Origin of the sequence: Curtobacterium sp. GC_Cur_3 (genome assembly GCF_026544205.1) — a bacterium.
In the GTDB taxonomy this organism is placed as follows: Bacteria; Actinomycetota; Actinomycetes; order Actinomycetales; family Microbacteriaceae; genus Curtobacterium.
Map to the genome: position 1 here is coordinate 115,344 of NZ_JALNUI010000004.1, position 52,266 is coordinate 167,609.

A 52,266-nucleotide genomic window follows, 5' to 3' on the forward strand; every position below is an offset into this window, starting at 1 on the left:
CGTGGCGGCGCCGCCAGGAGCCTCCCGTCCGGCCTGTGGAGAAGTCCGCAGGCCGTCGGTGCGGTCCCCTACGATGGTCCGCACGGGGGTGACGTGTGAAACTCAAGATGACCATCGCGGACACGGCGGGGACCGAGCAGGACGTCGTGGTGACGGCGGACGTGACGGCGACCATCGGGAGCCTGGCCAACCGGCTCGCCACCGGCAGCCCCGGGGACGACGTCCCGCTGACGCTGCGGGTGCAGTTCCCGGACCGGCCGCAGGCCCGCCTGCTCAACCCGTCCGCGACCGTGCACGAGTCCTCGCTGCGGTCCGGCTGCCGCGTCGAGATCGTCCCGGCGACGGAGCGCCGACGCGGCGACGACGTCGAGGACGCCCCCGCGGCCATCGCGCAGGTGCTCTCCGGGCCGGAAGCCGGCCACGAGTACACGCTCACCCAGGGCGTCAACCTGATCGGTCGCGACGCCATGGCGCAGGTGTACCTGTCCGGCGACCACGAGGTCTCCCGACGACACGCGTCGGTGATGGTGGGCGACACGATCGAGGTCGTCGACCTCAACTCCGCGAACGGCGTCGCGGTGGACGGCCGGCTCGTCGCCCGCGCCTTCGTCGAACCCGGCACGACGATCCAGGTGGGGGAGACCCGTCTGCGGATCGTCCCGCTCGCGGCACCCGGCGTGCCCGTCGCGCCCGGGTCGGTCGGGGCGCCCGCACACGACGCCTTCTCCCGGTCCCCGCGCGTGGAGCCCGCGCACCGCGGCAAGCAGTTCACCCTCCCGGAGATCCCCGTGCCCGGCGAGAAGCCCCGGCTGCCGATCCTCGCGATCCTGGCGCCGATCGTGCTCGGCGCCGTGCTCTTCCTGGTCACGAAGCAGCCGTACACCCTGATCTTCATCGCGCTCTCGCCGGTCATCATGATCGGCACCTGGATCGACCAGCGCGTCCAGGTGAAGCGGCGGAAGCGCGACGAACGCCAGCGGTTCGAGGACTCGCTCGCCGACACCCGCACGCGGCTCGCCGCCGAGCGCGAGCGCGAGATCCAGGCGCGGGTCGCCGAGTCCCCGTCGCCCGCGGTGGTGACCGCCGCCATGCGCTCGCGCTCCGAACTCCTCTGGACCCGCAAGCCCGAGCACACGACCTTCCTCGAGGTCCGGTTCGGTGCCGGCACGTTGCCGTCGCGTGCCACCATCACGATGCCGTCGAAGAACTCGGGCAGCGTCGACGACTGGAACCGCGCCGAGGACCTCGCCGACGAGTACGCCACCGTGGGCCCGGTCCCCGTGATCGAGACCTTCGAACGCGCCGGTGCCATCGGTGTGGCCGGCACCGGTCTGGCGGCGGACGACGTCGCCCGGTCGCTCGTGGTGCAGCTCGTGGGCCTGCACAGCCCCGCCGACCTCGTCGTCACCGCGTTCGCCGGTGGCACCACCACCGACCAGTGGGGCTGGCTGAAGTGGCTGCCGCACGTCGACTCGCCCTACAGCCCGCTGCGGTCCGGCGGCCTCGTGCGTGACTTCGCCGGCGCGTCGACGCTGCTCGCCGAGCTCGAGGGCCTCGTCGCCACCCGCCGCGACGCGGGCGCCGGCCGCGGCGAGCACGTGCGGTCTCGGCTCGACGAGTCCCGTGCCCTCGACGAGGAGCACGGCGAGTCCGTCGACCGCCTGCCGGCGACCCCGGCGGTGCTCGTCGTCGTCACCGCGGAGGCCCCGGCCGACCGCGCCCGGCTCGTCGCGCTGGCGGAAGAGGGCGCCGACTTCGGGGTCTTCGTGCTCTGGCTCGCGCCGACGCAGCAGGCGCTCCCGGTGGTGTGCCGCACGTACATCACGCTCGACCGGCAGAGCGGCACCGCGACCGTCGGGTTCGTGCGCACCGGCCAGGCCGTCGAGCTCGACGAACTCGACCGCGTCGACCCGCTCGAAGCCGCCACCGTCGCCCGGGCCATCGCCCCGGTGCAGGACACCGGCGCCCGCGTGCTCGACGAGACCGACCTGCCGCACAGTGTGGCGTTCGTCGACCTGTACGAGGGCGACCTGGCCGGCGACCCGGCCGCCGTCGTCAGCCGCTGGTCGAAGAACGACAGCCTCACCGCGGACTGGGTCCCCGGTGCCGGACGCGAAGCCGGCGGCATCCGGGCCGTCATCGGGCAGGGGCCGAGCGAGCCGCTCGCGCTCGACCTCCGCGCGCAGGGACCGCACGCGCTCGTCGGTGGCACCACGGGCTCCGGCAAGAGCGAGTTCCTGCAGACGTGGATCATGGGCATCGCGGCCGAGTACGCCCCCGACCGCGTGACCTTCCTGCTGGTCGACTACAAGGGGGGCGCCGCGTTCGCCGAGTGCGTCGGGCTGCCGCACACGGTGGGGCTCGTCACCGACCTGAACCCGCACCTGGTGCGGCGTGCGCTGACCTCGCTGCGCGCCGAACTGCGCTACCGGGAACACCTGCTCAACGAGCGCGGTGCGAAGGACCTCGTCACGCTCGAGCAGCGTGGTGACCCCGCCGCGCCGCCGGCGCTCGTCATCGTGATCGACGAGTTCGCCGCGCTCGCGTCGGAGATCCCGGAGTTCATCGACGGCGTGATCGACGTCGCGCAGCGCGGGCGGTCGCTCGGCCTGCACCTGGTGATGGCGACGCAGCGCCCGAGCGGGGTCATCAAGGACTCGCTCCGGGCCAACACGAACCTCCGCATCGCCCTCCGCGTCGCGGACGAGGTCGACAGCTCCGACGTGCTCGGTGTCCCCGACGCGGCCTGGTTCGACCCGGGGACCCCCGGTCGTGCCGCAGCCAAGACCGGCCCCGGGCGCGTGCTGGACTTCCAGACCGCGTACCTCGGCGGCCGGTCCGACGACGTCGTCGTGCACGAACCCGACGTCGACGTGCAGGACTTCCCGTTCGGCCCGGGCACGATGTGGCCGAGCGCCGTCCGTGCCCCGCGGGACACCACCCGGGCGAAGGACATCGAGCGGCTCGCCCGCACCATCGCGTCCGCGGCGGACCGTCGCGCGCTGTCGATCCCGCGCAAACCCTGGCTCGACCAGCTCGGCGAGACCGTCGACCTCGGCACGCTCGCACCCTCGACCGGGTCGGCGCTCGTCATCGGCACGCTCGACGTCCCCGAGGACCAGCGCCAGTCGGCGTACGCGGTCGACCTCGACGCCGCGGGCAACGTCGCCGTCATCGGCGCCGGTGGTTCAGGGAAGTCCACCGCCCTCCGCGCCGTGGCGGTCGCCGCGTCCGCCGTGGCCGACCGGCACCCGGTGCAGATCCACGCGCTCGACTTCGGCGGTGGCGGGCTGTCCATGCTCGAGGCCCTGCCGACCGTCGGGTCGGTCATCAGCGGGCCGGACGACGAACGCATCACCCGGCTGCTCACCGACCTCGAGGCCACGATCGCCGACCGGTCCACGCGCTTCGCCGCCGCGCGCACCGCATCCCTCACCGAGTACCGCGCGGTCTCCGGCACGGCCGAGCCGCGCATCCTGGTGCTCATCGACGGCATGGGTGCCTTCCGGAACGAGTACGAGTTCCGGCCGGGCACGCTGCAGCTCTTCGACCAGGTGCTGTCCCTGGCGTCGACCGGGCGGGCGCTCGGCATCCACCTCGTCATGGCGGCGGACCGCGTCGGGGCGTTCCCGACGAACCTGCAGGCCAACATCGGCGAGCGGATCGTGCTCCGGCTCGCGAGCGAGATCGAGTACAACGCCGCCGACGTGCCGGCCGACGTCCTTGACGACGCCGTGCCCGGGCGCGGGCTCGTGGACGAGCACGAACTCCAGGTCGCCGTCCCCGCCGGCAGTGCCGACCTCGTGGTCCAGGCGGCAGCGGTCGAGGCCCTCGCCGCGTCGCTCGTCAAGCGTGGCGTGCCGCGCACCCCGGAGATCCGCCGGCTGCCGGCCGTGGTCGACGCCGGGACCCTCGGCGCGTCCGTGCGCGGCCGCCCGACGATCGGCCTGGCCGACGACACCCTCGCCGCCGTCGGCATCCCGACCGATGGCCTGTTCGTCGTCACCGGCCCGTTCGGCTCCGGTCGCAGCACGACCATGCGCACCCTCATCGCGTCCGTCACGGCCACCTTCCCCGACCGACCCGCCTACCTGGTCGTCGGGCGACGCAGTGCCCTCCGGGACGCCGCCTCCTGGACCGAGCTCGCCACCGACTCCGACTCGGCGGACGCGCTCGCCGGACGCCTGGCCACATCGCTCGAGACCGGCGGCGTCGTCGGACCGGAGCCGTTCATCGTGATCGAGAACGTCGGTGACTTCGAGGGGCTGCCGGCTGAGTCGCAGGTCGCGCGGCTCATCAAGGCCGCTCGTCGCGCCGGGGTGTTCGTGCTCGCCGAGGCGGACACCGTCACGGCTCCGAGCGCGTGGCAGCTCTTCGGCGAGCTGAAGACCGCCCGCGCCGGCATCGCGCTGCAGCCCGAGGAGACCGACGGTCTGACGCTGTTCCGCACGGCCTTCCCACGGTGCACGCGGTCGGACTTCCCGCTCGGGCGCGGCTTCATGGTCGACACCGGCCGGATCACCCGCGTGCAGGTCGCGCTCCCCGCCCAGGGCGGTTCTCATCGCATGGGTGAGGAAACGTCGGGCGGTGCTACCGTGTCGTGAGTCGTCGGAGGGGCTGACGACCAGAACCACCAACTGAACGGGGAATCACATGCCGAACATCAACGTGTCCTACCAGGAGCTCAACGGCAACGCCGACCGGCTGCTCGCAGGGCGTGACGAGATCAACGCGACGCTGTCGAAGCTGCAGGCGCAGATCGCGTCCCTGACGCAGGCGGGGTTCCAGACCGACCGCTCGTCCGGCGCGTACAACGACGCCTACCAGCGCTTCACCTCGGGTGCGCAGAACACCATCGGTGGTCTGAACGACCTGGCCCAGTTCCTCCGCACCACCGCGACCACGCTGGGCGACGTCGACCAGCAGCTCGCGTCGAAGCTCGGCCGCTAGGACTGATCGGGGGAGGGCCGCCGCTCCGGCGACGGTCCACAGGGGGGTGAACTGTGTACGGGGAGATGTCGAACCTGCGGGCCAAGGCCCGGGCGCTCCGCGACGACGCCGACGGCCTGCGCTCACGAGCATCCGCGCTCGTGGCGCAGGCCGAGGCGCTGTCGTCGTCCTCCAAGGCAGTCGAGGGCGTCCGCGCCCGCGTGCGGGAGTCCGGTGCCGAGCTGGGCAAGAAGGCCCAGCTGCTCGATGACGCCGCTGAGGCGCTCGAGGCCCACGCCAAGGCCGTCGATGCCGTGAAGGCACAGATCGCCGAGGCCGAGCGGATCGCGCGTGATCTCTGGAACCAGGCGTCGAACCTGGTGGCGAACGTCGTCAACACCGTGAAGGACGTCGCGAGCACCGCCGTGAACGGCTTCATGAACGTGCTCGGTGCTGCGATGTCGGGCAACCCGGACCAGATCCAGGTGTCCGTGCACATGGTCGGCGGACGCGAGGTCTCGAGCTCGCAGGTCGCCAGCGCGCAGTCATTCATCGCCCAGGTCCCGGCACCGCCGGCATCGGGCTCGAAGGACTGGATCGACGCCCGCAGCGCGGCCAGCCGGAACGGCATCGGATGACGCCCGCACCGGACGCCACCACCGACGTCGTCGAGTGGGATCTCTCCCTCGACGAACTCCGCGCCGTGCGCGACCACCTGCCGGGGCTCGTGCTGCCGTCGTTCGTGCCCGATGTCTCGTCCGTCGCCAGTGTCGGGGTGGTCGACGCGCTCGTTGCTCGGGGAGTGCTCGCATCGGCGCCTGCTCTGGACGCCGAGTCGTGGTCCGAGGACCTCGACGGTCCCTTCCTGCTCTCCTTGGCCCTGCAGAACGCCGGGTCGATCGTCATCCAGGTCTCGGCCTGGACCCCGACGTCGACCACCGCACACTCGACGGTCATCCAGGCCTCCGCTACGTCGCACCTGACCGTGTGGACCGGTGTCGACCACGGCGACGGACGCGCACGGGTCCGTGGGACGGTCCTCGACCTCGCCTGGCAGACGCTCGCGTCGCTGGTGCCCGAGCTCGAGGTCACCGACCGTGTCCGCGGCACCACGACGGTCAGCACCGTCGCGTCACAGGCCATCGTCGACGCTGTCAAGGGCCGTGACGCACGGGTGCTCGACGCCGTCGTGCAGGAACTCCACGTGCCGGCCGACGCGGTCCCGCTCTTCCGTGGGCTCGCCGAGCCGGTGCGGCAGGGGTTCCGCGTGAAGGCCTTCACGCTGGACGGCGGCCCCGTGTTCGCGGGCAACTGGTTCGGCACCAGCCACGGGTGGCTGCGGATGAGCGTCGGTCTCGACGCCGCTGCGCGGACCGGCGAGGTCACGCCCGAACGCATCACCGACGCCGGCACGGTCACCGTGACGGCGCAGACCGACGAGGACATCCGCACGGAGTTGCTGAGCCTCGTCGCCGGACTCATCAGGGACAGGGATGTCATCGGGGGCAGCGATGTCTGACGGACTGAAGGTCGACTTCGCCGAGATCGACCGCATGGTGACGGGGCTGACCACCCTGAACGCCTACGCGCTGCCGCTCGTGCCGAAGGTCGGTGCGCTGTCGGCTGACGGCGACCTGCTCGCGTCGGCAATCCTGTCGCCGGGGACGGCCGTCGCTGCTGAGGGCGCGGTGCTCAGCGCCTCGGCGCAGCTCGGCGTGACGATGGTGACGACCGAGGCGCTGGTGGTCATCACGGCGTCAATCGTGAAGGTCTACGAGGCGGCGGAGACGGCCATCGCTGCCGCTGCTGCTGCGATCGAAGCCAAGGTGGCCGAGGCCGTGGTCTTCACGGCACGAGTGGCCACCGACGTCGCCCTCGGGGTGCAGACGGTGGTGTACACCCTCACTGCGGTCACGGCCATCGTCAAGCAGGCCATCGACACGGGTCTCGTCAGCGACATCGCGGGCATCGCCGGACAGTCGATGCAGCAGGCGCTCAGCACCGCGCTGCAGTCGGACGGCACCCTCGCGCAGCGCCTGGTCGTCTTCGCCTCCGCCGCGAGCAACAACTTCGGCGACAACTTCATGGCAGCGCTGCCGGCGCTGAGCCCGAAGATCGTGGAGGTGGAACAGAACGCCCTCGGAGACCTGCGGGGTTCTGACACCTACGAGAACCTCCTCAGCACCCTCATTGCCGATGGCCATCGCTTCGGGCTCTTTGAGGACGGTGACCCCTACTTCGTGACGGACGTCCTCGGATCCGACGAACGGAAGAAGCGGGCGCAGGACACCCTCTCCGACAGCGAGACAGCGCTGGGCAGGCACCTCAAGATCGATGATGAGGGAAACGTCATCCCGACCGATGTCGCTTCGCTCTTCGCGAGTTCGAGCCAGATCGACGGGATCGGGCAGGACGACTTCGCGAACATCCGCATCATCAAGACGATCGACGACGACAAGGTGACCAGGTACACGGTGCAGATCCCGAGCACGCAGAGCTGGGAGCGTGTCGCAGGGGTGACTCCGAACGACCTGACATCCGATGTCATGGCCATGCGGTACGGCAACAACACGGCCCTGTCCAACGCGGTGATGGCTGCGATGCGCCGTGAAGGCATCACTGACGAGCCCGTCATGTTGGTGGGGTTCAGCCTGGGAGGCATCACCGCGGGGGCCATCGCTGCGGACCCGCACGGCTACAACATCCAACAGGTCGTCACCGCGGGGGCGCCTGTCGGCGCGATGAACATTCCTGCTGCCACGAATGTGACCTCGTTCGAGTCCGTCAGCGACCCGGTTGCCGCGCTCGATGGCGTACCCAACCCGGACCGCTCGTCGTGGGACACCGTCCGTGGCGACGCTCCGGCGAAGCCGGGCGAGACCGGGATGCCTTCCGTGAAGGACGCGCACGACGCGGACCGATACGCTGTCATGGCAACGCAGAACCCGGCCGTGAACGCATCCTCCGACATTGCGCAATTCCTCGGGGGCGACGACAAGGAGTCTTCCGTGAACGACTGGGAAGTCAGGCGAACGCAGTGAAGCGCGGTTTCGTCAAGCGGGCGGTGTTCATCTCGGCTTCTATAGTGGGGTCGATGCTGCTGGCAGGATGCGCTCAACCCCACTCGGGAGGAGAACCATCGATGACCAATTCGGCGTCATCGGCTGCGGGTGGTCAGTCACTTGATCAGGCACGCGGCGAGCTCGAAGCCCGATCAGGTCTCACTGAGGCTTCCGTGACGGTCAACAAGACCGTTTCGGGGCTGCAGACGCATCGCCGGATCTGGGTCGAGGCGACCACTGATGCAACGGACTCGGGTGCGCAGAAGGAAATCGTCGAGTACCTGCTCGCGCTCGGCTGGTCGATCAATGACGTGGACGCTGACAAAGGGATCAGCGTGCGTCTTCACACGAACCCGCAGGTTGTCGTCGGCGACCTCGTGAAGTCGTCCTGGAGCGATCTCGAGTATCGCTCTTCGCCAGACAGCTTCAAAGAGCTCGTCGTCGTACCCCGAGGTGCTCTCGAGGAGAAGCTCGGAGACTGGCCAGGTCCGGTACCGGCCAGCGCTTGACCGAAGTCGGCGTCCGACAGCAACGACGGATTCTTCGACGAGCCCAAGGACACCGATCTTCGAGTCCGGAGAACCAATTGCGCGCACCACGTCGACAACTCACCCTGATCGTTGCTGCCCTTCTCGTATCGGGGCTCGCGGGTTGTTCATCAAACAAAGGATTGGAACCGCTAGCAGCGCGCGACCGAATACAAGCAGTTGACGGCGTCACCAGCGCTACCGTCACAACTGGTACCGATCGGCAGACATTGAAGACCACCCATTTCGTCGATGTCCGCCTGCGGCTCGACGGGACCGCTAAGTCGAGGGACCTTTCGCGACTGATCGAATACGCAGCGCGGGTCGCCTGGGCAACCGAGATCGATCATGAGCCGACGGACGTGCAGATCTCGGTGTCGAGTCCTCCGGTAGTGGATACGTTTGCGATACTTCAGAAACTCGGTCTACCGGCTAGTCCGGCTTCGAGTGACCACTCGTCAGCTCTGATAGGTGCCCGAATTCTCGAGGAGAAGTGGGGTCGATGGCCGGGATTGGTACCGGAGCGACTCGGGTGATGACAGTCGGGGCGCATATCAGCAGTCGGCGTTCGACGAAGCGGTTTGGCCTCTTGGACCCACGTCTTCTCGAGGGTGCTGGTGCCCCGGCGGCATCGCAACGCAGAACGGTCGGACTGGCGCTGCCTGCTCGACTTCGAATGGTGCGACTGGTCCTGCTCCCGGAATGCAGGCCCCGACCGGAATGCAGCTCAACGTCTCAGGCGTCGATGTCCACGCGGTCCTCGAAGACCTGGGGGCGGCCTCCAGCCCGGGACTCAGTGAAGCTTCTGTCTTGGTGCCCGGCAAGGTGATGAATTCGAAGTGGGGAAGGTGGCTGTGCGACGTGCCGGAACCGCGGCGGTGCCACTGCCGACCGCGCTCGGTCGACAGAACGGTCTTGTGGAGCAGGACCGGGAGGGCGACGGCCCGGGGACGCTGGCCAGGGCCGGTTCCGAAGCGCCTGAGTTGACGCAGGTACAGCTGAGCCCGGGACCTGCATTCGAATCGACGATTTCGGTTGGACCTCGGCGTTCTTGATCCTGTGTCGTCCTCGGCGCCTGAACTGCGGGTCGCCGGGCGCCGTTGCGCCGTGGACGTGCTGAGGGTCAGGCGACCGTGGCCAGCGCGAACGGGAGCACGGCTGACGCCCCCGCATGGCGGAGCTCGCGTCCCGCAACGGTCATCGTCCACCTGCTGTCGACGATGTCGTCCACGAGCAGCACCGGCCCCTGGTGGGACTGCAGTGCCGCCCCGAGCTCTGGCCCGACCGTGAAGGTGTCCCACACGCCACTCAGCCGGTAGGCACTGTTCGTCGCACCGTCACCACGCGGGACCCCGCCGTCACGGTCCAGCGTTCCGAGGAACTCGAGCTTGCCGATCGATGACAGCGCTGACGCCAAGGACGCGACGAGCTGGGGCCGGGAGCGCGACGACATCGCGACGACCCCGGTCGGCCGTGTCTCCCACGGCCAGTCACGGAGGGCGCGGATGCAGCCGTCGAGCAGCTCGCGGGACACGGGGGCGTCTGGCACACCGGTGGCGAACAGGGCGCGGAGGGGACCGCCCCAGCCGAGGTCGGTCAGCCGGGCGACAGCACGCCCCGGGGCGACGACCTCGCCGGGGCCGAGCTTGCCGCGGACGGGGACGTCGAGCGCCGCCATTCCGGACGGCCACTGCGCCCGCGGTGCGATCTCGACCCCGACCTGGTCGAGCGCCGACGACGCCCCCTCCGCCGCAGCGCCGGGCACGTCGGCGGGGTACCAGATGCCCGCACAGTTGTCGCAGCGCCCGCAGGGCTCCGCGGACGGGTCGTCGAGGTCCTGCTGCAGGAGCTGCATGCGGCAGGCGTCAGTCGACTCGTAGTCGAGCATCGAGGAGGCCTCGGCGGCACGGGCAGCGGCGACGCGTGCGTAGCGCACCTCGTCGTACTCCCACGGCTGCCCGGTCGACACCCACCCGCCGGTGACACGGCGGACGGCACCGTCGACGTCGAGCACCTTGAGCAGGAGCTCGAGGGTGGAGCGCTTGATGTCGACGAGGCCCTCGAGCGCGACGGTCGACATCGCCGAGTCCGTGGAGAGGGCGTCGAGCACCGCAGTGGCACGCGACTGGGTCGGCATGGAGGCGCTGGCGAAGTACTGCCAGATCTCACGGTCCTCGCGTCCGGGCAGCAGGATCACGTCGGCGTTGTCCGTGGCGCGGCCCGCACGACCGATCTGCTGGTAGTAGGCGACGGGGGAGGAGGGCGCGCCGACGTGCACGACGAACCCGAGGTCGGGCTTGTCGAAGCCCATCCCGAGCGCACTTGTGGCGACGAGGGCCTTCAGCTCGTTGTTCTTGAGCTGCTGCTCCAGCTGTTCGCGTTCGTCCGTGTCGGTCCGGCCCGTGTAGGCCCGCACCGCGTGGCCGCTCTCGCGGAGCAGCCGCGCGATGTCCTCGGCCGCGGAGACCGTCAGCGTGTAGATGATGCCGCTGCCGGGCAGGTCGCCGAGGTGTGCCAGGAGCCACCCGAGCCGAGCGCGGGCGTCGGGCAGCGTCAGCACGCCGAGGCGCAGCGAGGCCCGGGCGAGGGAGCCGCGGATGGTGAACACCGGGTCCGCGGGGCCGGCGGTCAGCTGTTCGGCGACGTCCTCCACCACGCGCTCGTTCGCCGTGGCGGTGGTGGCCAGCACGGGGACGCCGTGCGGCAGCGACCGGATGAGCTCGGCGAGCCGGCGGTAGTCGGGCCGGAAGTCGTGGCCCCAGTCGGAGATGCAGTGGGCCTCGTCCACCACGAGCATCCCCATCCGGGCGATGAGTGCCGGCATCTGCTCGTCGCGGAACTTCGGGTTGTTCAGGCGTTCGGGGGAGACGAGGAGCACGTCGACCTCGTCCCGCGCCAGCTTCGCCTGGGTGTCGGACCACTCGTGCGCGTTGGCCGAGTTGATCGACACCGCCCGGACGCCTGCCCGTGCTGCGGCTGCGACCTGGTCCCGCATGAGTGCCAGCAGCGGCGACACGAGCACGGTTGGACCGCCGCCACGCCGGCGGAGCAGCAGGGTCGCGAGGAAGTAGACCGCCGACTTGCCCCACCCGGTGCGCTGCACGACGAGCGCGCGCTGGCGGTGCTCGACCAGGGCCGAGATGGCTTCCAGCTGCCCGGGGTGGAAGACCGCGTCAGGGCGACCGGTCAGGGCGAAGAGGGCTTCGCGCGCCTCGGTCGCGAGCTCGGCCGACGGCGGAGCCGTGGGCGCCGCTGCCGCACCCAGCGCGGACGCCGACGGCGCAGCCGTGGACGCAGACGGATCGGACGGTCCGGAGCCGAGCACAGGAGAGGACATGCCCCCATGCTGTCAGCACCGACCGACGGAACGTGCCCCGAGCCTCCAACCTGTGGACAGACCGGAGGATGTGGAGAGCCGACCGGTCGAGGACGCCCCGATCACCCCGCTACTGGTACGTGACGAGCGAGGGCGTCGGTGTCACCTGGGACATCGTCTCGGACGGCGACAGCATGGGCGAGTCTTCGTCGAAGAAGTTCTTCCAGCCCCAGTGGATCCCCTCGGGCGCGTTGACGTGGAGCGCCTTCCACGTCGCCTGCTTGTCCGGCTGGGACCCCTGCCCGTCGACGTGCACGAGCATGTCGAGCTCCGGATGTGACCGGAGCGACGAGCGGTCCTGGATCATCGACAGCCGGAACTGGTGCAGGACGAGGGCCTTCGGCGGCAGGTCCTCCGATCGGACGAGGTCGGCCAGCCACGCGGACACCGCGTTCACCTCGTCGGCGCTCACTGACCCGATCTGCTTGAGCGGGACCTGGTCGGGTCCGAGTCGCCACTCCGGGTCGAGCGCGAGCCACACCCCGGGTCGCTTCAGCAGTGACTCGTAGCGCTTCGCCTGTGACAGGAAGTCCGAGCGACCCGGCTGCAGGTCGATCACCACCGGCATGCCCGCGTCGTGCGCGGCGTCCACGTATGGCTCGAGCGTCGACACCGGCAGCTCGGTCGAGTAGTCGCCGTCAGCACCCGCGTCGCCGGCGGCGACCGTCGCGATCAGCTCGAACGCGGGCGACACCGGCTCGTCGCTGAGACCGTCGTACGTCGTCGCGAGCTCCCGGACCCGCCGCACCGACGCCGAGGGGTCCTGCTCGCCGAGGACCCCGAGCACCGGAGCGCCCGGAGCGCCGTACATCGCGACGTACCGGTGGCCGTCGAACGGGCGCTGGCCGCCGTGGGGCAGCTGCCAGCCGCTCTCGGCCGCCCGCACGGTCCACCGCGGGTCTCCGAGGCCCGCGAACGCCGCACCGACCAGGACCGTCGACGAGTCCTCTCGGTCGTGCAGCGCACGGATCACGTCCGGCGCGGCGGCCGGATCGGTCACGCCCTCCGGCATCGTCACCACTGTCGCACCCGCCGCCTTCGCGGTCCCGACGACGGCAGCGTCGTCCGATGCGTCCGCCACCAGGACGGTCGCCGGCCGGGAGGCTCGGGGTGCGTCCGCCTCGTCCGTGTCCTCCGATGCCGATCGCTTCTCGACCGGTACGTCGATGTGCACGGTGCCGACGGTCTGGTACCAGCTCGCGTCGAGACGGTCCAGCTCGTCCGCCACTGCTCGGCGCCGCTCGGCGTCGACGAGCAGCACCGGGACGTGGGCAATGCGCGCAGCGCTCGCCGCCGTCCGGATCGACCGGGCATCGTCAGCGGGGGCGAGGTATGCACCCGGCGCCGAGGCGAACAGCGCACGACTCGCCCGGATCGCCCGTTCGGCGCGATCTCGCTGCGTCGCGACTGTGATCGTGCCGGCGGAGGCATCGGTCAGAGTCGCGGGGGTCTCGGACGGTGCTGTCCCGGCGCATCCGGCTGTCCCCAGCAGGAGCCCTGAGGTTGCGAGCACGACGACGGAACGGGTGGATCGGGAACGCATCGGGCCACCCTAGGCGAGCCGTGCGCGACGGGTCGAACCGGGTGGCGCGGCGAGGGCTCGTCGTCCGCTATGCTTGTCGGGCTGCTCCGCGCTCGGTCGGGTGCGGGTGGCGGAGTCCCTCGGGACTCCGAGTTCTCCGGAACTCGCGGGCTGTGGCGCAGCTTGGTAGCGCACTTGACTGGGGGTCAAGGGGTCGCAGGTTCAAATCCTGTCAGCCCGACCGAACCGAAGTGAGAAGCCCCGACGGAACATCGTTCCGTCGGGGCTTCTCCGTTCCCCTCGGGGAATCCCCCTGATGCGGGACGCACAAGGGGTTCGCGGTCAGATGACGAGCAATCGGGAGATCTGCCCGCTGTTCAGCTGCTGCGCGGCTCCGCCACCTGCGGGGACCCGCCAGAGGCCTGGCGTGGGTCCGGTGTCGACGTTGAAGAACACGTCTCCGGCGGTGTCCGCAGCTCCGATCCACGGCCCACGACTGCCGGCCGTCACCCCGGTGACCGGTGCGGTCGTCGCCGCGCCACCGGCGGTGATCTTGAGGACGTCGGGGATGCTGCGGTCGACGTGGCAGCCCACCTGGCTGACACTCGACTCGGCCGGAGCAGTGCACCACTCCTTCGACTGCAGGAGGAAGAACGCGGAGCTGTTGACCGCCGCGTACTGGAACGCGATCCTCGGTTCGATCGTCACCTGCTTGGTGGCTCCGGCCTTCAGGAGGAACCACTGCCATGCTCCTGCGCCGCCAGAGGGTCGTTCGTTGAGGTACAGGTCACCGCCGGGACCGATGAGGATCGCGGACGGGTTGCCCACGTAGGAAGTGCTGCTCTCCACCAGAGTGCGACTCGTGACCTCGGAGCCCTTCGTCGTCCCGACGTCGATCCGCCCCAACGTGCCGGAGACGAAGGCCAACGTGCCGTCACCTCCGACGGCCCACATCGGGTTCGCCGCTGTTCCCGGGCCGGAGATGCCCGTCGGTGTCGTTGACGTTCCGGTCCCGGGTGCCGTGCCGAGGGTCTGGGCCGCGGGGACCGTGCCGATCGAGCCACCGGGCGTTCGCCAGTAGAGGTTGCCGGCGTCATCGGAGCGGAGGTCGGCGGTGAGCTGCAGACCGGTTGCAACGGTCCTCGCGGGGCTTCCGTCCGCGGGGTAGGCGACGATGGAGGTCAGGTCAGCTGAGGGAACGAAGACGTCCCCTCGCCTGTTCGCGGTGAAGCCGGCACCGGCGGTCGTGACGGTCGTCGCATCCCCCACACCGGTGGTCGGGTACCGGAGGACGGCACCGGTCGCGGTGAGTGCGAACAACGACTGTCGCTGCGCTGTCGGGCGGGTGGGCGTGTACTGGACGGTCGCGGCCGCGCTCGAGGTCCGTCCGGCGACTGCGCGCACCGCGAACGTGTACGTCGTCCCAGGGGTCAGTGCTCCGAAGTCGTCCTTCCGGGCCGATGCCGGAAGGTGGTCGACACCGTGGTGCGGCTGGCGCTCTGCGGGGCTGATCGTGACCGTGTACCCGGTGACCTTCGCCTTCCCGGTCGGAGCTCGCCAGGTGATGTCAGCGGTCGCCGCGGAACCACTCGCCTGGACGGCGATGGGTGCTCCTGGCGCTGGCGGTGGTGCTGCGTGCGCAGGGACAGCGCCTCCGAGGACGAGCCCCGCGACGGCGGCGGCTGTGAGTACGACTCTGTACATGAGCTTCCCCTCTCCGCCCGAGCTCCCATGCGCCCGAGTTGAGCTCATGGAACCGCGTCAGGAGGTGCGTCAGGGGTCCGCGGGGCACAACGGCGGGAAACGATGCGGCAGCCCGCACGCTCCCGGAGCGCGGCAGTTCCCTCTGAGGTTCGCGAAGTGGTCCGGGTGGGGGAAGGAGCAGGGGTAGCAGTGCCGCGCCGAGCTCGCGTGGTCGCCGGTGAACGGGCCGCGGAGCATGGTCACCACCAGCCAGATGACGTGCCAGAAGTGGACGCTCTGCAGGAGCTCTCCGGTGATGGCCGCGACGATCAGGGCAGCGGCGGCGATCCGGTCGGTGGCCACGACTCTGGCGCGCATGCGCCGATGGTGACGTCGCGGCGGGACGGGGTCGTCCGCGGTACCACCGAGACGACCTGTCACGACCGCAGTTCGGCCGTGCGGAGCACGCCCGCGGCGAGGACGATGGGCAGCACCACTCCCAGGAGATGATGCGCCATGCAGTTCCTCGTCAACGTGATCGACGACGGCCAGGCCGAAGCCGCCGGCCGGACCCACTCCGCCACCGCCGCCGAAGCCGAGGCGGTCCAGGCCCTGAACGAACGATTGCAGGCGGACGGTCGCATCGTGTTCGCCGGCGGCCTCGCCGCCCCCACAGACAGCGTCGTCGTCGACACCAGGAGCGGGGACGCTATCGTCAGCGAGGGCCCCGTCGTCGACGCGGCCGAGTACGTCGCGGGGTTCTGGGTGCTCGAGCTGCCGGACGTCGAGACGGCACGGTCGGTCGCTGCCGAGGCCTCCGCGGCGTGCAACCGGAAGATCGAGCTGCGACCCCTGCTGTGAAGTGCCCGAGCAGCGCCGGGCCGCGCGTGACGATCATCGGAGTCGTCGCGTCCCGTTCACGGGCGCGGCATCCCGCCCTCGGACAGGAGACACCATGAGCACCACCGACCACGACGACACCACGACCAGCCGGCCGTCCTTCCGGGACACCGTCACCGCGGGCCTGGCGCAGAAGGCGCTCGAGCCGGTGCTGCGCGCCGTGCGGGACGAGATCGCCGCGGCCCGGCGGGAGATCAGCGAGCGTGCGACGAGCGCGAAGTCGGGGCTGCTGCTGACGGGTGTGGCGGTGGCGTTCGCGCTGACGACCCTCGTGCTGCTGGCCGGGTTCGTGGTCGCGCTCCTGGCACTGGTCCTGCCGGTGTGGGTGGCGGCGGGCATCACGTTCGCCGTGTTCGCGATCGTGACGGCGGTGCTGCTCGTCCTGGGGCTGCGCGGCATCCGCCGTGGGGTGCCGCCGGTGCCGTCGGACACGATCCGCTCCGCGAAGGACCGCCTGACCGACCGGTCGTAGCCACGCAGCGGGAAGGGTCCGGCGACTCCTCCCGCCGCGCGACGGATCTGGTCGGTCCAACGCGGGTTCTGCGAACCGGATCCGTCAGGCGCACAGACGAGATCACGGTTCCGCGCCGTCACATCCCGAGCTGCTCCCGCAGGTACGGTGCCGTCCGGCTCACCGTCGACGCGGCGACCTCGCGGGGGGTCCCGACGGCGACGACCTGCCCGCCAGCGTCACCGCCGGCCGGCCCCATGTCGATGACGTGGTCCGCGCCGGCGACGACGTCCATCGCGTGCTCGACCACGACGACGGTGTTCCCCGCGTCCGTGAGCCGGCCGAGCTGCGCCGCCAGGAGTTCGACGTCCGCCGGGTGCAGCCCCGTGGTGGGCTCGTCGAGCAGGTAGAGCGTGTGCCCAGTCCGCGCCCGCTGGAGTTCGGTCGCGAGCTTGATGCGCTGCGCCTCGCCGCCGGAGAGTTCCGGCGCCGGCTGTCCGAGGCGGAGGTACCCGAGCCCGACCTCGCGCAGGGTCTCCAGCCCACGCGCGGCGATCGGCAGGGGAGCGAGGAACGGTGCGGCCTCGTCGACGGTCATCGCGAGGACGTCGGCGATCGACGCGCCCTGCCACCGGACCTCGAGGGTCGACGCGGTGTACCGGCTGCCGTGGCACTCCGGGCACGGCGCCCAGCTGCCCGGCAGGAACAGGAGCTCGACGGAGACGGACCCCTCGCCCTGGCAGACCTCGCACCGGCCGCCGGCGACGTTGAACGAGAACCGTCCGGCGGTCCATCCTCGTGAACGGGCCTCGGGCGTCGCCGCGAACGCCGCGCGGACCGCGTCGAAGAGCCCGGTGTAGGTGGCGAGGTTCGAGCGGGGTGTCCGACCGATCGCCTTCTGGTCGACGACGACGACCCGGTCGATGAGGGGATGGTCCGCCGCCAGGCTGGGCAGGACCCCGCCGACCAGGGACGACTTGCCGGACCCGCTGACGCCGGTGACGGCGGTGAGCACCCCGAGCGGCAGGTCGACGTCGAGGTCCTGCAGGTTGTGCCGACTCACCCCGCGCAACGAGAGCGTCCCGACGGGCTCCCGAACCAATGACCCAGACCCAGACCCAGAACCAGAACCAGACCCAGAACCAGACCCAGAACCAGAACCAGAACCACCAGACCCCGCCCGCAGGTACCGCCGCGTCACCGACGCCTCGACCGACGCCAGCCCGTCCACCGGACCGCTGTACAGCACGGTCCCGCCACCGGCTCCTGCACCGGGCCCGACGTCGACGATCCAGTCGGCCCGCCGGACGATGCTCATGTCGTGCTCGACCACGAAGACGCTGTTGCCACTCGCGCGGAGGTCCTCGAGCACCTCCATGAGCGACTCGGCGTCGGCGGGGTGCAGCCCGGCGCTCGGCTCGTCGAGCACGTAGACGACCCCGAACAGTCCCGAGCGCAGCTGCGTCGCGATGCGCAGGCGCTGGGTCTCGCCGGGGGAGAGCGTCGGCGTCGAGCGGTCGAGCGCCAGGTACCCGAGCCCCAGCCCGGTCAGCACCTCGACCCGTGTGAGGAGGTCCGAGGCGATGGCCACCGCGACCGAGGAGCGCTCGCCGGAGGACGCCTTCGACGTCGCCGCGGACGCGTCCGTGATCGCCGCGATGGGCCGCAGCACGTCCGCGAGGTCGGTCAGCGGCAACCCGTTCAGCCCCGCGATGGAGTGTCCGCCGACGGTCACGGCCAGGGCGGCGCGGGTCAGCCCGGTCCCGTGGCAGAGCCCGCACGGCCCGGACTCGACGAACCGCAGCACCTTGTTCCGCTGCGTCTCGCTCTGCGAGTCCGCCAGGGTGTGCAGCACGAACTGCCGGGCGCTCCAGAACCGTCCCTTGTAGGGCTTCGCCACGCGGTCGCGCTTGGGGTGCACCTCGACGACAGGCTGTTCCTCGGTGAACAGCAGCCAGTCGCGGTCCTCGCGGGACAGCTCGCGCCAGGGCCGTTCGATGTCGTAGCCGAGTCCGGCGGTCACGTCGCGCAGGTTCTTCCCCTGCCAGGCGCCGGGCCACGCGGTGATCGCGCCGTCCCGGATGCTGAGGGAGTCGTCGTGCACGGCGGATGCCTCGGTCACCTCGTGCGCGGTGCCGAGCCCGTGACAGCGCGGGCAGGCGCCGGCGACGGTGTTCGGCGAGAACGAGTCGGACTCCAGCCGGTCCGCACCGTCCGGGTAGGTGCCGGCGCGGGAGAACAGCATCCGCATTGAGTTCGACAGGGTGGTCAGCGTGCCGACGGTGGACCGGGCGCTCGGTGCACCGCGACGCTGCTGCAGTGCGACGGCCGGCGGCAGCCCGGTGATCGAGTCGACGTGCGGCGTCGACCCCTGCGCGATGAGCCGGCGCGCGTACGGCGCTACGGACTCCAGGAACCGCCGCTGCGCCTCCGCGAAGACCGTCCCGAACGCCAGCGACGACTTGCCCGACCCGGAGACGCCGGTGAACGCGACGATCCGGTCGCGTGGGACGTCGACGTCCACGTCGCGCAGGTTGTTCTCGCGGGCACCGCGGACACGGATGAAGTCGTCGTGCCCGGGGGAGTCGGCAGGGGTGGTTCGCGAAGTGGGCATCCCCTCGAGACTAGGCGCGCACCGTGCACGGGGTGACCACCGGACGGGAGGCTCGTGGCGGCGCCGCCACGGGCCTCCCGTCCGGTGCGGCTCAGCCGAGCAGGGCCGTGAGCTGCTCCACGACCAGGTCCGGTCGGGTGATGAACGGGTGGTGCCCGGTGGGCAGCTCGACGGAGCGTGTCGCGCGCGCCGCGTGCTCGCGCTGCAGCGCGACCGAGGTGCTGCGGTCGTCGGTGCACACGATCACGGTGGAGTCGACGTCCTGCCCACCGGCCCGGGTCGTCGGTGTGACGAAGGCGGCGGCGGACTGTGCGGTGACGCGCTCCCAGGCGCCCTGCTGGGTGGCGGCGTCGGCGTCCTGCAGGAACCGGGCTCCGAAGGACGCTGCGTCGTACCCGCTGACGCCGAGCGTGCCGTCGCCGTGGTCGGCGATGGCGACGGGGTCGGACTCGCCGCTCATGATCCCGGCCTGGGCCTGTCCGACGGCGGGCAGGTACGACGACACGAGGACGAGGTGCCGGACGGCGGGGTGGTGTCCGGCCTCGGCGATGACGGTGCCGCCGTAGGAGTGCCCGACGACGATCGCGCCCGTGTCCGGGTCGACGGCGTCGAGCGCACGACGGAGTGCTGCGGCGTCCTCGACCAGGCCACCCTCGGGCGTGCCGGACTCGGTCGCGCCTGACTCGGTCGTGCCGGTGTCGGTCGTGCCGGTCTCGCGCTCCCCGCAGGACGGCAGGGCGACCGCGCGGCTGCGGATGCCGGTGGTCTCGTGCAGCAGGTCGGCGGTGGGCTGCCACCACCAGGCGCCGTCGCGGACCAGGGCGCCGTGCACGAAGAGGAGTTCCATGCGCCGACGCTACGACCGGGGCCGTCCCCACGCGGCCCGGTTCGCCCACGGCGTGATCAGCCCCGGCGATCTACGGTGGGGGCATGAGCAGGTTCCGGACGGTCCTCGTCGCCGTCGCCCTCGGCGTGTGCATCCCGCTCGGCGCGGTCGGGGTGGCCGTCGCCGCACACCCGGCGCTCGGGACTGCCGAGCCGAGCCCGACGATCACCGGCCCCCGCGCCGGCACCTCGGTGGTGACGATCGGCGACTCGATCATGGCGGGCTACGGACTCGACGACACGTCGAAGGCCTGGCCCGCGCTCCTCGCCCGCACGGACCACGTCCGCGTGACGAACCTCGGGTGCAGCAGCGGCGGGTTCCTGGCGGTCGGTGCCTGCGGGACCGACTTCGCCGGCCTCATCGCCCAGGCGACGGCCGCGCACCCGTCGATCGTCCTCGTGCAGTCGACCGACAACGACATCGGCGAGACGGCAGCCTCGATCGAGACCGCGACCGGGGCGACCGTGCGGGCCCTGCACGCGGCGCTGCCGAAGGCGCAGATCGTCGGCATGAACACGCTCTGGGACCAGCCGGGCGCCGTGCCGGCCGAGGTCGCGCAGAGCACCGCCAGCCTCCGTCGGGCCGTCCACGCCGTGCACGGCACCTTCGTCGACATCGGGCAGCCCCTGATCGGCCACGCCACGCTGCTGCAGGACGACAGCGAGCACCCGACCGTCGCGGGACACCGCGTGCTGCTGACGACGATCGTCAAGGACCTGCGGCGCGCCGGCGTCCGCCTCTGAGTCGGGCGCGGAGTTGACTGGTGCCATGACCACGATCGCCATCATCGGTGCCGGCCGGGGCCTCGGTCTCGCCGTCGCCCGCCGTTTCGCCCGCGAGGGCTTCGCCGTCGCCCTCGTCGCCCGCAACCAGGGCCGCGTCGACGACCTCGCCGCCACGCTGCAGTCCGAGGGGCACGCCGCCGCCGGGTACACCGCCGACGTCCGCGACGGCGACTCGATCCGCTCGGCCCTTGAACGTGCCAGCGCGGACCTCGGCCCGATCGAGGTGCTGCAGTACAGCCCGCTGCCGGCGAAGGAGTTCATGCGTCCGGTGCTCGAGACGACCGAGGCGGACCTCGTCGGTCCCATCGAGTTCTCGGTCTACGGCCCCGTCGCCGCGGCACGCCAGGTCATCCCCGGCATGCGGGCGATCGGCCACGGCACCCTCCTGTTCGTCAACGGCGGCAGTGCCGTCCGACCGGGCGCCCGCGTCACCGGCACCTCGGTCGCGTTCGCGGGGGAGAGCGCCTACGCCCAGCTCCTGCACGACGCGCTCGCCGCGGAGTCCATCCACGTCGGCCAGATCATCATCCCGTTCGGCATCGACGACGGCGATCCGGCCCACTCCGCCGAGTCCCTGGCCGACCGCCTGTGGTCGATACACGCCGATCGCGGCGAGTTCCGCGTCTACGCGGAGGCCCTGCCGTCCTGATCAGGGACACTGGAACGAGACCACCGCGGCACCCTCGCCGCGGGCCCGGAGCACCACCGTCCCCGCGAGGAGCAGACGATGTCCGAGCACCACTCGACTGAGCAGACCACCGGACGGCGTGCTCGTCTGGCGTACCTCATCACCTCGTACGGCGACGGGGTCCAGCTCGAACGGCTCGTCCGGACGCTGCGCACGACGGACCCGGGCGCCGCGGTCGTCGTCCAGCACGACGAGACCCACCACCCGGTCCGCCGCGACCCGCTCGAAGCGCTCGGCGTCCACGTGCTCGTCAGCCCCGAACGGATCGAGTGGGGCGACCTCACGCTCGAACGGGCCCGGTGGCGGCTGTTCGGGTGGGTGCTCGAGCACCTCGACGTGGACTGGGTGATGCTGCTGTCGGAGCAGGACTACCCGACGGCCCCGGCGTCCGTCCTGCACGGACGACTGCTCGACGCGACGGCGGCGTCCACGAACGCGATCATCGAGTCCTGGCCGATCGACGAGGTCCCCGACCCGGACATCCGGGCCGAGGCGCAGCAGCGCTACCGCTTCCAGTACACGAAGCTCCCGACCGTCGACCTCGAGCGTCGGCTGCCGGCGCCGCTCGTCCGGGCGTTCCGCACGATCCGGGGCATCGCCATCCACCGGCTCCGCGTGCACCGGATGCCGGTGCGGATCTACGGCGCGAACGACGGGCTCGGCGTGCCGGCACGGGTCGGCGTCCGGGCCCTCCGCACGCCCTTCACCCGGGACGCCCCCTGCTGGTACGACAACAGCTGGTTCGCGATCGACCGGCGTGCGATGCGCGCCGTCGTCGAACGGGTCCGCTCCGACGCGGCACTCGTGCGCTACTTCGCGCGCACCATGATCCCGGTGGAGGCCGTCACGCCGACGGTCATCGGGAACGACCCGGACCTGCGGCTGGAGCACGCGAGCCTGCACAGCATCCGCTGGTCCGACCCGACCTCCGGCCGTCCGGACGAGTACACGGTCGAGGACGTTGCCGCGTTGCTGGACTCGGGGCTGCCGTTCGCCCGGAAGTTCGGTCCGGACCCGCGGGTGCGCGACCTCCTCGACGAGCACCTGCTGGCGCACACGCAGGAGCGGTCGGCCTGATCGTCGGCGCCCCGGGGTCGGCTGGCGGTCAGCCCGGTCGGCGGGCGAGCAGCGCGACCGGGTCCTGACGACCGTCCGCGACGACCGCTCGGAAGGCCCGGACGAGCGGGACCCCCGGGCGCACCGTCGCCGGGGTCGACCACGCCAGGGCCGACGCGATCGCCGGGTACTCCGCGACCCGGACGAACCACGGGTCGCGGTGCCCGAGCGCCTCGAGGACGACCGTGACCGGCCGCCCCTCGGCGTCGGCGCTCCAGGCGACCCACGGTGCGACGGACCCGTGCACCGCGGACTCCCCGGTGGCCGTCGGGGTGCGGACCTCCACGTCCGTGCACGGTGGGAGGCGCCAGGTGAACCCGCCGTACCCGGCACCGACGCGGCCGTTGCTGCCGGGGCCGCCCAGCAGGACGTCCGCGTCACCCGGGGTGCTGAAGGACGAGGCCGTGCGGAGCTCCCAGGCGTCGGGCCCGAGGGACCGGGTCGACGTCGTCCGGTCCTCGTGCAGGCGTGGGCGGCCGTCGGGTCCGCGCCACCGTGCCTCGACGGTGAGCGTGTCGCCCTCGACGGTCTCCCGTTCGACCGTCACCGTGCCGTGGTCGTCGCGCCAGACGTAGCCCTCGCCGTGCACGTAGGTGCGTCCGCCCCAGCAGTTCACGCCGTCGACGTCGGGGATCGCGGGGCCGACGCCGCAGTGCCAGTCGTGGTCGGGCGGGTGGTGGGCGCTGACGACGACCCCGGCGAGCGTCCGCACGGGATGCAGGTACGGCCGGGGGACCGAGGTCGGGATGGTGCCGGCGCCGTCGAGCACGGTCGCGACCTCGGTCGGGGTGCCGTCGGCGGTCGGGACGACGAAGCGGTGCAGCACGTCGTCGCGGGTGGCATGCGCCCAGGGAGCGCCGACCTCGGAGAACAGCGCCAGCTCCTCGGCAACCCGGTCGGCGAGCGACTCGACGTCCTGCACCACGGGGTGCCGCGCCGACCCCGCGCCGAGCCAGGTGACGAAGGGGTGGTCGATCTGCACGGGCTCCGTGGCGCGGACGGCCTCGAGCACCTCGACGAACGCGCCCGTCGACACGAGGGGGACGAGCAGGTCGACGCCGGTACGACGGTGGTCGAGGAGGTTCTCGAGCAGGTCGGTGCGTCCGTGGTGCTCGGCGGGCGCACCGGGCAGCGCGACGTCGTCGAGCGTGTAGTCGAACCGCGCGGTGCCGTCGGCGCCGGTGACCCGCACGGACGGCACGGTCTCCTCGGCGGCGCACAGGGTCAGCGCGGCGGTGGCCTCGCGCCCCGACGCCGTCGTGACCCGGACCGAGGAGGTGTCGTCGCCCTCGATCGCGTTCGCCCGGTACAGCTCGACCTCGACGCGCGCCACGTCAGCGGCACGGCGGGCACCGACCACGGCCAGCGCGGTGGCGACGGCGTGGGCAAGCGGGTTCGTCACGACGCCGTCGAGCACGTCGACGCCTCGCAGCCGTCGTCGACCGGCCCAGGTGGACCGCTGCCAGTAGGCGTCGTCCCGGCGCCAGGTGCCGACGGCCGCCGCCGAACGGACCGCGCCGACGACGTGGCCGTCCCGCAGGGCACCGAGCGCGTCGGACCCGAGGCTCTGGAACCCGACCTGGGCGACCCGTCCGGTCCGGCGCTCGGCTTCGAGCAGCTCAGCCAGGGCCTGCCGGGTCGTCACCGGTGGCTTCTCGAGGAGCACGTCCGCGCCGGCGTGGAGTGCGGCGAGGGTCAGCGGGAGGTGCGCGGCGATCGGGGCGGCCACCACGACGACGTCGACGGGACCGTGCGCGGAGGCGGCGGCGAGGTCGGCGACCACGGGGACGCCGCCGTCGGTCGGGCCGTCGATGGCCGGGTCGAGGACCGCGGTGAGCGTGCAGCGCCCGGCCGCGACGAGCCGGTCGACGTTCGCGCGGTGGTGCAGGCCGTACCCGCGGGCGCCGACGAGCACGACGCCGGGCGGGGCCGCGGTCGTGCTCCGGTCGGCGCCCACGGGCATCAGGCCGACGTCCCGGGGGACCGGCCCGTGCCAATCGTGATGCGCGTGCGCCCCGGCGCCCGACCGGTCACGAAGACGTGCTCGCCGTCGGGGCGGTCGGTGCCGCCGAGGAAGGCGTAGTCCTGGCCCGGTGCGTAGAACGCCGGCTGCTCGGGGCCCGACCCGTTGCCCGGTCCGACGGTGACGACGTCGTCGCCCACCCGGTAGCTGCCGGTCCCGCTGACGAGCACCCGGTTGCCCTCGACGTCCTGCTCCATGCCGGTCACGGTACCCCCGGAGCGGAAGGTCAGCTGCAGTGCCCACGGCACGTCCGCGCCGTCGAGCTCGAGGTCGAGCACGACGGCGTCGGGCAGGACGGTCACGTCGACGGTGGTCGTCAGCGTGACGGTGTCCACCGCCCGGTCGCCGAAGTCCATCGCCGCCGAGAACCGGCCCTCGTCGCGCAGGTCGTACGCGCCGTCCGGACGCCGGCGTGCGGGCGGGAGGGGCTGGTGGTAGCCGGCCTCGACCGACTCGGTGAGCCGGAAGCGCAGGACGTCGTCGCCGTCACCGGCGCCGCGCGCCAGGGAGGTGATGCTCGTCGGGCGGAACGGTCCCAGGCCGAAGAACTCGCGGGACAGCCGCACGTCGGACAGGACGACGTCGCCGGCGAGCACCCGGAGGAACGTCGGGCTGTTCGCCAGGCCGGAGCGGACGTGGCCCTGCGCGGGGACGTCCGAGCCCGCGAACACGACGACGCTCCGCCGCGGCTCGCGGACGTGCACGAGTCGGGCGTCGGCGAAGCGGAGCACCTCGCGGGCCGGGGCGGCTGGGGCGTCCCGGTCGGGGAGCGGTCGGCCGAGCAGCGGGTCCGTCATGGCCCGCGCGGCGACGGCGCCCGGCTGCCACATGTCGAGCGTCACCGCACGCCGGGCGACAGCGGCGACGTCGGCACGGTCGTCCTGCACGGCGACGTGCCAGAGCAGCGGTGCGAACGGGCCGATGCCGAACGGGCGGGACTGGTCCTGCCGGCGCGACTGCACGGTCTCGACGGTGTCGTCGGGCAGCAGCAGGGCGAGGACGGCGTCGATGCTCCGGCGGACCGGCTCGAGGAGCTCGGGGCGGCCGAGGACCTCGGCGAGCACCAGGAACGACGGGCACGAGACGGCGACCGCGTAGTTCGGGCTGCGCTCGGACCACAGCCCGTCGGCGTCGATGTCCGCGCCCTCGGCCAGCCACTCCTCGATCCGGGCGACGAGCGCCGGGTCCGGGTGCAGGCGGTGGACCCGGGCCAGGGCGGCGGAGATCTCCCAGCGGTGGTTCGGGGTGTGCACGCCGCCGGTGCGCAGGGCGGGGGCGGCGCGGAGCACCATCCGGTCGAGGTCCTCGGCGAGGGCACCGGCGACGCTCGAGACGTCGCGGACGGGGGCGAGCAGCTCGAGGGCGTCGCAGCAGTCGTTGACCGTGAACGCGGAGTCCGGCGGCGAGAGGACGTTGTCCCCGCCGACGAACGTGCCGTGCTCCGACTGCCGGTCGGCGAGGTGCCGGACGTACCCGTGCGCGGTGGTGAGGTCGGTCTCGTCGGCCTGCGCCGGGCCTCCCGTCCGGACCCACGCGCCCACCAGCGTGAGCGCGCGTGCCATCAGTTCCCGGTGCTGCAGCGTCGCCGGGTCGTCGCTCGCGGACCGGAGGTCACGGACCGCGGCGTCCGCGGCCGGGCCGAGGGCCTCGAGGAAGGTCGGTCCCATCAGTCCTTCAGTCCCGCGTTGAGGTCGGCGCCGTTCACGTACTTCTGGAACACCAGGTACAGGAGCAGCAGGGGCAGGATCGAGATGACCGAGGCACCGAGGAGCACGGTCCAGTTCACGTTCTCGGCCCCGACGATGCTCTGCAGGGCGATCTGGATCGTGAACTGGTGCGGGTCGTTCAGCACGAGCAGCGGCCAGATGTAGTCGTTCCAGCGCCACTGGAAGGAGAAGATCGCCAGGGTCAGCATGATCGGGCGGGAGATCGGCAGCATGATCCGGACGAAGATGCCGAACTCGCTCGCGCCGTCGATCCGCGCCGCCTCGACGAGGTCGTCGGGGACCGTGAGGAAGAACTGGCGGAACATGAAGATGCCCGTCGCGGTGATCACCGACGGCACGATGATGCCGGCGAGCGAGTCGTACAGGCCGAGGTCGCGGATCACGATGAAGGTCGGGGCGAGGATGACCTCGGTGGGGAGCATCGTCGTCGCGAGGATGCAGACGAAGAACACCTTCAACCACCTGTTGTCGTACTTGGCCAGGGCGTAGCCGGTGCAGGCGCTCGCCAGGACCGTCAGCACCGTGGTGACCAGGGCGACGATGATCGTGTTGCCGAAGTACCGGGCGAAGTCGAAGCTCGACCAGGCCTCGGTGAACCCGGACACCGACCACTGCTTCGGCAGCAGGGTCAGGGGGTAGGAGAACAGCTCGCTGCCCGGCTTGAAGGCGCTGAGGACGAACCAGAGCACGGGGAAGCCGAACGCGATGATGAAGACCCAGAGCAGGGCGGTCGCGGCGACGGCCTTGCCGCGCGGGGTTCGGGTCCGGCTGGGGCCGCCGGTGCGGCCGCGCCGCTTGGTCACCCGGTCGGTGACGGCGGCGGCGGTCGTCGCGGCGGCGACGCCGGCGGGGCTCGTGGCAGCTCCGGTGGTCGCGGCCGCGCCCGCGGGCGTCGACGGGAGGGTCGTGTCGGTCATCGGCGTGACTCCGTCCGGCGGTTCATGGCGAGCTGGATCAGCGCGATGGCCATGAGGATCAGCATGAGGACCATCGACGCGGCGCTCGCGTAGCCGATGTGGGCGTTCTGGAACCCGTTCGTGTAGATGTACTGCACGAGCAGGGTGTTGTCGGTGCCCGGACCACCGTTGTTGAGCGCCTGGATCGTGGCGAACTCCTTGAACGCCCCGAGCGAGGACAGCAGCACCACGATGAACGACGTCGGCGCGATGCTCGGCAGCGTGATGTAGCGGAACTGGTGCCACGCGCCGGCGCCGTCGAGCGACGCGGCCTCGTAGTACGACTGCGGGACGTTCCGGATGGCGGCGACGAACAGCAGCATGTTGAACGCGGCGCCGGCCCACGCGGTGGCGAAGATCACCACGAGCAGGGACAGGTCGGCGTTCGACTGCCACGGCACGGCCTTGCCACCGAGGGACTCGATGACGAAGTTCGCGAGGCCGAAGTTCTCGCCGAACATCCACCGCCAGATGACACCGGTGACGATGGGGGAGATCAGCCACGGCACGAAGAACACGATGCGGGCGACGCTCCGGCCCTTCGCGGCGGGGCTCGTGAGCATCAGCGCCATCGAGAGCGACAGCACGAAGCCGAGCGGCACGGCGACGACCGCGTAGATGAGGGTGCGGACCAGCGCGGCGTAGAAGGTGGAGTCACCGAAGAGCTGGGTGTAGTTCTCCAGGCCGATGAACTTCGGGTCGCTCACGCCGTTGTAGTCGGTGAACGAGTAGCCGAGGCCGATGACGGCGGGCCACACGAAGAACACGACGAACAGCACGGCGTTCACGGCGACGAAGGCGATCGGTGCGAGGACCGGGCGGCTGACGCCGGAGCGGCGACGGCGTGGTCGGCCGGGCGTGCTCGACCGGGCTGGTCCGGGTGGGACGGCCGCGGTGGCGGTGACGTCACCCGCTGCGGTGCTGGTGCTCACGATGATCCTCTTCGTTCGTCGTGCCGGGGTGGGGGAGGGGCGGCGGCCGGGTGCGGGCACCCGGCAGGGCGGCCGCCGGGTGCGGGCACCCGACGGCCGAGGTCGTCAACCGACCTGGTCCTCGTAGTACTTCGTGATCGTGTCGAGCGTCTTCTTCGCCGACTGCTGCCCGTTGATGAGCTTGCCGACCTCGGTGGTGGTGGGGTCGGTGCCGAGCTCCTTGCCGTCGATCGCCCAGGTGGAGGCCTCGTTGGCGTAGGCGCTCGAGATCGGGTCAGCGGCCTCGATCTCCTTCGTGTACAGCGCGAACGAGTCCTTGGCGGCCTGCGAGGTGAACGGGTAGTCGATGTCGAGCCCGTTCTCCACGGGCAGGAACCCGTTGGTGGCGGAGAGCTTGGTGTAGTTCGCCGGCTCGTACATGTACTCGATGAACTTCTTCGCGGCGGCACCACGCGCATCGGAGTTGGCGAACCCGACGATGTTGCCGCCGTAGTTGATCTCCGTGGCGTGGGTCGGGTCGGCGGGGGTCGCGGCGCTCGCCCAGTCGAAGTCGACGTTCGACGCGAAGTCCGAGGTCTGCCAGACGCCGGAGAAGTACGCGACGACCTGGCCGCTCTTGAACAGCGCGTTCGGGTCCTGGCCGCTGGCCCAGACGGACTTCGGCATGGTCTCGTCGTCGTTCATGTCGGCGAAGTCCTGCAGCGCGCCGACCATCTTCGCGTTGCTCTGGAACGAGCCGTCCTTCTGCTGCTCGAGGAAGGTCGTGCCCTTCGTGTACATGTACGCACGCAGTCGCGACGGCGAGGCGTCGAACGTCAGGTCGTACTTGGCGCCGGTCTTCGCCTTGACCTCGTCGGCGGCCTTGAGGAACTCGTCCCAGGTCCACGCCTTCGCCGGGTCGGTCGGGTAGCTGACCCCGGCCTTGTCGAACAGCGACTTGTTCACGAACAGCCCCGCCGCGGTGATGTCGGACGGGATCGTCAGGACCTTGCCGTCCTTCGCCTTCGCGATGAGGTCCTGGTTGATGCCGTTCGCCTTCGTGTTCGTGATCGAGCTGAGGTCGACCGTCTGCGACGTCCAGATCGGGTCGACACCGGCGGCGCGGACGACGTCCGGCAGCGACTTCGCCTGGGCGGACTCGCGGAGCTTCGTCTGCAGGCCGTCGTACGGCAGGTTCACGATCCGGACGGAGACGCCGGACTCCTTCTCGTACGCGGTGGCCAGGTCCTGGTAGCCCTTCTCCTGCGCGGTCGAGGTCGACAGCCAGAACGTCAGCTTGTCGACCTTCCCGCCGTCGTCCCCGGAACCGCCGGAGGCGCAGCCGGAGAGGAGCGCGAGGGCGGCGAGGCCGCCGGCGAGTGCGAGCACTCGTTTGGATGACTTCATCGTCACTGCTTTCGTTCGGGCCACGGACGCGAACCGCCGTGGACGAGCATTCGGGGGATGTCTCGGCCGAGGGTCCATTGTCTACACGACCCGAGGGCGATCCGGCAAGCGCTTTCCCGCATTTGTCCTCACATCGGTGTCAGTCAGGAGGCTCGGCTCGCCCAGGTGCACCCGCTCGGTCCTCGACGGGGCCGGTTCCGGCATCGAGGTCGTGGAAACCGCTAGCCTGACGCCGGACGCGCACGGCTGCGCGCACCGGAGAGGACGCCGTCGTGTCGGACCGCAGCACCGCGACCCTGGCGGACGTCGCGCAGCGCGCCGGGGTCTCCCTCGCCACCGCGTCCCGCGCCCTGAACGGCAGCGCGCGTCGGGTCCGTCCCGAGTTCCTGGAGCGGGTGCACGTCGCGGCCCGCGAGCTGCACTACACCGCCAACGTGCAGGCCCAGGCGGTGGCCCGGGGCACCACGACCTCGCTGGCCCTCGTCGTCGGTGACATCGCCGACCCGTACTTCGCCGCGATCGCCGCCGGTGCGATCCGTGCAGCCGACGAGGCCGGACTCGTCGTCACGATCACCTCGACCGGCGGGGACGCCTCCCGCGAGCGCGAGGTGCTCGACGTCGTCGCCGGCCTCCGCCCCCGTGCCGTCGTGCTCGCGGTCAGCCGGCACCTGGGCGGGAACGGGGACGCCGTCCGGGACGGGATCGCCGCCCTGGTCGCCGGGGGCGCCGGGGTCTCGGCGCTGGTGTCCGACGTCGACGGAGCGGCAGCCGGGGTCGAGGGCGTCCACGCGCTCGTCGTCCGGAACCTCAGCGGCGCCGCGGCCCTGGCGGGGGCGCTCGTCGAGCAGGGGCACCGGTCCTTCGCCGTGCTGGCGGGGGAGCCGGACCTCGTGACGGCACACGCCCGGGTCGAGGGCTTCGTCGCCGGACTCGCCGCCCACGGCATCCGGCTCGACCACGGGGCCGTGATCCCCTCCGCGTTCTCACGGGACGGGGGCTACCAGGCCATGACCCAGCTGCTCGACGCGGGGTCGCCGCCGCGGTGCGTGTTCGCCGTCACCGACCTGATGGCCGTCGGGGCGCTCACGGCGATCCGCGAACGCGGCCTGGTCCCCGGCGTCGACATCGGCGTCGCGGGGTTCGACGACGTCCGGATGCTCGTCGACGTCGTGCCGGCCCTCAGCACCGTGCGGCTGCCCCTCGAGGAGATCGGCGCGCGGGCGGTCCGTCGGGCGCTCGGCACCGACGACGACGCGGACGACGTCGACGGCGAGGTCGTCCTGCGCGCGAGCACCGCGCGCTGACCCTCGCCGGACGCCGCCGCGCCCCCTGTCCTGCCGTCCCCGGGTCCGCGCGCTCGTCGACCGGTCGCAACACCCCGCACGCGTGTCGTCCACCGGCCACCCGTCGTCGTCCCGGGCGGCTCCGACCGACGCTCCTCGACCGGTCGGCGGACGTGAGCGGGGTGTCCTGACCACTCGGTGCTTTCCGGTCTCCGGGCTCCGCACCCGGCCTCCGCACCCGGGCTCTGGCCCCGAGCTCTGACCCCGGGCTCCACCCCGGGGCTGCGCTCCGACCGGGGCGTGGTGTACGGTGCCGGGCAAGCGCTTTCCGCACCGGCGGGAGCAGCTCGGCGAGCAAAGGAGCACGCGTTGACCACCCGCACCCTCGGCATCATCATGAACGGCGTCACGGGACGCATGGGCTACCGGCAGCACCTCGTCCGCTCGGTGCTCGCGATCCGGCAGGACGGCGGCGTGCTGCTGCCCGACGGCTCCCGGGTGCAGCTCGAACCGGTGCTCGTCGGTCGGAACGCCGGCAAGCTCGAGGAGATTGCCCGCCGCCACGGCCTGGAGCACTGGACGACCGACCTCGACGCCGCGCTGGCCGACCCACGCTGGGACGTCTTCGCCGACTTCGCCGTGACGAGCGCCCGCACCGACGCCATCCGCCGGGCGATCGCCGCGGGCAAGGCGGTCTACACCGAGAAGCCGACCGCGGAGACCTCCGCAGAGGCCCTCGAGCTCGCCCGCCTGGCCGCCGAGGCCGGCGTGCCGAACGGCGTCGTGCACGACAAGCTCTACCTGCCCGGCCTGCGCAAGCTCGCCCGGCTCATCGACTCCGGGTTCTTCGGCCGGGTGCTCTCGGTCCGCGGGGAGTTCGGCTACTGGGTCTTCGAGGGGGACTGGCAGGACGCCCAGCGCCCGAGCTGGAACTACCGCAGCGAGGACGGTGGCGGCATCGTCGTCGACATGTTCCCGCACTGGAACTACGTCCTCGAGCAGCTCTTCGGCCGCGTCGAGTCGGTGTACGCCCGCGCCGTGACGCACATCCCCGAGCGCACGGACGAGCAGGGCCGCGCCTACCCGGCCACCGCGGACGACGCCGCCTACGGGGTGTTCGACCTGGCCGGCGGGATCACCGCGCAGATCAACTCGAGCTGGGCCGTGCGGGTGGACCGGGACGAGCTCGTCGAGTTCCAGGTCGACGGCACCCACGGCAGCGCGGTCGTCGGGCTGTTCGGCTGCCGGGTCCAGCCGCGCACGACGACGCCGAAGCCGGTGTGGAACCCGGACCTCCGCGACGACCGCGACTACCGCGGTCAGTGGCTCGAGGTCCCGGACAACGACGAGTACGGCAACGGCTTCCGCGCGCAGTGGGAGGACTTCGTGCGCGACCTCGTGGCCGGGCGCCCGCACCCGTACGACCTGCTCTCCGGCGCCCGCGGTGTCGCGCTCGCCGAGGCCGGCCTCGTGTCCTCCCGCGAGGGCCGCCGTGTCGACCTGCCGGAACTCCACCTGCCGGAGCCGCACCGGACCGTCGGAGCCGACCCGGGCCTCCCGGCCGTGACCGAACGGACCGACGACGGGACCGACGGCCAGTCCGCCGGGACCGACCCGAGCCTCCAGGCGGTCTCCGCATGACGGACCTGACCCTGCTCGCCGCCGACGGCACCACCCGGACGGTGCCCCTGCAGCCAGCACCCACGTGGACCAAGCCCGACGGCCCGCTGACCGAGCGCGTCGTGTACGCCGCCGCCCACGTCGTGCCGCGCGTCGGGTCGGACACCACGCCAGGCGCCCCGGCCGACCTCGACTGGGACAGCACCCTGGCCTTCCGGCACCACCTGTGGTCCTGGGGCCTCGGGGTCGCCGACGCGATGGACACCGCGCAGCGCAACATGGGCCTCGACCCGGCCGCGACCCGCGAACTCGTGACCCGCAGCGCCGCCGAGGCCGCGAGCGTCGGCGGCCGCATCGTCGTCGGGGTGAACACCGACGACCTGGCGTCCGAGGACGCCAGCCTCGACGCCATCGTCGACGCCTACGTCCGCCAGCTCCACCACGCCGAGGACGCCGGCGCCGGCGTGGTCCTGATGGCGAGCCGCCACCTCGCGCGCGCCGCGTCCGGGCCCGGCGACTACCGCTCGGTCTACGAGCGGGTCATCGCACGGGCCGGCGCCCCCGTCGTCCTGCACTGGCTCGGTGCCGCGTTCGACCCGGCACTCGCCGGCTACTTCGGCGACGAGCGGTCGGCGCCCGAGACGGTCCTCGCGGTGATGCGGGACGCGGGGGAGCGGGTCAGCGGGATCAAGATGAGCCTGCTCGACGCGTCCGCCGAGGTCGCCCTGCGCGCCCGTCTGCCCGAGGGCACCCGGATGTACACGGGCGACGACTTCCACTACGTCGACCTCATCGCGGGCGACGGGTCCGCGCACTCGGACGCCCTGCTCGGTGCGTTCGCCGCCGTCGGGCCGGCCGCGTCGGCAGCGGTCCGTGCCCTGCCGGACGAGGCCGCCTTCCGCGCCGTCCTCGGTCCGACCGAGGCCCTCGCGCGTCACGTCTTCGCCGCCCCCACCTGGTTCTACAAGACCGGCATCGCGTTCCTCGCGTGGCTGAACGGTCATCACTCGTCGCCGGCGATGGTCGGCGGACTGCACGCGGGCCGCAGCCTGCCGCACCTGTCGGAGACGGTCCGGCTCGCCAACGCGTGTGGTGCGCTGGAGCAGCCGGAGCTCGCCGCCCGGCGCTGGCACGCGCTGCTCGCGCTGCACGGGGTGGACCGGCGCGTCACGTCCGTCGGTGGTGCACAGCCGGCCAGGCCAGGGTCGGCTGGCGACGACGCTCCGGCCGGGAGGCTCGACTCAGCTGCCGACGTCGCTCCCGTCCCCGAGTCGGTCGCGTGAGCGCCCCGGCTCCGGCCCGGCCGTCGGCAGCGGTCGGCGCGGCCCGGCTCTCGGTCAACCAGGCGACGGTGAAGCACGCCTCCCTGGCCGAGGCGATCGCGGCGGTGAGCGCGGCGGGCGTCGAGGCGATCGGGACCTGGCGCGAACCGGTCGCCGACGTCGGGCTCGACGATGCCGTGCGGATGGTGCGCGACTCCGGACTCCGCGTGTCGACCCACTGCCGGGGCGGGTTCTTCACCCTCGCCGACGGGGCCGAGCGCCGACGGGCCATGGACGACAACCGCCGCGCGATCGACGAGACCGCCGCGTTGGCCGACGCCGGCGCACCCGGGTCCCGGCCCGTGCTGGTCCTCGTCGCCGGGGGACTGCCCGCCGGCTCGAAGGACCTCGGTGCCGCCCGCGCCCGCGTCGCCGACGCCCTGACCGAACTCGTGCCACACGCCCTCGACGCCGGGGTCCAGCTCGCCGTGGAGCCCCTGCACCCGATGTACGCGGCCGACCGAGCCGTGGTCTCCACCCTCGCGCAGGCCCTCGACCTCGCAGCACCCTTCCCCGCCGAGGCGGTCGGCGTCGCCGTCGACACCTTCCACGTGTGGTGGGACCCCGCGCTCGAGTCGTCGATCGCCCGAGCCGGTGCCGCCGGACGCATCGCGACGTACCAGGTGTGCGACTGGGTGACCCCGCTCGCCGCCGACCCCCTGCTCTCGCGCGGGTACCCGGGCGACGGGCACATCGACTTCGGCCCGATCGGTGCCGCGGTCGCCGCTGCCGGGTACACCGGAGACGTGGAGGTCGAGATCTTCAACCAGTCCGTGTGGGACACTGCGCCCGCCGTCGTCGTCGACCGGGTCGTGCGGAGCGTCGCCGCGCACGTCCCGCTGGGCTCGGCATGAGCGCCGTGCTCCGGTACCGGGGCCCCGCGACCACCTGGACGGACGCGCTCCCCGTCGGCAACGGCCTGCTCGGGGCGATGTGCCACGGTGGTGCGCTCGCCGATCGTGTCGGCGTCAACGACGGGTCCGCGTGGTCGGGCACCGTGGAGACCGAGCACGTCGACCCGCTCGACCCCGGGACCGTCCGGGCAGCGCTCGCCGAGGCCCGGGTCGCGATCGCCTCGCAGCGGTTCGACGACGCCGCGGACGCGCTCCGCCGGGTGCAGCACCGGCACACGCAGGCGTACGAGCCGTTCGTCGACCTGGTCGTGACGACCACCCCCGACGGTGCCGGCCTCGTGCAGGACCACGAGCGGAGGCTGGAGCTCGGCACCGCCACCGCGACGACGTCCTTCGTGCTCGACGGCCAGCCCGTGCGCACCGCGACCTGGGCGTCGTGGCCCCGCCGGGTGCTCGTGCACGAGCTGGTGTTCCCGGAGTCGGGGGTGGGGACGGTGGACGTGTCGCTCGAGACGCTGTTGCACGCGCCGCTCGACGCTGCGTCCGGTGCCGGGGCTGCTGCCGGTGCGGCGGCGTCCGGGACGGGTGACGCGGCGCTGCTCGTCCGGCTGCCGAGCGACGTCTGGCCGCCCCACGACGGCGACGTGCCGGACCCGGTGCGCTGGGACGGTCCCGCGCTCGAGGGCGCCGCGGTGCTCCGGCTGGTCGACGAGCACGACCGACCGCTCGCGTCGAGTGCCGTGGGTGACCACGTCCAGGTGCCGGCGCGGGGGACGGTCCGGATCGTGCTCGCCACGGCGACGACCGCGCAGGGAGCAGGCCGGTCCCCGGCGGGCACCGCGACGGACGCAGCTGCGGTCGCGGCAGGGTTGGTCGACGCCGCGATCACGACCGGCATCGACGCGGTCCTCGCTGAGCAGCGCGCCGACCACGCCGCGCTGGTCGACCGGTTCACCCTGACGCTGCCGGACGGCGACCACGCTGATCGCCCGACTGACGAGCGTCTCGCCCGGGTCGCCACCGAGGGCATCGCGACGGACCCCGGGCTCGCGGCGCTCCTCGTGGCGTACGGCCGGTACCTGCTCATCTGCTCGTCCCGTCCGGGCGGCCTGCCCGCGACGCTGCAGGGCATCTGGAACGCCGCACTCCGGCCACCGTGGAGCGCGAACTACACCACGAACGTCAACCTCGAGATGGCGTACTGGCCCGCCGAGGTCACCGCGCTGCCCGAGACCGTCGAGCCGCTCGTCGCCCTGGTCCAGGCCGTCGCCCGCAGCGGGGAGCAGACCGCCGCCCGGTTGTACGACGCTCCCGGGTGGGTGGCGCACCACAACACCGACGCGTGGGGGTACACGCAGCCGATCGGGGAGGGGCAGCACGACCCGGCGTACGCGTTCTGGCCGATGGGCGCCCTGTGGTTGCTCGACCCGCTCGTCGCGCATGCCGACCACGGTGCCGACGACGCCTTCGTGCGGGACGTGCTGCTGCCGCTCGTGGCCGGTGCGCTCGCCTTCGTGGACGCCTGGGTCGTGACCGGCGACGACGGTCTGCGGCACACGGTCCCCTCGACCTCGCCGGAGAACCACTTCGTCACCGCGACGGGCGCCTCCGGGTCGGTCGACACGGACTCGGCGATGGACCTCGCGCTCATCCGCATGACGGTGTCCGCGTACCGGAGGCTCAGCGACCGTGTCGGCCTCGAGACCGACCCGCGACTCGCGGCGCTCGCCGACGCCCTGCCGCCGATCGAGCCCGGCGCCGACGGGGCCGTGCCGGAGTGGCACGCGGACCGCGGGCACGCCGAGCCGGGGCACCGCCACGTGTCCTCGCTCGTCGGGGCGTACCCCGGCACCGAACCGCTCGACGAGTCGATGGCCGCGGCGGTCGCCCGGACGCTCGACGCCCGGGGTGACGACTCCACCGGGTGGTCACTGGCGTGGAAGCTCGCGCTCCGGGCCCGGCTCGGGGACACCGCCGCGATCGGGAGGCTGCTGCCGCTCGTGTTCCGCACGATGGACGGCGTCGACGACGAGGGGCAGCGCGGCGGGCTCTACCGCAACCTGTTCGCCGCGCACCCGCCGTTCCAGATCGACGGCAACCTCGGCTTCGTCGCCGCGGTGGCCGAGATGCTCGTGCAGTCCCACCGCGACGGGATCGACCTGCTCCCCGCTGTGCCCGAGGTCTTCGCGCACGGGGCCGTCCGCGGGCTCGTCGCCCGACCCGGCATCGACGTCGACGTGACGTGGGGCGCCGTGGGGGACGACGGCGCCGAACTCCTCGAGGCCGGCCTGCGGGCACGCACCCCGCGGGCGCTCGGCGACCACGTGGTCCGACACCGCGGGCGCGAGGTCCTGGTGCGGCTCGACGCGGTCGCTGTCCGCGTGCCGGTGGTGTTCCCCGCCTGACCGTCGGCGGTCGCTCGTCGTGCCCGCACCGTGCGCGTTCCTCCGGCCCGTGCGACGTTGACCACCCCGTGCGGGACGTCAGCGTCGCACGGTGTGGTCGACCTCGCACGAGCGCGAGTCGCCGCGGGGTCAGCGTCGCCGGACGAGCACCACGCTGTCGAGCAGGTCGTGCGCGGTGCCGTCGTCGCGGGTGACGGAACGGGGGCGGAGCTCGGCCGTGACGACCGCCCAGTCGGCGTCGGCATCAGCACCGGCGTCGGCATCAGCACCGGCGTCGGCAACAGCATCGTCGCCGCGTCCCACGCCGAGTGCGGCCAGGTCGTCGTCCGGCGTCGGGAAGCGGTAGGACCGCATCTCCTCGGGCAGCGCACCGGGCGGGGCGGCGTGCGCGGTCACCAGCAGGTGTCCGCCGCGTGCCACGAACCGGGTCGCCCGGCGCAGGATCGCCGCGCGGGGGATCTCGACCGGCCACGACTGCAGGAACGACGCGGTCACCAGCGTGAACCGCTCCTCGGTGTCCCACGTCGCCAGGTCGCCGACGTCGAACCGCGCGTGGTCCGCGACACCGGCGTCATGAGCGGCCGCCCGACCTCGAGCAGCGGCGGTGGGGGAGAGGTCGACCCCTGTCGCGTGCCACCCCCGGGACGCCAGCCAGAGCACGTCGCCGCCCTCCCCGCAGCCGAGGTCGAGCGCGGACCCGACCGGCCTCTGCTGCTCGAGCGTCGCGACGACGTCGGCGAGCACGGCGTTCACCCGACCCGACCACATCCGGTCCCCGTCGGCGTACCGGGACTCCCAGTACGTCGCGGCGTCGGGCAGTGCCTCGGCGGGCGAATCGGTGCCGTGGTCGTGCTCGTGTGCGTGCATCCGCCCAGTGACGCACACCGTGCCGTCCGAACGCGAGCCCCGTTGCCGGTTCGGCAACGTCGCACCGTGCGCGTTCCCTCGGCCCGTGCGAGCTTGACCACCCCGTGCGCGCCCTCAGCGCCGCACGGTGTGGTCAACCTCGCACCAGAGCGGCCAGCGCGCCAGTTACTCCGCCGGCACCGGGTCCGCGTGCTCGATGCGGGCGCTCGCCGTGGCCATGTGCTCGTCCATCGCCCGGAGCGTCGCGGCGACGTCCCGCGTCCGCATGGCGTCGTAGATCGCGCGGTGCTCGTTGTACGCGGCCTCGGTGGCCTCGCGCGTGCTGACACGGCGGCCGACCCACACGCTCAGCATCGACCGCAGGCTCTGGAGCAGGTCGGCGAGCACGTCGTTGTCGGCGGCCCGGGCGAGCTGCACGTGGAAGCGGACGTCGGCCTCGATGAACGCCGAGGGGTCGTCGAGGGTGGCCTCCTGCCGGTCCAGGTGGTCGCCGAGCGCGTCGAGTTCCTCGTCGGTCGCACGCTGCGCCGCCAGGATCGCCGCGGTGCGCTCGAGCGAGGACCGGATCTCGAGCAGCTCCCGCGTGCGGTTCGACGCGAGCATCAGCCCCCACGACAGCGTCGTCGGCAGCAGGTCGGACATCCCACCGCGCAGGTACGTGCCGGAGCCCGGTCGGATCTGGACGATGCCGAGGATCTCCAGCGCGGCGAGGGCCTCCCGCACCGCGGACCGGCCGACGCCGAGCCGTTCGGCGAGCACCCGCTCGGACGGCAGGCGCGACCCGGGGGCCAGGTCGCCTGCGGTGAGCAGCGACACGAGCTGTCGGGCGACCTCGGACGCGGGGGACCCGACCGGCACCGACTCGAGTTCGAGCCGGATGTTGAGGGGGTCGTTCTCGCTGAACGCGGGCATGTCCCGAGCGTAGCGGTGCCCTGCTCCGCATCGCTGCGGAGCGCAGCCATTGGTCAACCGGTTGACAACTCGCGACGAAGGGCGGAGGATGGTCCGCGTTCCAACCCCGACCAACGTCGTTCCCCCAGCAGGAGTCACCGTGGACATCCCCGCCACCCGAGGCATCCCGACCTCGGTCGTCGAGAAGACGACCATCCGGAAGATCGCCATCCGCATCGTGCCGTTCGTGGCGCTCATGTTCTTCATCAACTTCCTCGACCGCACCGCGATCTCCTTCGCGGCCCCGAACGGCATGGAGGCCGACCTCGGCCTGACCGCCGCGCAGTTCGGCTTCGCGTCCGGGGTCTTCTTCATCGGCTACCTCGTGCTCGAGGTCCCGTCGAACCTCGCACTGCACCGGTTCGGTGCCCGCATCTGGCTCGCCCGCATCATGATCACGTGGGGCATCGTCTCGCTGCTGTTCACGTGGGTGCAGAACTACCCGCAGCTGGTCGGGCTGCGCTTCCTCCTCGGCATCGCGGAGGCCGGGTTCTTCCCGGGCGCGATCCTGTTCCTCTCCACCTGGGTCCCGGCACGCCACCGCGGCAAGATGCTCGCGCTCTTCTACCTGGCGCAGCCGCTCACCAGCGTGATCGGCTCCCCGCTCGCCGGGTGGCTGATGACCCACGAGGGTCTCCTCGGCGGCCTCGCCGGCTGGCGCTTCATGTTCCTCTGCGTCTCGATCCCGGCGATCATCGTCGGCGTCCTGTGCCTCTTCGTCCTCAAGGACAAGCCGTCCCAGGCGAAGTGGCTCGACGAGGACGAGAAGGTCTGGCTGGAGACCGCCCTCGCCAAGGAGAACCAGGGCAAGAACGACGGCCACGGCAAGGGCGCCCTCCGCGCCGCGTTCGGCAACGGCCGCGTCTGGATGCTGGCCTTCGTCTACTTCGGCTTCATCTACGGCCTCTACGCGCTGAGCTTCTTCCTCCCGACGATCATCGACGGCTTCCAGGAGCAGTTCGGCACCTCGTTCGACCTGTTCCAGAAGGGCCTGATCACGGCGATCCCGTACGTGCCCGCCGCGGTCGTCCTCTACTTCTGGTCCCGTGACGCGTTCCGCCGCGGCGTGAAGGTCTGGCACATCGCGCTCCCCGCCCTGGTCGGTGGACTCAGCATCCCGGTGGCGCTGTTCATGAACTCGCCCGCCGCCACCGTCGCCGTCATCGCGGTCACCGCCTGCGCGATCTTCGCCGCCCTGCCGAACTTCTGGACCATGCCCACGCAGTTCCTCACCGGTGCCGCAGCGGCAGCGGGCGTCGCGCTCATCAACACGATCGGCAACCTCGGTGGCTTCGCTGCCCCGTACATCACGGGCATCGTCAGCGAGTGGACCGGCGGCTACCAGGTCCCGATGTTCATCGTCGGCTTCTTCATGGTGCTCTCGAGCATCCTCATGGTCGTCGTCTCCCGCCAGCACCGCGGGGAGACCGGCACCGCCCCGACCACCACCGACGCCGAGCGCGCCGTCACCACGGAGGCAGGCGCATGACCCGGCTGTTCAACGACCCGGCGGACTTCGCCGACGAGATGGTCGACGGCTTCGTCGCCGCGAACCACTCCCGCGTCCGGAAGGTGCACGGCGGCGTCGCCCGGTCCACGGCGAGCCCGGACGGCACGGTCGCCCTGGTCATCGGTGGCGGCTCCGGCCACTACCCGGCGTTCGGCGGTCTCGTCGGGCACGGCCTCGCTGCGGGGGCGGCGATGGGGAACCTGTTCGCCAGCCCGTCCGCGCAGCAGGTCACCGCGGTCGCGAAGGCGTCCGAGCACGGCGGCGGGGTGCTGCTGTCCTACGGCAACTACGCCGGCGACGTGCTGAACTTCGACGCCGCCGAACGAGCGCTGCGTGACGCGGGCATCGAGGTCCGCACGGTCCGCGTCACCGACGACGTCGCCTCCGCCAGCGCGGACGAAGCGTCCAAGCGCCGTGGCATCGCGGGGGACCTCTGCGTCTTCAAGGTCGCCGGCGCCGCCGCCGAGCAGGGCCTGACCCTGGAGGAGGTCACCGCGATCGCCGAACGGGCAAATGACCGCACCCGGTCCTTCGGGGTCGCGTTCTCCGGCTGCTCCCTCCCCGGTGCTGACGAGCCGCTGTTCACGGTCCCCGAGGGGCGCATGGCGATCGGGATGGGCATTCACGGGGAGCGGGGGATCGACGAGACCGACGTCCCCACCGCCGCCGAACTCGCGACGCTGCTGGTCGACAAGCTCCTCACCGAGCTGCCCGACGGCGTCGCGGCCGACGGCGCCCACGTCGTGCCGATCCTCAACGGTCTCGGCAGCGTGAAGTACGAGGAGCTCTTCGTCGTCTACGCCACCGTCCAGCGCCTCCTCACCGCAGCCGGTGCCGTGGTGATCGAACCCGAGGTCGGGGAGCTCGTCACATCCTTCGACATGGCCGGGGTCTCGCTCACGCTCTTCTGGCCGGACGCGGAACTCGAACAGCTCTGGGCAGCACCGACGGACACCCCCGCCTACCGCAAGGGCGGCGCGGTCCCGCAGGAGCGCCTCCCCGAGCACGTCCTCACCGCCCACGTCGCCGCCCCGGTCACCCCCGGCACCGCCGACTCGCAGGCCTCCGCCCGGATCGTCGCCGACGCGGTCACCGCGATCCGCACCACGATCGACACGCACGCCGACGAACTCGGCCGCATCGACGCCGTGGCCGGAGACGGAGACCACGGCATCGGCATGCAGCGCGGCTCCACCGCCGCCGACGCTGCGGCGCGCGACGCAGCCGCCCGAGGTGCCGGTGCGGGCACGGTCCTCGCCATCGCGGGAGACGCGTGGTCCGACAAGGCCGGTGGCACCTCCGGCGCGATCTGGGGCGCCGCCCTGGAGGCTCTGGGTCGCGTCCTCGGCGACACCGACCGGCCCGACCCGGCCACCGTCCAGACCGCGGTGCACGCCGCCACCGACGCCGTCCTCGCCTTCGGCGCCGTCGTCGGCGACAAGACCATGGTCGACGCCCTCGTCCCCTTCGACGACACGCTCGCCGCCCGGGTCGCCGCGGGCGACGACCTCGTCTCGGCGTGGACGGCGGCCTCCGACGCGGCCCAGCAGGCTGCCGACGCCACCGCGGCGCTCCTGCCCCGCATGGGACGGGCCCGGACGCACGGCGAGGACGCGGTCGGCACCCCCGACGCCGGTGCCGTGTCCTTCGCCCTCATCACCGCCGCGGTCCTCCGGACGCTCAGCGTCCCGGCCTGACCACGACGAAGCACCAGCACCACCACCACGAGAGAGGCATCCCCATGAGCGAGCAGTTCCGTCTGGTCGTCGGCTCCGACGACGCCGGCTTCGACTACAAGGAGGTCATCAAGCGTGACCTCGAGGCCGACCCGCGCGTCGCCAGCGTCGTGGACGTCGGCGTCGACGCGGACGGCCACACCGCCTACCCGCACGTCGCCGTCGACGCCGCCCGCCTGGTCGCGAACGGCGAGGCCGACCGCGCGATCCTCATCTGCGGCACCGGGCTCGGCGTCGCGATCGCCGCGAACAAGGTCCCCGGCATCCGCGCCGTCACCGCGCACGACTCCTTCAGCGTCGAGCGTTCGATCCTCTCCAACGACGCCCAGGTCCTCTGCATGGGTCAGCGGGTCGTCGGCGTCGAGGTCGCTCGGCGGATGGCGAAGGAGTGGCTCGGCTACACCTTCGACCAGAGCAGCGCGAGCGCCGACAAGGTCAACGCGATCTGCGAGTACGACGGCAGCGCCCCGGTCGGGACCGACGCGTGACCCGGGCCACGGCGACGCCCCGACTGACGATCGGGGTGTCCCTGAAGATGTACTTCGGCCACGCCCGCACGATCGCGTGGGCCGAGGCCGTGGCCGACATCGCCCGCACGCACCCGGCGGTGACCGACGGCAGCGTCGAGCTGTTCGTCATCCCGACCTTCCCGTCGCTCGTCCCCGTGCGGGCGGCGCTGACGGGTTCCGGCGTGCTCCTCGGCGCGCAGGACCTGGCATGGGCGGACGAGGGCGCCTTCACCGGCGAGGTCTCCGGGCGTGAGCTCGCGGAGATCGGCGTCGACCTCGTCGAGATCGCGCACGCCGAACGGCGCTCCCTGTTCCACGAGTCGGACCAGGACGTCGCTGGGAAGGTGCACGCCGCCTTCCGGAACCACCTGCGTCCCCTCATCTGCGTCGGCGAGTCGACCCGAGCCTCCCGGTCAGACGAGATCGCGGATGCGGTCACCGAGGTGACCGCCCAGCTCGACCGCTTCGTCCGGACCGCGGTGGCGGACGGCATCCCCGGCCCCGTCATCGTGGCCTACGAGCCGGTCTGGGCCATCGGCGCCCCGGCGCCCGCGCCCGACGACCACATCGTCGCGGTCCTCGCCGGCCTCGAGGCCCACCTCGCCACCCGGCCGGAGCTCGCCGGCAGCGTCGTCATCTACGGCGGAAGTGCCGGGCCCGGGCTGCTGACTCGGGGACGTGGCGGCATCGGCGGGCTGTTCCTCGGCCGCTTCGCCCACGACCCGGCGGCGATCCGGACGATCCTCGACGAGGCCGAGCAGCTGGGGGCCGACGCATGACCTCCCTCCTCGGACTCTCGACGTACGCCTACTTCTGGCGGATGTCCGACCGCGTGCCGGCGCCGATGTCCCTCGACGACGTCCTCCGCGATGCGGCGTCCCACGACGGCGTCGACCTGTTCCAGATCTGCGACCACCTGCCGCTCAACACCGCGTCCGACGCGCGGCTGGCGGAGCTGAAGGCCCTGGCCGACGACCTCGGCCTCGTGCTCGAGGTCGGCACCCGCGGCACCGCGCCCGAGCACCTCGCCCGGTACCTGCACGTCGCCGAGCAGCTCGGCGCCACGCTCGTCCGGTCGATGTGGACGAGCGGCGACGACCGGCCCGACGCCGCCGAGACCGAACGGCGACTGCGCCAGGCCCTGCCCGCGTACGAGGCCGCCGGCGTCACGCTCGCCCTCGAGACCTACGAGGTCGTGCCCACCGCGGACCTCGTCGCCGTCGTCGCCCGGATCGGGTCCGACCACCTCGGGATCTGCCTCGACCCGGCGAACACCGTCGCGGCCCTCGAGCACCCGGCGGACGTCGTCGCCATGACCGCCCCGTACGTCCGCAACTGGCACGTGAAGGACGCCGACTTCACCCGCAGCCCGGGCTGGGTCGGCTTCCAGTACACCGGCGTGCCGATCGGCACCGGCCGCATCGACCACGTCGCCGTCCGCGACGCGATCGACCCGCAGCCCCGGGGCATCAACCGCGTCATCGAGTTCTGGCTCCCGTGGCAGGACGACACCGTCGCCGCCGAGCCGGAACCCGGGGAGACCCCCGCACAGACCACCACCCGCATCGAGGCGGCGTGGACCGAACACACCATCGAGTACACCAGGAGCAGGGAATCATGACCGACACCGCCATCAGCCACACCACCGCAGCCGGCTCGGGCACCGCCGACGTCACCGTCGCCGTGATCGGCGCCGGCGGCAAGATGGGCACCCGCGTCTCGAACAACTTCGCCAAGAGCGAGTACACGACGCGCTACAGCGAGGCCTCGCCCGCCGGCCAGGAGCGCATCAAGGACCTCGGCCGCGAGCTGACCGACAGCATCGAGGCCGCCAAGGTCGCCGACGTCGTCATCCTCGCCGTGCCGGACGTCCTCCTCGGCACCGTCTCGGAGCAGCTCGTCCCCGAGATGCGCGCGGGTGCCACGATCCTGACGCTCGACCCCGCCGCGGCCTACGCGGGCCTCCTCGCCAAGCGCGAGGACGTCCACTACGCCGTGGCGCACCCGTGCCACCCGTCCGTGTTCCTCGAGCGGACCAGCAAGGAGGAGTGGGACGACACCTTCGGTGGCATCGCCGCCCCGCAGGAGGTCATCGCGGCCTTCGACGCCTCCGAGTCGCTCGGTGACGAGGGCGACCGTGCCAAGGCGATCGCCGAGGCCGTCATCACCACCATGTACGCCCCCGTGATCCAGGTGCACTGGGTCACCGTCAAGCAGCTCGCCGTGCTCGAGCCGACCCTCGTCGAGACGATCGCCTGCATGATCGGTGACTTCCTCCACGACGCCCTCGAGGAGACCGTGAACGGCGTCGGCGTGCCCCGCGAGGCCGCCCGCGCGATGCTCTACGGCCACACCTGGATCGCGCTGACGAACGGTCTCCGCGGCTCGAACCCCTTCTCCGACGCCTGCCACATCGCGATGGGCTACGGCCGCGAGAAGCTCATCAAGGAGGACTGGAAGCAGGTCTTCGACGACAGCGAGCTCGACAGCGTCATCGCCAAGATGCTGAAGATCGACGCGATCAAGCGCTGAGCGACCGCCCGGTCGACCCCCGCGGGCCCCAGGCCTCGTCGAGCGTGATGCTCGCGAGGCCCGGGGCCCGCAGTGCGTGCACGGCCCGGCGGAACCACGCGTCCGCCGCGGGGGAGTGCTGCTCCCGGTCCGTCGCGTCCGGCACGAACTGCGGCCCGTGGCCGTCCTCGACGTCGGCGCGCGTCACCGGGACCGGTGCCGAGGTCGCGACCGCGTTGAACCGGGGACGCAGGGTCACCGGCCCGACGTGGAGCGCTCGGCCGGCGGCCAGCCTGGAGGCACTCATCGCCACCCAGCGCAGCATCCGGACCGCTTCGGTCACCTGGGCACGGGACCGGTCGTGCATCTGCGGCGTCACGCTGAAGGTCAGGGGGCCGTCCCAGTCCCGGAAGAGCTCGATCGCCCGGTTCAGCTCGGTGAAGTGCGCGCGGGTGCCGGCGACGACCTCGAGGCCACCGTCCGCCCTGGCCGCCGCCCGGAGCGCCTGCTGCAGTGCCGGCGTGGTCACGTGGGTGCGCGGGTCGAACGCGCCGACGCGCACGACCGCGCCGCTGCTCAGTACGTCGTCGATCGCGGCGCGCAGCGCGACCGGGTCGTCGGTCACGAAGCGGACGTCGAGCGGCGCGTGGACCGCGTCCCGGCGGGCCGATGCGAGCACCGCGGCCGCGTTCGGCGCCCCGACGACCGGTTCGACCAGGACCGGCACGCCCGCTCCCAGCACGTCGTCCGGCGGACGCAGGGCCGCCGGCGCCGAGGACGCGAGCAGCTGGAGCACCGGGGCCGGAGCGTCCGTGGGGTCCTCTGCCGGGTCCTCGACCGGCGGGACGTCCGAGAGGACCGTCGCCGAGCCTCCCGTCTCCACGTGCGCGCAGCGCAGGGTGAGCGCCTGCCGGACCGTGGCGCCGGGCTCGAGCGCGACCGGGAACGGCTGCGCGAGCGGCGTCGAGTAGGTCTTGAAGGACGCGTCGGACCAGTTCCGCTGGTCCTCCATCTCGAAGACGTCCCCGGTCAGGGACATCGAGATCGCGATGGAGCCGGCGGTCCAGCGGTACCCGACCACGTCGACGGCGGGCTGGTGCGGGGCGATCCAGAGCGGGTACGACGTGATCGACGGCCGGCCGTCGGGGTGCTCCACGACCAGGGGCACCCCGGCGAGCCCGGCGGGGTGCAGCGCGACGAGACCGATGCGGTTGCGGCGGAACGCGCGGAGCGTCGTCGCGGACCCGTCCACCCGCAGGACGTCGCCCTCGATCCGCACCGCGAGCGTGTACTCGAGCACGTCGTCCCCGTCGAACCCGCTCCGCGCGGCGATCCGCACGTCCACCCCCGAGCTCGTCCGCTCCACTTTCCGCGTGACCAGGGTGTCCTCGGCGGTCCGCCAGTCGTGGTCCCGCGTGACGAACCGCACGGCGCGCAGCACCGGCGTGCCGTCGTGGGTGAGGTCCGCGACCTCGGTCCCGCGCAGCCGGAGGCGCCACGGGCCGACCGTGACGGACTCCTCGGGGGTGGCGTCCGGCCAGGCTTCCGCGCGTGCGTCGTCGTCGATCACGGCGCCAGTCAACCGCGTCCGGCGCGCGACCGCCACTTCCGGGCAACCGGTTGACCATTCCGCCCTGATCGGTACGCTGAGCGGACGGACGGGGCGACGGCGCCCCGCGGGACGGGGCAGATGCGATGACCGGGCGACTCGACGGCAAGGTGGCGCTCGTGACGGGCGCGGGATCGGGGATCGGTCGGGCGATCGCCGACCGGTTCGTGGTCGAGGGGGCACGCGTGGTCTACGCCGACCGTGACACCGACGCGGCGACGACGGCCGCCGGGGCAGCCGGTGCCCTCGCCGTCCCGCTGACGATGGACATCGCGTCCGAGCCCTCCGTCGCCGACGGCTTCGCGTCGCTCGCGGACGACGGCCTCGTGCCGGACGTCGTGGTCGCCAACGCCGGTGTGCAGCTCTTCGGCCAGGACGCCGCCGTCGCCGACGTGCCGCTCGAGGCCTGGGAACGGACGCTCGCCGTCAACCTGACGGGCACGTTCCTCACGCTCAAGCACGCCGTGCGGGCGATGCGGACCCGCGGTGGCGGCTCGATCGTCTGCACGGGCAGCCCGACGGGCCTGAACGGCGAGGGCTCGACGTTCGCGGCGTACTCGTCGACGAAGGGCGGCATCCACGCGCTCGTCCGCTCGACCGCGATGGCGTACGCAGCCGACGGCATCCGCGTCAACACCGTCGTGCCCGGCTACACCGAGACCGGGCTCGTGACGACGATCGCGACGGACCCGGAAGCGCGGGCAGCCATCGTCGCGCGCACGCCGCTCGGCCGCGCGGGCACGCCCGACGACGTGACCGGGATCATGGTCTACCTCGCCAGCGACGAGTCGTCCTTCGCGACCGGGGCCGAGTTCCGCGTCGACGGCGGCATGACGAGCCTCTAGCCCGCGACGACCGGAGCGGGCCCGTGTCGGCCCGCTCCGACCAGCGCAGGACGGCGCCGGGGTCAGCTCATCCGGGTCGACGCCACCCCGCCGTCCACGTCGATGGTGCCGCCGTGCACGAAGACGGCCTCGTCCGAGGCGAGCCACCGCACCGCGAACGCGATGTCGACCGGCCGCACGGGCACCCCCGCTGGGGTCCCGGCCGTCATCGCCGCCAGCGCGTCCGCCGAGTCCGCGTTCCCCGGCGTCGCCGTCGCGCCCGGCGCCACCGTGCTCACCCGCACGCCGCTCGGCCCGAACTCGGCCGCCCAGGCCCGGGTCAGCTGCTCGACGGCGGCCTTCGTCGCCGGGTAGAGCGCCATGAACGGCACCCCGACGCGGGCCATCCACGACCCGACGTTGACCACGACGCCGGAGCCCCGCGCCGCCATCGCCGGGGCGAGTTCGCCGACGAGCACGTGCGGTGCACGGACGTTCGTCGCCCAGAGCTCCTGCATCGCCGCGTCGGACAGGGCCGCGGTGGGGCCACCGGGGTAGACGCCGGCGTTGTTCACCAGGACGTCGACCCGACCGCCGAGGGCCTCGGTCGCCCGAGCGGCGAGGTCGCGCACGGTGTCGGGCTCGTCGGACAGGTCGGCGCGGACGACGACGGCGTCGCCGCCCTGCGCGCTGATGGCGTCGACCACCCGTTGTGCGCGCTCGGCACTGCGGCCGGACACGGCGACCCGGGCACCGGAGGCTGCGAGGACACGGGCGATCGCCTCGCCGATGCCGCTGGTCGCGCCGGTCACCAGGGCAGTGCGGCCGGCGAGCCGGTCGTCGCGGGGGAGGGACTCGAGGACTGCTTCGTTGGTCTGCATGGCATCCAGCCTCCTGGCGGCGCCGGCTCCTCGGGTTGCCCGGATCCGCGAGGTCCTTGCCCGATCCCGCACGCCCCCGGCGGTGGTGCCGCCGTCCATCGCCGAGCGGGGTTGGATGGGCCCATGGACGACGGCACCAGCGACCACCTCGACCGCGCGCTCGCGACGGCGCTCCGCCGTGTGGACGACCGCCGCACCGTGCCGGAGCTCGGGCTCACGGTGTCCCGCGTGCACGACACCACCCCGCTCGGCTACCAGCGGTACACGCCGTCGCTCTCGGTGGTGCTGGCCGGCCGCAAGCGCTCGGTCGTGGGGGACGACGACCAGGTCTGGGGCCGCGAGCACTTCATCATCACGCCCGTCGACCTGCCCGTCATCGCCGGGGTCGTCGAGACCGTGCCCGAGGTCGGCTTCGTGTCCGCCGTCTGGCAGCTCGACGCGTCCGTCGTGGCCGAGGTCGCCGGCGCGATGGCCCGCCCGACGCCCTCCGACGCGGAGCCCGGCCGGCTGGGCACCTGGACGCCAGCACTGGCCGATGCCTTCGCCCGGCTCGTCGCGCTGATGGACACGCCCGAGGACGTCCCCGTGCTCGCACCGCTCGTCAGCCGGGAGGTCGTGCTCCGACTCCTGCAGACCGACCAGGCACCGCGGATCCTGGCCGCGATCGGCACCGGCGAGGCCGAGGTCGTCGCAGCCGCCACCCGCCTGCTCACCGAGCGCACCGCCGAGCCGTGGTCGATGACGACGCTCGCCGAGGCCGTCCGCACGAGCGAGTCCACGCTCTACGCCCGCTTCCGGAGGGCCACGGGGATGTCGCCGATGCAGTACCTCAAGCGGCTCCGCCTGGGGGAGGCCAAGCGCCGGATGGTCGTCCACGGCGACACCGCGGCACAGGCCGCGTCCGCCGTCGGGTACCGCAGCGCGTCGCACTTCTCGCGGGACTACCGCGCCGCCTACGGGCGGCCACCGGCTGAGGACGCAGCCGTCGCGCGTACGCACCTCGCGCTCGTCCCGGCGTGACCTGACCACGGACAGGAGGCTCACCCGGGCCTGGCAGGACACCTCCAGACGGGGGCGAGTCTGTGACGGGCCGCAGGAACTCCCCGCCGTTCCCCAGCCGGGATCAGGTTCGTGACCAATACGTTATCTTCCCGAGTCGCCGCACCAGACGGGCGGTTCTGACCCGGAAGGAACCATGGGACGCCACGCACTGCCAGCAGGTGACGACGACCGTCGACCCGCTCCCGTCCCCAGCTCCACCTCCAGCTCGAGCTCCACCCCCGGCCCCGCTCTCCGTGCCCGCGGCCGTCGTTCCGCCGCCGGCACGGCCTTCACCCGGGCCGCCGTCGTCGAGCAGGCGCAGCCGGCCCGCGTGGTCGCCCCCGCTCCGACCCGCGTGGCACGACCGCTCGTCGCCGCAGCACCGGCTGGCGTCGCGGTCTCCCGGAAAGCCGGGCTCCGAGCCGAGCGCGCCGTCGACCCGCGGCACGTCCGCCGCGCCGCGAACGCCAGGCGTGCCGCGCTCCTGCTCGCCCCGGCCCTGGCGATCACCTCGACCCTGTCGCTGTCGATCCCGGCGAACGCCGCGACGCCCGAACCGGCTCCGCTGCACGCGACGACGACGTCCGAGCAGCTGCAGACCTTCACGGTCGCCCACGACGTCGAGGTCCCGATCATCTCCTCGGACGGCATGACCACGACGTCGGTCGTGTCGTACCCCACCCTCGTGCTCCGCTTCGGCGTCACCACCGCCCAGGCCCAGGCCGCGCTCTCGGCGGCGCTGTCGCCCGGCGGCGACCGGGCCACCGTGCTGCAGACGGCGCTGGCCTACATGGGGGACCCGTACGTCGAGGGCGGTGCGAGCCACGCCGGCATCGACTGCTCCGGGCTGACGATGGTGGCCTACCAGGCGGTCGGCATCCAGCTCGCGCACTACGTCCCCACGCAGGACGCCGTGGCGACGACCGTCCCCGAGTCCGAGGCGAAGCCGGGCGACATGGTCGTGTACGACAACGAGGACCACGTCGGGCTGTACCTCGGCGACGGCCTCGTGCTGCAGGCACCGCACCCCGGCGAGGTCGTGGACATCGTCCCGATGTACTCGGCAGCCCACCACTTCGCCCGGCTCCTGCCCGCCGGTTCCTGACGCCCCGCGTCGGATGCGTCCGGCGTGCCCTGAAGCGGACGGTCCACCGGGCCGATGGCCGCACTGCCGAGTGGGGCCGAGCCTCCCGTAAGCTGGAGTGATGGCCACCGAGACCCGCACCCCGTTCGAGGAGCAGAGCGCAGCAGCACGCTCCGCCCGACCGCAGGTGCGCCCTCGCACCGAGGGCTGGAAGCAGGCGACCGACACCGACGGCCGCCCGCTGCTGCAGTTCGCGTCGCCCAAGCGGGGCAAACCGCCCGTGCACCTCGCCGACATGACGACCGAGGAGCGCGAGGCCGCCGTCGTGGCCCTCGGCCTGCCGAAGTTCCGGGCCAAGCAGCTCGCGACCCACTACTTCACGCACTACACGTCCGACCCGGCGAAGATGACCGACCTGCCGGCGGCCCAGCGCGAGCAGCTCGTGCAGGGCATGCTCCCGCCGCTGCTCACCGAGACCCGACGCCTGGCGACGGACAAGGGCGACACGATCAAGTTCCTCTGGAAGCTGCACGACGGTGCCCTGGTCGAGTCGGTGCTGATGCGCTACCCCGGCCGGATCACCCTCTGCGTGTCGTCCCAGGCCGGGTGCGGCATGAACTGCCCGTTCTGCGCCACCGGGCAGGCCGGGCTCACACGGAACATGTCCACCGCGGAGATCATCGAGCAGATCGTCCGGGCCAACGCCGCCATCGCCGCGGGGGAGCTCGGCGGTGACCCGCGCAAGGGCGGGCAGGACCGGGTCGACGCCGAGCGGGTGACGAACATCGTGTTCATGGGCATGGGGGAGCCGCTCGCCAACTACAAGCGGGTGATGGACGCCGTCCGCCTGATGGTCGCTCCCCAGCCGAACGGCCTCGGGATGAGTGCCCGCGGGATCACCGTGTCGACCGTGGGGCTGGTGCCCGCGATGCTCAAGCTCGCGGACGAGGGGATCCCGGTCACCTTCGCGCTGTCCCTGCACGCACCCGACGACGAACTCCGCGACGAACTCATCCCGGTGAACTCGAAGTGGAAGGCCGACGAGGCGATCGACGCCGCCCACAACTACTACCTGAAGACCGGTCGACGGGTGTCGATCGAGTACGCGCTCATCAAGGACATGAACGACCACGCCTGGCGTGCCGACCTGCTCGCGGAGAAGCTCAACAAGCGCGGCAAGGGCTGGGTGCACGTGAACCCCATCCCGCTCAACCCGACCCCCGGCTCCGTGTGGACGTCGTCCGAGGTCCACGTGCAGGACGAGTTCGTCCGCCGACTCAACGCCGCAGGCATCCCGACGACCCTCCGCGACACCCGCGGCAAGGAGATCGACGGCGCCTGCGGGCAGTTGGCCGCGGCGGAGTAGTCCTCCTTCCACGACAGCAGGCACGGTGCACATGCACCGTGCCTGTCGTCGTTCCGGGAGTCGCGGCCGGTGTTCCTCGCCCGGATCTCCGCTGGTCACACCGGGTCTGCCCGGCGTTCACCTGGGCGCGACACGCCCGGGTGCGACGACGGTTGGCGGGGCCCTGGGGCCGTGTGTAAAGTAATCACTCGTTGCCGCTGATGCGGAGAACGGAACGGCCGAGACGGTCACAGGGTGAACAACCTGAGACGCAGTCCGGACGGGGTCCCGGTCAGGCAACCGCCACCGATGTTCGTCATGGGTGGTCAACCAAGAACGAATGCCTCTCTG

At 72.2% G+C, this 52,266-nt stretch carries 41 protein-coding genes and 1 tRNA gene; 27 read left to right on the forward strand and 15 right to left on the reverse strand.

The annotated features are described in order from the left end of the window. The first annotated feature begins 107 nt into the window (after positions 1–107). From OXR63_RS03255 to OXR63_RS03280, 6 genes are all read left to right on the forward strand, one after another. The gene (locus OXR63_RS03255) at positions 108–4,604 is read left to right on the forward strand and encodes an FtsK/SpoIIIE domain-containing protein (protein ID WP_267420031.1); all 4,497 of its coding nucleotides are present in this window, start codon (positions 108–110) and stop codon (positions 4,602–4,604) included. A 49-nt stretch (positions 4,605–4,653) separates the two neighbouring features. Beyond that, positions 4,654–4,950 (forward strand): WXG100 family type VII secretion target, encoded by a 297-nt coding sequence (locus tag OXR63_RS03260; RefSeq protein WP_071270879.1) that lies wholly within the window; start codon positions 4,654–4,656, stop codon positions 4,948–4,950. 65 nt (positions 4,951–5,015) lie between these two features. Then, positions 5,016–5,567: a hypothetical protein gene (locus OXR63_RS03265; RefSeq protein WP_267420038.1), complete on the forward strand. Its 552-nt coding sequence runs from the start codon at positions 5,016–5,018 to the stop codon at positions 5,565–5,567. Beyond that, entirely contained in the window at positions 5,564–6,448 is an 885-nt protein-coding gene (locus OXR63_RS03270; RefSeq protein WP_267420040.1) for a hypothetical protein, read from the forward strand. The genes OXR63_RS03265 and OXR63_RS03270 overlap by 4 nt, the downstream gene beginning before the upstream one ends. Further along, positions 6,441–7,970, forward strand: a complete 1,530-nt coding sequence (locus OXR63_RS03275; RefSeq protein WP_267420042.1) for a hypothetical protein — start codon at positions 6,441–6,443, stop codon at positions 7,968–7,970. The genes OXR63_RS03270 and OXR63_RS03275 overlap by 8 nt, the downstream gene beginning before the upstream one ends. Before the next feature lie 101 nt (positions 7,971–8,071). Further along, positions 8,072–8,500, forward strand: coding sequence for a hypothetical protein (locus OXR63_RS03280; protein WP_267420043.1), 429 nt, complete (start codon positions 8,072–8,074; stop codon positions 8,498–8,500). A 1,141-nt stretch (positions 8,501–9,641) separates the two neighbouring features. Here OXR63_RS03280 and OXR63_RS03285 read toward each other — a convergent pair. Together OXR63_RS03285 and OXR63_RS03290 are read right to left on the reverse strand one after the other, a co-directional pair. Further along, the gene (locus tag OXR63_RS03285) at positions 9,642–11,855 is read right to left on the reverse strand and encodes a RecQ family ATP-dependent DNA helicase (RefSeq protein ID WP_267420044.1); all 2,214 of its coding nucleotides are present in this window, start codon (positions 11,853–11,855) and stop codon (positions 9,642–9,644) included. 109 nt (positions 11,856–11,964) lie between these two features. Next, a complete protein-coding gene (locus OXR63_RS03290; RefSeq protein WP_267420045.1) occupies positions 11,965–13,437 on the reverse strand; it encodes a hypothetical protein in 1,473 nt (490 codons plus the stop codon). A gap of 146 nt (positions 13,438–13,583) precedes the next feature. Here OXR63_RS03290 and OXR63_RS03295 point away from each other — a divergent pair. Further along, positions 13,584–13,657, forward strand: a tRNA-Pro gene (locus tag OXR63_RS03295). Between the two features lie 101 nt (positions 13,658–13,758). Here the strand turns inward: OXR63_RS03295 and OXR63_RS03300 are convergent. Further along, entirely contained in the window at positions 13,759–15,120 is a 1,362-nt protein-coding gene (locus tag OXR63_RS03300; RefSeq protein ID WP_267420046.1) for a fibronectin type III domain-containing protein, read from the reverse strand. Between the two features lie 69 nt (positions 15,121–15,189). Further along, on the reverse strand, positions 15,190–15,477 hold the full coding sequence (locus OXR63_RS03305) for a hypothetical protein (protein WP_267420047.1): 288 nt from the start codon (positions 15,475–15,477) through the stop codon (positions 15,190–15,192). A 138-nt stretch (positions 15,478–15,615) separates the two neighbouring features. On the opposite strand from OXR63_RS03305, the gene OXR63_RS03310 reads away from it, so the two are divergent. Further along, positions 15,616–15,960, forward strand: coding sequence for a YciI family protein (locus OXR63_RS03310; RefSeq protein ID WP_267420048.1), 345 nt, complete (start codon positions 15,616–15,618; stop codon positions 15,958–15,960). A 94-nt stretch (positions 15,961–16,054) separates the two neighbouring features. Beyond that, positions 16,055–16,471 carry a phage holin family protein gene (locus OXR63_RS03315; RefSeq protein WP_267420049.1) on the forward strand — a complete coding sequence of 139 codons (417 nt, stop codon included), beginning with the start codon at positions 16,055–16,057 and terminating at the stop codon, positions 16,469–16,471. A 118-nt stretch (positions 16,472–16,589) separates the two neighbouring features. On the opposite strand, the gene OXR63_RS03320 is transcribed toward OXR63_RS03315, so the two are convergent. Further along, entirely contained in the window at positions 16,590–19,064 is a 2,475-nt protein-coding gene (locus tag OXR63_RS03320) for an excinuclease ABC subunit UvrA (RefSeq protein ID WP_267420050.1), read from the reverse strand. A gap of 91 nt (positions 19,065–19,155) precedes the next feature. Next, positions 19,156–19,911, reverse strand: a complete 756-nt coding sequence (locus OXR63_RS03325; RefSeq protein ID WP_267420051.1) for an alpha/beta hydrolase — start codon at positions 19,909–19,911, stop codon at positions 19,156–19,158. Positions 19,912–19,994: 83 nt separating this feature from the next. On the opposite strand from OXR63_RS03325, the gene OXR63_RS03330 reads away from it, so the two are divergent. The 3 genes from OXR63_RS03330 (at position 19,995) to OXR63_RS03340 (ending at position 22,500) form a co-directional block, all read left to right on the forward strand. Next, entirely contained in the window at positions 19,995–20,693 is a 699-nt protein-coding gene (locus OXR63_RS03330; protein WP_267420052.1) for an SGNH/GDSL hydrolase family protein, read from the forward strand. Between the two features lie 25 nt (positions 20,694–20,718). Beyond that, complete coding sequence (locus tag OXR63_RS03335) at positions 20,719–21,384, forward strand: SDR family NAD(P)-dependent oxidoreductase (RefSeq protein WP_267420054.1); 666 nt, start codon at positions 20,719–20,721, stop codon at positions 21,382–21,384. Positions 21,385–21,462: 78 nt separating this feature from the next. Further along, positions 21,463–22,500, forward strand: a complete 1,038-nt coding sequence (locus OXR63_RS03340; protein WP_267420056.1) for a hypothetical protein — start codon at positions 21,463–21,465, stop codon at positions 22,498–22,500. A gap of 28 nt (positions 22,501–22,528) precedes the next feature. Here OXR63_RS03340 and OXR63_RS03345 read toward each other — a convergent pair whose 3' ends face one another. The 5 genes from OXR63_RS03345 to OXR63_RS03365 all read right to left on the reverse strand — a co-directional run bounded on the left by OXR63_RS03345 (position 22,529) and on the right by OXR63_RS03365 (position 29,563). After that, positions 22,529–24,502 (reverse strand): DUF6807 family protein, encoded by a 1,974-nt coding sequence (locus OXR63_RS03345; protein ID WP_267420058.1) that lies wholly within the window; start codon positions 24,500–24,502, stop codon positions 22,529–22,531. Further along, positions 24,502–26,229 carry a hypothetical protein gene (locus OXR63_RS03350; RefSeq protein WP_267420059.1) on the reverse strand — a complete coding sequence of 576 codons (1,728 nt, stop codon included), beginning with the start codon at positions 26,227–26,229 and terminating at the stop codon, positions 24,502–24,504. The genes OXR63_RS03345 and OXR63_RS03350 overlap by 1 nt, the downstream gene beginning before the upstream one ends. After that, entirely contained in the window at positions 26,229–27,206 is a 978-nt protein-coding gene (locus tag OXR63_RS03355; RefSeq protein WP_267420060.1) for a carbohydrate ABC transporter permease, read from the reverse strand. The genes OXR63_RS03350 and OXR63_RS03355 overlap by 1 nt, the downstream gene beginning before the upstream one ends. Next, positions 27,203–28,177, reverse strand: a complete 975-nt coding sequence (locus tag OXR63_RS03360) for a carbohydrate ABC transporter permease (RefSeq protein WP_267420061.1) — start codon at positions 28,175–28,177, stop codon at positions 27,203–27,205. The genes OXR63_RS03355 and OXR63_RS03360 overlap by 4 nt, the downstream gene beginning before the upstream one ends. 105 nt (positions 28,178–28,282) lie before the next feature. Then, complete coding sequence (locus tag OXR63_RS03365) at positions 28,283–29,563, reverse strand: extracellular solute-binding protein (RefSeq protein WP_267420062.1); 1,281 nt, start codon at positions 29,561–29,563, stop codon at positions 28,283–28,285. A gap of 272 nt (positions 29,564–29,835) precedes the next feature. Here OXR63_RS03365 and OXR63_RS03370 point away from each other — a divergent pair, with 272 nt between their 5' ends. The 5 genes from OXR63_RS03370 (at position 29,836) to OXR63_RS03390 (ending at position 37,047) form a co-directional block, all read left to right on the forward strand. After that, a complete protein-coding gene (locus OXR63_RS03370; RefSeq protein ID WP_071270933.1) occupies positions 29,836–30,867 on the forward strand; it encodes a LacI family DNA-binding transcriptional regulator in 1,032 nt (343 codons plus the stop codon). Between the two features lie 375 nt (positions 30,868–31,242). Beyond that, on the forward strand, positions 31,243–32,487 hold the full coding sequence (locus tag OXR63_RS03375) for a Gfo/Idh/MocA family protein (RefSeq protein WP_267420091.1): 1,245 nt from the start codon (positions 31,243–31,245) through the stop codon (positions 32,485–32,487). Continuing rightward, positions 32,484–33,749, forward strand: a complete 1,266-nt coding sequence (locus tag OXR63_RS03380) for a DUF993 family protein (protein WP_267420066.1) — start codon at positions 32,484–32,486, stop codon at positions 33,747–33,749. Before OXR63_RS03375 ends, OXR63_RS03380 begins: the two co-directional genes overlap by 4 nt. After that, positions 33,746–34,642 (forward strand): sugar phosphate isomerase/epimerase family protein, encoded by an 897-nt coding sequence (locus tag OXR63_RS03385; protein ID WP_267420068.1) that lies wholly within the window; start codon positions 33,746–33,748, stop codon positions 34,640–34,642. The genes OXR63_RS03380 and OXR63_RS03385 overlap by 4 nt, the downstream gene beginning before the upstream one ends. Continuing rightward, positions 34,639–37,047, forward strand: coding sequence for a glycosyl hydrolase family 95 catalytic domain-containing protein (locus tag OXR63_RS03390; protein ID WP_267420069.1), 2,409 nt, complete (start codon positions 34,639–34,641; stop codon positions 37,045–37,047). The genes OXR63_RS03385 and OXR63_RS03390 overlap by 4 nt, the downstream gene beginning before the upstream one ends. Before the next feature lie 129 nt (positions 37,048–37,176). Here OXR63_RS03390 and OXR63_RS03395 read toward each other — a convergent pair whose 3' ends face one another. After that, the gene (locus OXR63_RS03395; protein ID WP_267420070.1) at positions 37,177–37,914 is read right to left on the reverse strand and encodes a class I SAM-dependent methyltransferase; all 738 of its coding nucleotides are present in this window, start codon (positions 37,912–37,914) and stop codon (positions 37,177–37,179) included. Between the two features lie 165 nt (positions 37,915–38,079). Continuing rightward, entirely contained in the window at positions 38,080–38,826 is a 747-nt protein-coding gene (locus OXR63_RS03400) for a FadR/GntR family transcriptional regulator (protein WP_267420071.1), read from the reverse strand. Between the two features lie 139 nt (positions 38,827–38,965). On the opposite strand from OXR63_RS03400, the gene OXR63_RS03405 reads away from it, so the two are divergent. From OXR63_RS03405 to OXR63_RS03430, 6 genes are read left to right on the forward strand one after another with little or no spacing between them, the layout of a single operon-like run. Beyond that, the gene (locus OXR63_RS03405; RefSeq protein WP_267420072.1) at positions 38,966–40,354 is read left to right on the forward strand and encodes an MFS transporter; all 1,389 of its coding nucleotides are present in this window, start codon (positions 38,966–38,968) and stop codon (positions 40,352–40,354) included. Next, positions 40,351–42,072, forward strand: a complete 1,722-nt coding sequence (locus OXR63_RS03410; protein ID WP_267420073.1) for a dihydroxyacetone kinase family protein — start codon at positions 40,351–40,353, stop codon at positions 42,070–42,072. Before OXR63_RS03405 ends, OXR63_RS03410 begins: the two co-directional genes overlap by 4 nt. A 44-nt stretch (positions 42,073–42,116) precedes the next feature. After that, positions 42,117–42,599, forward strand: a complete 483-nt coding sequence (locus OXR63_RS03415) for a ribose-5-phosphate isomerase (protein ID WP_267420074.1) — start codon at positions 42,117–42,119, stop codon at positions 42,597–42,599. Further along, positions 42,596–43,399 carry a triose-phosphate isomerase family protein gene (locus OXR63_RS03420; protein ID WP_267420076.1) on the forward strand — a complete coding sequence of 268 codons (804 nt, stop codon included), beginning with the start codon at positions 42,596–42,598 and terminating at the stop codon, positions 43,397–43,399. Before OXR63_RS03415 ends, OXR63_RS03420 begins: the two co-directional genes overlap by 4 nt. Continuing rightward, positions 43,396–44,241: a sugar phosphate isomerase/epimerase family protein gene (locus tag OXR63_RS03425; RefSeq protein WP_267420077.1), complete on the forward strand. Its 846-nt coding sequence runs from the start codon at positions 43,396–43,398 to the stop codon at positions 44,239–44,241. The genes OXR63_RS03420 and OXR63_RS03425 overlap by 4 nt, the downstream gene beginning before the upstream one ends. Further along, entirely contained in the window at positions 44,238–45,152 is a 915-nt protein-coding gene (locus OXR63_RS03430; RefSeq protein ID WP_267420078.1) for a phosphogluconate dehydrogenase C-terminal domain-containing protein, read from the forward strand. The genes OXR63_RS03425 and OXR63_RS03430 overlap by 4 nt, the downstream gene beginning before the upstream one ends. On the opposite strand, the gene OXR63_RS03435 is transcribed toward OXR63_RS03430, so the two are convergent. Further along, positions 45,142–46,701 carry a hypothetical protein gene (locus OXR63_RS03435; RefSeq protein ID WP_267420079.1) on the reverse strand — a complete coding sequence of 520 codons (1,560 nt, stop codon included), beginning with the start codon at positions 46,699–46,701 and terminating at the stop codon, positions 45,142–45,144. The two genes, OXR63_RS03430 and OXR63_RS03435, sit on opposite strands and share 11 nt — an antisense overlap. Positions 46,702–46,826: 125 nt before the next feature. Here OXR63_RS03435 and OXR63_RS03440 point away from each other — a divergent pair, with 125 nt between their 5' ends. Then, the gene (locus OXR63_RS03440; RefSeq protein WP_267420080.1) at positions 46,827–47,585 is read left to right on the forward strand and encodes an SDR family NAD(P)-dependent oxidoreductase; all 759 of its coding nucleotides are present in this window, start codon (positions 46,827–46,829) and stop codon (positions 47,583–47,585) included. A gap of 62 nt (positions 47,586–47,647) precedes the next feature. On the opposite strand, the gene OXR63_RS03445 is transcribed toward OXR63_RS03440, so the two are convergent. Further along, positions 47,648–48,445 carry an SDR family NAD(P)-dependent oxidoreductase gene (locus tag OXR63_RS03445; protein WP_267420081.1) on the reverse strand — a complete coding sequence of 266 codons (798 nt, stop codon included), beginning with the start codon at positions 48,443–48,445 and terminating at the stop codon, positions 47,648–47,650. Positions 48,446–48,568: 123 nt separating this feature from the next. Here OXR63_RS03445 and OXR63_RS03450 point away from each other — a divergent pair, with 123 nt between their 5' ends. The 3 genes from OXR63_RS03450 (at position 48,569) to rlmN (ending at position 51,936) form a co-directional block, all read left to right on the forward strand. Beyond that, entirely contained in the window at positions 48,569–49,465 is an 897-nt protein-coding gene (locus tag OXR63_RS03450) for an AraC family transcriptional regulator (RefSeq protein ID WP_267420082.1), read from the forward strand. A gap of 175 nt (positions 49,466–49,640) precedes the next feature. After that, positions 49,641–50,591 carry a C40 family peptidase gene (locus OXR63_RS03455; protein WP_267420083.1) on the forward strand — a complete coding sequence of 317 codons (951 nt, stop codon included), beginning with the start codon at positions 49,641–49,643 and terminating at the stop codon, positions 50,589–50,591. A 100-nt stretch (positions 50,592–50,691) separates the two neighbouring features. Further along, positions 50,692–51,936, forward strand: a complete 1,245-nt coding sequence (gene rlmN, locus OXR63_RS03460) for a 23S rRNA (adenine(2503)-C(2))-methyltransferase RlmN (protein WP_267420085.1) — start codon at positions 50,692–50,694, stop codon at positions 51,934–51,936. Positions 51,937–52,266: the final 330 nt, after the last annotated feature.

What these genes read in the sequence shown, in the direction of transcription:
- OXR63_RS03255 (WP_267420031.1), top strand. Translation starts at nt 108, where the DNA reads ATGACCATCGCGGACACGGCGGGGACCGAGCAGGACGTCGTGGTGACG.
- OXR63_RS03260 (WP_071270879.1), top strand. Translation starts at nt 4,654, where the DNA reads ATGCCGAACATCAACGTGTCCTACCAGGAGCTCAACGGCAACGCCGAC.
- OXR63_RS03265 (WP_267420038.1), top strand. Translation starts at nt 5,016, where the DNA reads ATGTCGAACCTGCGGGCCAAGGCCCGGGCGCTCCGCGACGACGCCGAC.
- OXR63_RS03270 (WP_267420040.1), top strand. Translation starts at nt 5,564, where the DNA reads ATGACGCCCGCACCGGACGCCACCACCGACGTCGTCGAGTGGGATCTC.
- OXR63_RS03275 (WP_267420042.1), top strand. Translation starts at nt 6,441, where the DNA reads ATGTCTGACGGACTGAAGGTCGACTTCGCCGAGATCGACCGCATGGTG.
- OXR63_RS03280 (WP_267420043.1), top strand. Translation starts at nt 8,072, where the DNA reads ATGACCAATTCGGCGTCATCGGCTGCGGGTGGTCAGTCACTTGATCAG.
- OXR63_RS03285 (WP_267420044.1), bottom strand. Translation starts at nt 11,855, where the DNA reads ATGTCCTCTCCTGTGCTCGGCTCCGGACCGTCCGATCCGTCTGCGTCC.
- OXR63_RS03290 (WP_267420045.1), bottom strand. Translation starts at nt 13,437, where the DNA reads ATGCGTTCCCGATCCACCCGTTCCGTCGTCGTGCTCGCAACCTCAGGG.
- OXR63_RS03300 (WP_267420046.1), bottom strand. Translation starts at nt 15,120, where the DNA reads ATGTACAGAGTCGTACTCACAGCCGCCGCCGTCGCGGGGCTCGTCCTC.
- OXR63_RS03305 (WP_267420047.1), bottom strand. Translation starts at nt 15,477, where the DNA reads ATGCGCGCCAGAGTCGTGGCCACCGACCGGATCGCCGCCGCTGCCCTG.
- OXR63_RS03310 (WP_267420048.1), top strand. Translation starts at nt 15,616, where the DNA reads ATGCAGTTCCTCGTCAACGTGATCGACGACGGCCAGGCCGAAGCCGCC.
- OXR63_RS03315 (WP_267420049.1), top strand. Translation starts at nt 16,055, where the DNA reads ATGAGCACCACCGACCACGACGACACCACGACCAGCCGGCCGTCCTTC.
- OXR63_RS03320 (WP_267420050.1), bottom strand. Translation starts at nt 19,064, where the DNA reads ATGCCCACTTCGCGAACCACCCCTGCCGACTCCCCCGGGCACGACGAC.
- OXR63_RS03325 (WP_267420051.1), bottom strand. Translation starts at nt 19,911, where the DNA reads ATGGAACTCCTCTTCGTGCACGGCGCCCTGGTCCGCGACGGCGCCTGG.
- OXR63_RS03330 (WP_267420052.1), top strand. Translation starts at nt 19,995, where the DNA reads ATGAGCAGGTTCCGGACGGTCCTCGTCGCCGTCGCCCTCGGCGTGTGC.
- OXR63_RS03335 (WP_267420054.1), top strand. Translation starts at nt 20,719, where the DNA reads ATGACCACGATCGCCATCATCGGTGCCGGCCGGGGCCTCGGTCTCGCC.
- OXR63_RS03340 (WP_267420056.1), top strand. Translation starts at nt 21,463, where the DNA reads ATGTCCGAGCACCACTCGACTGAGCAGACCACCGGACGGCGTGCTCGT.
- OXR63_RS03345 (WP_267420058.1), bottom strand. Translation starts at nt 24,502, where the DNA reads ATGCCCGTGGGCGCCGACCGGAGCACGACCGCGGCCCCGCCCGGCGTC.
- OXR63_RS03350 (WP_267420059.1), bottom strand. Translation starts at nt 26,229, where the DNA reads ATGGGACCGACCTTCCTCGAGGCCCTCGGCCCGGCCGCGGACGCCGCG.
- OXR63_RS03355 (WP_267420060.1), bottom strand. Translation starts at nt 27,206, where the DNA reads ATGACCGACACGACCCTCCCGTCGACGCCCGCGGGCGCGGCCGCGACC.
- OXR63_RS03365 (WP_267420062.1), bottom strand. Translation starts at nt 29,563, where the DNA reads ATGAAGTCATCCAAACGAGTGCTCGCACTCGCCGGCGGCCTCGCCGCC.
- OXR63_RS03375 (WP_267420091.1), top strand. Translation starts at nt 31,243, where the DNA reads ATGAACGGCGTCACGGGACGCATGGGCTACCGGCAGCACCTCGTCCGC.
- OXR63_RS03380 (WP_267420066.1), top strand. Translation starts at nt 32,484, where the DNA reads ATGACGGACCTGACCCTGCTCGCCGCCGACGGCACCACCCGGACGGTG.
- OXR63_RS03390 (WP_267420069.1), top strand. Translation starts at nt 34,639, where the DNA reads ATGAGCGCCGTGCTCCGGTACCGGGGCCCCGCGACCACCTGGACGGAC.
- OXR63_RS03395 (WP_267420070.1), bottom strand. Translation starts at nt 37,914, where the DNA reads ATGCACGCACACGAGCACGACCACGGCACCGATTCGCCCGCCGAGGCA.
- OXR63_RS03400 (WP_267420071.1), bottom strand. Translation starts at nt 38,826, where the DNA reads ATGCCCGCGTTCAGCGAGAACGACCCCCTCAACATCCGGCTCGAACTC.
- OXR63_RS03410 (WP_267420073.1), top strand. Translation starts at nt 40,351, where the DNA reads ATGACCCGGCTGTTCAACGACCCGGCGGACTTCGCCGACGAGATGGTC.
- OXR63_RS03415 (WP_267420074.1), top strand. Translation starts at nt 42,117, where the DNA reads ATGAGCGAGCAGTTCCGTCTGGTCGTCGGCTCCGACGACGCCGGCTTC.
- OXR63_RS03425 (WP_267420077.1), top strand. Translation starts at nt 43,396, where the DNA reads ATGACCTCCCTCCTCGGACTCTCGACGTACGCCTACTTCTGGCGGATG.
- OXR63_RS03430 (WP_267420078.1), top strand. Translation starts at nt 44,238, where the DNA reads ATGACCGACACCGCCATCAGCCACACCACCGCAGCCGGCTCGGGCACC.
- OXR63_RS03440 (WP_267420080.1), top strand. Translation starts at nt 46,827, where the DNA reads ATGACCGGGCGACTCGACGGCAAGGTGGCGCTCGTGACGGGCGCGGGA.
- OXR63_RS03445 (WP_267420081.1), bottom strand. Translation starts at nt 48,445, where the DNA reads ATGCAGACCAACGAAGCAGTCCTCGAGTCCCTCCCCCGCGACGACCGG.
- OXR63_RS03450 (WP_267420082.1), top strand. Translation starts at nt 48,569, where the DNA reads ATGGACGACGGCACCAGCGACCACCTCGACCGCGCGCTCGCGACGGCG.
- OXR63_RS03455 (WP_267420083.1), top strand. Translation starts at nt 49,641, where the DNA reads ATGGGACGCCACGCACTGCCAGCAGGTGACGACGACCGTCGACCCGCT.
- rlmN (WP_267420085.1), top strand. Translation starts at nt 50,692, where the DNA reads ATGGCCACCGAGACCCGCACCCCGTTCGAGGAGCAGAGCGCAGCAGCA.